Below are 41,191 nucleotides of genomic sequence, written 5' to 3'. Positions count from 1 at the left end.
CCGTCGTTCCCGACAAACGCGACCGTGACGCCGTGCTGCGGCGGCGGTACGAACTGCTGAGCCGGCAGGACGTGCACTTCTTCTATTGCGACGCCGGCAACCCGCTGTCGATCGACCAGATTGACGACCCGTACCGGCGCGGCATCATTCGCGTGCACGACGCCGAGATCGCCGCCGAACTCGAATGGCTGCGCGAGGAGCTCGACCTGTCGGACGGCGCCGATACTCCGCACGCTTGAAATGGACGGGGCCGACCCATCCGTGGCGGCCCTGTCCATGCGCCTTGGGAATCTGCTGCACGCATACTACCAGCGTTGTGTGTGGCGATGCTGTGACGAGGGGTCGATTGTCCGTCCGGCGAAGGGATTTCCGGGATTGTCCGTCCGGCGAATAGAGTGTGCTTGTGCTTAGAGAGAACCCCTCCACCGATTCCGAACCCGCGGAAGCCGCCGCCGGCTCGCCGGCAGTCGTCACCGACCGTCGGCGCACGATGATCTTCGCCGTGCTGCTGGCCGCGTGCATCGCCGGCGCCTTCGCCCAGACGTCGTTGACCACCGCACTGCCGGCCATCATGACGGGGCTGAACATCTCCGCCGTGCTCGGCAACTGGCTGACCAGCGGGTTCTCGCTCGCCATGGGCGTGACCATCCCCGCCACCGCGTTCATGATGAAACGCTTCCCGACCCGACCGCTGTTTCTCACCGGCCTGGCCATGTTCGCCGCCGGACTGCTGCTGGCGGCCGCCTCGACAAGCTTCCCCGTGCTTATGGCGGCGCGCATCATCCAGGCGTTCGGCTCCGGCATCTCGCTGTCGATGACGCAGGTCATCATTCTGGCGCTCTACGGCCGCTCCGGCGTCGGCACAGCCATGGGCTTCTACGGTCTGGCCGTATCCGCCGCGCCGGTGATCGCACCGACGCTCTCCGGCATCATGGTCGACCATTGGGGCTGGCAGTCCATCTTCTGGGTGGCCGGCGGCATCGCCGTCGTCGTGCTGCTGCTTGCCATGCCGGTGATGCGCAACGTGCTGGAGAACTCCGAGGCGCACCTCGACATCCCCTCGTTCCTCTTGGCGGCGGTCGGATTCGTGGGCCTCCAGCTCGGCTTCAGCAATCTCGGCGTGCTGCCGTTCCTCGGCTGGCAGGTGGCCGGTGCGCTGTCGCTCGGCGTCGTATGCCTCGCGGTCTTTGCCGTATTGCAGTTCCATATCAAACATCCGCTGCTGCAGTTGCGTATCTTCGCCGTGCGTGACTTCACCGTCGCCGTGGCGCTGAGCATGTTCCTCTACGCGGTGCTGATTGCCGGCTCCACCATCCTGCCTATCTACCTGCAGCGCATGGCCGGCGCGTCCGTCACCGTCTCCGCGCTGTCGATGCTGCCTGGCTCGCTGGTCATGGCCGTCTCCAGCCCCGTCACCGGCCGTGTGTTCGACCGGTTCGGCATCCGTCCGCTGGCCGTCGGCGGCATGGCGCTGCTGGCGTTGACCATGCTGCCGTTCGGCTTCCTCACCGAACACACGCCGGTATGGTGGGTGACCGTCGTGTTCGCCGTGCGTTCCGTGGCCGTGGCCATGGTGATGATGCCGGCCGCCACATGGGGTCTGGCCTCCGTCGAACAACGGTATTCCAGTGACGCGAGCGCCCTGCTGACATCGTTGCGCACCATCGCAGGCGCCATCGGCTCGGCCGTGTTCGTGGCGGTCATGGTCGCGTGCGGCGACGACCCGCGCGGCGCGTCCATCGCGTTCCTCGCCATGACGGCGCTGGTCGCCGTCGGCCTGGTCATGGCCGTCGTCTTCTGCCCGCGCAAGCCGCGTGCCGACGCCCGGTAATCACGGCATAAACTCCTGAAAACACCATAGATCGGAGATGACGCTCAGCGTGTCAACGGCAGGGTGAGACGCATGGTGGTGCCGTCGGCCGACGTGGATTCCACGTCGAGCGTGCCGCCGTATCGCGAGGCCACGTCGCGGGCGAGCGCCAGTCCCAGACCATAGCCCTGATGCGCGGTGCCGTCGTCGTCGCGGGCGAACCGGCGGAACAGTCGTTCGGGATCGTCGCCGATTCCGGGGCCGTGGTCGGTCACGCGGATGGCGACGTCGCGATGATGCCGGTAGCCGAGCGCGATCGTCACGTCCGTCCCCTGCGGCGCGTGGGCGATGGCGTTGTCGAGCACGGCGACCACGCACCGCGAGAGTCCGACCGCACTACCCTCGACGACGAAATGCGCGGGATCGCCGTCGATACGGGTCTCGACGCGTACGCCGCGTTTGTCGGCCAACGGACGGACGGCGTCGACGGACTGGGCGATGACGCCGTCCAACGCCACCGGTTCCGTATGCACGGCGCCGCGTGCGGCGACCAGCAGATCGGTGACGATGGCGTTCATGCGGTCGACGTCGCCGCGCAGGTCGTCGAGCGCGTCGTCGATGGACTGGCCCCGCTGACGGCGGAAATCAATGAGGTCGATTCGTGTGGAGATCACGGCGAGCGGCGTCTTCAACTCGTGGCTGGCGTCGGCGACGAAATCCTTCTGCAGCTCGAACGCATGCTCCAGCGGCGCGACCTCCTTATGCGAATAGTATCGGCCGACGACCGCCACGGCGGCGACGACGCAGACCACGAACAGCACCGTGAGCGCGACGGCCTTGCGCGTGTCGATGACCATCATGCCCGAGCCGAATTCCCGGGCGACGGACATGGCGCTGGGGTTGAGGCCTCGTTCGGTGAATTCGTGGCGCGAGCCGAACAGCACGCCGAGTACGAATACGAGCCCGCCGGCCACGGTGATCACGGCCATGGCGATGGTCATGCGCCGACTGATAAGCCCGGCCACGTTGCCCGGACCGCCGCCGTTCGCGTTGGCGGAAGCAGGGGATTCGCCGGAATGGGAATCGTCGTGCATCATCGTCCTCCTCTCCGAATCGTTTCGCACCGGTTCGTTTCGCATCAGTCCTGCGGATTGCCGATGCGGTATCCGCGGCCGCGCACGGTCTCGATGATGGCCTTCGTGGTCTTTCCACGCACATACGACACGTAGACGTCGACGGTGCCGGTGTCGCTGCCGCCGGAGAACACGCTGCACAGCAGTTCGTCGCGACTGAAGACATGGTCGGGCGAGGAGGCGAGCTCGGCGAGGAGCCTCGCCTCGGCATCGGTGAGCGAGACGGGCCGCCCGTCCGGGTCCTCGATGACGTCGGCGTCGGGCTTGAGCAGCCAGTCGCCGATCATCACGCTGGCGGCCTGCGCATGGAATCCCCGAAGCAACGCGCGCAGCCGTGCCTCGAGCTCCACAAAATGGAACGGCTTGGTCAGATAGTCGTTGGCGCCGGAGTCGAGTCCCTCGACGATGTCGTCGACGTCGGCGAGCGCGGTCAATACCAGCGCGGGCGTGGTGATGCCGCCGCCTCGCAGGATGCGGATGAGGTCGAGGCCGTCGCCGTCGGGAAGGCGGCGGTCGACGATGAGCGCGTCATAACGGTTGGCGTGCAATAGACTTCGCGCGTCGGACGCCGTCTGCGCCCAGTCCACGCGATAGTGATCGCCGAGCATTTCGCCGGTCATCGAACCGAGGTTCGGGTCGTCTTCGATGAGCAGCAGCGCGGGCAGCAGCAGCCGTTCGGGGTCCAAGCGTTCGGGGGCGTCGGCCGCGCGTATGGCCGACGCGCTACCGGCCGCGCCATTCGCCGGCATCATGGTCCTGGTCGTCTCTTCGCTCATTCCGCTTCCTCCGTCATCATGCGTCGGACTGCCCTGCGTCCGGTTATATCAGACCGCCGACCGCCTAAGAAACCGCTAAGAAACGCTGGGGATTGTCGCGATTGTGGCCCGGCGGTAACGTACCCAACTATGGGAGTGGAATCGTTCACGTTCAGCGCGACCGGGATGTCGTGCGCAGTTCCGGACGTCGCGCCGCCGGCGCATGACTCGGGCGGCGGAAAATCCGATGGCGGAAACGACGACGACGCGCGTCGCATGACCCGTACGATTTTCCACGATATCGATTTCACCGTCGACGGCGGTGAGATCGTCGACCTGATAGGACCTTCCGGCTCGGGCAAGAGCAGTCTGCTCACCGCATTCGCCAGGCTGAATCCCCATGCGTCGGGGACGCTGGTGCTGGCAGGGCGCGATTCGGGCGAGTTCACGCCGCAGCAGTGGCGGCGTGAGGTGGCGTACCTGCCGCAGAAGCCGATTCTGCCGGGCGACACCGTGGCCGATGCGATTCGTCTGCCGTGGACGCTTGCGGTACGCGGCGACGAGGATGGGACTTCGAACGGCGCGCGCGGGTTGTCGAGGCTGTTCCGTTCCAATGACGCCCGTGCGCGCGCGTCGCTGCCGGACACGCGCATTCGCGAGACGCTGGACGCGATGGGCTGCGGGGACATCGACCTGATGCGTCATCCGCACGATCTGTCGGGTGGACAGGCGGCGCGCGTTTCGCTGGCGCGGACGCTGCTGACGAATCCGAAGGTGCTGCTCGCCGACGAGGTGGACGCCGGTCTGGACGACGACAATGCGGAGAAGGTCGCCTCGATCATGGCGCAGGCCGCGGCCGGCGGCATGGCAATCGTGCGCATCCGCCATCGGCCGCCGGACGGTCGGGCGCATCGCATCGCCACGCTCGCCGACGGTCGGCTGACCATGCGCGTCGCCGAGGAGTCCGCATGACCGGCAATTCGTACAACATAGACATCTGGGGTCTCGTCGTCGCGCTGACGATGGTGGCCATAGCGGCGGGCATCAGCGAGCTGATGCGCATCAACATCGGCAAGACGCTGCTGTGGTCGGCCTGCCGCGCACTGCTCCAACTCTGTGCGATGGGCTTCGTCGTGGGCTATGTGATTCGCGCGAACAACGTGTGGCTTGTGTTCACGGTGATCGCCGTGATGCTGGTGGCGGCCGTGCAGATCACGCTGTCTCGCGCCAAGGGCGTGCCGAAGGGCCTGGCCGGTCCGGTGCTGTTGAGCCTGACCATCACCATGCTGCTCATGATCGCGCTGGTCACGGAGCTGGTGGTGCGTCCGCACCCGTGGTATGCGCCGCAGCTGGTGGTGCCGCTCACCGGCATGCTGCTGGGCAACACGGTCTCCGCGCTGGCCGTCGGACTGAGCCGCTTCTACGAGAGCATGGACGAGCGGCGTGACGAGATTGACACGATGCTTGCACTGGGTGCGAGCGCGTGGGAGGCGGCCCGTCCGTCGATCGTCTCGTCGATTCGGCTGGGTCTGCTGCCGACGACGGCCACGTTGGCGTCCTGTGGCATCGTGACGATCCCGGGCATGATGGCCGGCCAGGTCATCGCCGGCGGCGACCCCATCAACGCGGCGAAGTACCAGTTCGTCGTGTTCGCAGCCATCGCCGCGCTTACGCTCGTGGCCGACAGCCTCATCATGGCGATGGTCTACCGCACCTGCTTCACCGCCGACGATCAGTACAGGCCGGCCACCGAACGGTGACATTACGGTGCCTTTTGGTCGTTTTTCGGCTCGAAAACGACCATTTGGCACCATAAACTTCGGATTTCGGGTGATTCGGCCCGTGTGAACCACAATCTTCCGCGCATGAACCAAACGCTGTCATACACGGCAGTCGCGCGTATCGTATGGCCGCATACAGTGGTCACGGAATGTGAGGAACGTACGGAAAGCGAGGCGCTGCGGTGGCGAGGCGGCGGAAGGATTCGATACTGGGGCGCGACGTGCTGCTCATCATGGCGGCCGCGTTCTTCTACATGGGCAGTTCGATGCTGGTCACGCCCATCATCGTCGGCTACTCGCATCGGCTCGGCGCCGACGGCGAGCTGGCCGGCCTGGTTGCCGGCGCCATGAACACCGTATCGCTGTTCCTCCGCCCCGTGGCCGGCTCGGCCGCCGACCGCATTCCCAAACGGCGGATGGTGATGGTCGGCGCCGTATGCCTCATCGCCGCCAACGCATGGTACGCGTGCGCGACGTCGGCGACCATGCTGCTGCTCGCACGCATCGTCAACGGCATCGGATTCTCCTGCGTCTCCGTATGTCTGGCCGCATGGCTCACCTCGCTGATCCCTCTGGAGCACATCGGCAAGGGCATGGGATACTACGGCATGGTCAACGCGCTGGCGATGGCGGTCGGCCCGGCCCTCGGCATCAAGGTGCAGCAGGTGGCCGGCTACCGCGGCTCATGCGTCGTCTCCACGGTGATGGCCGTGCTCATGGCCGGCATCGTCCTGCTGGTGCGCAACGGCGGGGCGCCCCAGCCGGTGTCGCCCAATCGGGAATCGGGGGCCGGGGCTGGAATGAAACAAACCGGCCGGGCCAAGGAGGAAAATGGTGACGGGCGTCCGACGAAACACGGCCTGCGTTCCGTGCTCGACGCCATCGTCGCCGTGCGCGTGGTCCCCGTCGCCGTGATCTTCATGCTGTTCGCGATTCCCTACTGCGCCACGCAATCCTATATCGTCACCTACGTGCATGCGCGCGGGCTCGCCGTCGAGGTCAGCCTGTTCTTCCCCTGTTATGCGGCGGCGCTGCTCGTGCTGCGTCTTGCGATGCGCGACCTGTTCGACCGTCTGTCGTTCGCTTGGTTCCTCGGCCTGTGCTCGCTGTGCATGGTCGGCACATTGGCGGCGCTCGCACTGATGCGCGGCGACGCCGGCATGATGCTGGCCGCGCTGCTCATGGCCGGCTCATACGGGTTGATGAACTCGGTGGCGCAGTCGTCGGCCGTGCGGCTCGGCGGCGCCGGCCACGGCGGCCAGGCCAACGCCACGTTCTACATCGGCCTCGATCTGGGCATGGCGCTGGGGCCGATGCTCGGCGGCCTTCTGTACGCGCGCGCCGACATCCGATGGTTCTTCCCGCTGCTGGCCGTGGTCGTGCCCTTGGCGCTCATCGTATATCTGACCGCCGGCCGTCGCGCCGAGCGCGCGGCCATGCGGTCCGCAACTCCCGTTCTTGACGATTGATGGTGCGTTGTGGCCGTTTTCGAGCCGGAAAACGACCGAAACGCACCATCAATCACGGATTTCGGGGCTTGCCGCCCGTAAGTTCGGCGACGGCGGCAACGAAATCACGGACGACGGGCGCCGGATGCTCCGCATACAGCAGCCCATACGGCACCGTGATGTCCCAGTCCATCGCAATCAGCCTGATCGACGGATGGAAGTTGCTCCAGATGCTCTTGGCGAGCAGCAGGTCGCCGGACTGCGCGCATTCGTTGAACACGTCGAACTCGTACCGCTGCAGGTCCACGAGTTCGATGCCGGGATTCGTGGCGAGACGTCTCCTCGCCTCGTCCATGACGTCGCCGTCGCCGAGCGGCGGCAGATGCACGCGTTGGCCGGAAAGGTCGTCGAGCGTCAGCCGCGCCCGGCCGGCCAGTGGATTCGACAGTGGCACGCCCATGCACAGCTGGTATTCCGCCAGTTGCAGCACCTGGCAGGGATGACTCCAGTGATGGCGCGAGAAGCCGGTGACCACCACGTCCACAGCGTCGCCCAAGTGGTCGATCTCGTGAAGGAACCCGTCCGGCGCGTCCGACAGCGGCACGAGTTCCAGCCGGATCGACGGACGATGCGCGGCCATGGCCGGCGCCATCCGGGGCCACAGGTCCAACAGCGCCGTGGCCGGGCGTAACAGCGATACGCCGACGCGGATGCTCGCTCCGCCGCTTTCAAGCCGGCGGGCGTGCCGCAATGCGCGGTCCGATTCCTCGATGATGTCGTAGGCGTCGGCGGCCAATGCGCCGCCGGCCTCGGTGAGTCTGACGCCGCCGCGACCGCGATGGAACAGCGTGATCCGATGCTCCTGTTCGAAGCCGTTGACCTGCTTGATGAGCGCCGGCGTGGAGATGTGCAGCTTCGCCGCGGCGCGGCTGAAGCTGCCGAGTTCGGCCGCCGCAAGAATCGCATCCAACCGCCTGTCGTACATCGATGCCCCTCCGTATGAACCTGTGGTTCATGAATTATGAACCATAAGCACTTGTAAACCGCTGTTTTTCAACTGTTTTCGAGAATATCATGACTATGGCAATAACCAAACGGAATACCAGATGGAACCATGTGCCATCGGATGCAGGGGATTATGACCGATTTCACCAAAACATCAATGAACGTCGTATCGGGCCGTGACCATGCCGATCGTGCCGATTGTGCCGGCCGCTCCGACGTCGATGAACGTGCCGGCCGCACCGACCGCGCGAGTCGCCTCTCCGCCAACCTCACCACGTTCGCGGCGGCGGTCGCCTCGTTCCTCGCCGGCATGGACGTGCTCATCGTCAACGTGGCGTTGCCGACCATCGCGGCCGAACTCGGCGGCGACATGGCCGTGCAGCAGTGGGTCGTCGACGGCTATACGCTGCTGTTCGCCGCATTGCTGCTCCTCGCCGGCAGCCTGACCGACCGCTTCGGCGCCAAACGCGTGTTCGTCATCGGCGCCTCGCTGTTCGCCGCGGCCTCGCTGTTCTGCTCGTTCGCCTGGTCGATGGCCGCGCTCGTCGCCGGCCGATGCGTCCTCGGCGTGGCCTCCGCGCTGATCCTGCCCGCCTCGATGGCGCTGATCAACGAGGCCAATCCGAATCCGAAGCGCCGCGCATGGGCGCTTGCGCTGTGGGGCGCGGGCGGCGCGTCGGCGTCGGCGGTCGGCCCCCTGCTCGGCGGTCTGCTCACGCCGATCCATTGGAGCCTCGTCTTCGCCATCAACGTGCCGTTCTGTCTGATGATCCTCGCCGTGGCGCCGAAGATCGCCGCCTCGCCGTCGCGTCCCATACGTTTTGATTGGCTCGGACAGGCGCTTGCGCTTGTCGGATTGTCCTCGCTCGTCGCCGGCATCATCCAGGTTGGCTCGCTCGGCTTCGCCCATCCGGCCACGCTCGCACTGCTGGCCGTCGGCATCGTGACGCTCGGCGCGTTCCTGTTCTCGCAGCGCAAGGTCCCCGTGCCGATGATGCCGCTGAACCTGTTCCATGTTCGTGGCATGCAGGTGGCGTTGCAGATCGGTTTCATCATGATCTTCAACTGGTACGGCATGGTGTTCATCTGCACGATGTTCCTGCAGAACCAGCTCGGTATGGGCGCGTTCGCCGCCGGTCTCGTGTTCGTGCCGTCCGCGTTCGTGACCATCGTCGGCAACCTCGCCGGCGGGCGCATCATCACCGCCCATGGTTCCAAATTCTCCATCACGCTGGGATTGTCCATCATGATCGTCGGATTCATGTTCGAGTTCCTCACCCCGGCGCCGATTCCCGTCTGGGTGATTGCGACGGGGTTGAGCGTGGTCGGTTTCGGCGCGGCCGTCACTACGCCCGCCGCCGCCGGCGTGGTGCTCAAGAGCGTGGATTCGTCGCAGTCGGGCATCGCATCCGCCATGTTCAACACGTTCCGTCAGGTCGGCGGCGCGATCGGCGTGGCCGTGTTCGGCGTCATCGCCACGTTCCTGCCGAGCCTCATGCTTGCGTTGCGCTCCGTGTTCCTCGCCTCCGCGCTGCTGCTCGCTTACGTGCTCCTCTTCGAACTGCTGCGCTGGCGTGATCGCTAGGCGTCGCCGGCCGGAGGTCGTGGCTGTGTCGAGGATGGCATGGCACGGAACGTTTGCGGTCTTCATAATGTCGTTCCGTGACGGTCGGTTTGTCATGGAAGCAGGAAATCGGTGGAATCAACCGTTCCGTGCCATGATTTTGCGGCACGGAACGATTGATTTTCCGATGTTACGATTCCGTGCCATCCGATTTGGCGCGGAATCGGATGGTGCCGGCGAAATAAATTCCGTGCCGATCCAAAACCTTGGAATTGCAACGATTCCTTTTCATGGTCACAATCGACGTTGTCGCGGAATGGCACAATGTCCCTTTTCTTCGTTCCCTGCCGGAAACCTCGCGCCAAAGCAATCATTATTTGATAAGAATTCCGTATTTCGGACATTCTTGGCATATCGTAGGCCGCATGACCACGACGAATGCGACAGACACATCGGCATCGGCGACCGAGGCCAATGCCGTGCAATGGGATTCGAAACAGTATCTGCGATTCAAAAACGAGCGCACCCAGCCATCCCGCGACCTCGCGGCGCAACTGCCGCCGGATGACGGCACGGTCCGCCGCGTGCTCGACATCGGCTGCGGGCCGGGCAACAGCACCGCCGTGCTGCGCGAACGCTACCCGCATGCGGAAATCCTCGGCGTCGACAATTCCCCGGAGATGATCGCCGCCGCGCGCGAGTCCCATCCCGACATCGACTTCGCCCCGTTCGACGCCTCGAATCCGGCGGATTTCGACGCCCTGCCACATGATTTCGACGTCGTGTTCTCCAACGCGTGCATCCAGTGGGTGCCGGACCATCCGCGCCTCATCCCCGCCATGCTTGGTCTGCTGCGGCCGGGCGGCATGCTCGCCGTGCAGACGCCGATGAACTACGAGGAACCCATCCACCGCATCATCGCCGACGTCGTGCATTCGCCGCGATACGCCGACCGACTGGCACAGGGCCGCGAGTTCTTCAACCTCACGCCGCCCGAATACTGGGAACTGCTGCATGGCGGCGAACTCGTGGCGGACTTCCGCATATGGAAGGTCGTCTACATGCACAACCTGCCGTCGCACGAGGCCATCATGGACTGGTATCGCGGCACCGGACTGCGACCGTACCTGCAGACGCTGCCCGGCGACGCCGAACGCAAGGCCTTCGAGAACGAGATCTTCGGCCGCGTGCGCGAAGCCTATCCGCCGCAGTCCGACGGCAGCATCATCTTCCCGTTCCCGCGGTTCTTCTTCACCGCCGTACGTGGATAATGCGCGGATGACTGCGCCACTCGGGAATCTATAGGTTCTGCGAGGTGCGCAGTTCCGTCATCCGTCGCGAACTAACGCAACGTTTGGGGAAGTGCTCGATGAGTTTTCGATCGGACGTGACGGCAACGTCGCAATGTGATTGGTTCGCGGCGGCGATGACGAGATTGTCTTCGAAGTCGTCGTGACGGTCGCGCAACAGCAGGGCCTCATCGCATGTCTCCTGATCGATGGCGACGATATCGCGGAGCCTGCGGGCATGCTCGACGCAATGCCGCATGATATTTCCCTCCCGATCGTCGTTGATGCTGCTATACGGTATGGCAATATAGGCCGTATGTGGAGGTGCCCGTTGTCGGTGCGGGCGGTTAGCGTAGTGGCCCATGTGTTCTTTATGTTGCATGGCGGGCACCTGCCCGCAGACCGGCGGTCTTCCCGGCCGGTGTTAGTCGATGTCGTCATATCCTCGGCCGTGCCTCTGCCGGCACCATCCAAATCCGGCGAATCCGGGATATGGCGATGATCATCGTCATCATGACCATCGGCGCACACCGTACATCGCATAACGCGTTGCACTGCATAGCACACCGTACATTTATTTATTCACTCATTGAATGAAGTGTTGCTCGCGCGCGCCACAACACAGAAAGCATACCCGAACCATGTCTCGGAATACCCAATCCGTATCGTCCGTCGTACCGGAAACCACATCGACGGATCCGCGTGAAAACGGCTGGATGCGCTATGTCGCGCTGCTGCTTACCGGTCAGGCGTTTTCGTTGCTGGGGTCCAGCATCGTGCAATACGCCATCTGGTGGTGGATCGTCATGCAGGAGAAAAGTGGCTGGTCCATGCTGCTCGCCACCCTGTTCGGCGTTGTGCCGCAGGGCGTCGTGTCGATTTTCGGCGGTTCCATGGCTGACCGATACGATCGCAAACGACTCGTCATGCTGCCAGACCTCGTTATCGCTGCCGTCACCGTACTGCTATCGGTGAGCTTCGCGACCGGCTGGGCGAGCCTGTCGCTGATCTTCGCGGTGTTGTTCATACGATCGGCGGGCGGCGGCATCCAGACGCCCGCCGTGCAGTCGTTCATCCCCGACGTCACGCCCGCCGGAAAACTGCTGCGCGTCAACTCGATCTACGGCATCATTAATTCGGCGAACCTCATCGTCGCACCGGCGGCCGCCGCCGTACTCATCAACGTCGTGCCGCTGTGGTCGATCCTGCTCATCGACGTGACGACGGCCGTGATCGGCGTCGGATTCGTCGCACTGATTCGCGTGCCGGAGAAGACGGTGGCGGCGCAGCATGATCAGGACGGAACAGCACCAGCTGCGGCCGACGGCGCACATCCGTTCATCGTCGGCATCCGCCGTACATTCGTCGATCTTAAGGACGGATTCGCCTACACGATGAACCATCCGTATCTGCGGGGCGTGATCATCGGCGACGCGCTCACCTGCATCATGTCCGTCGCGCCGATGAACCTTGCGTTGCTGCTCATGACCCGCGAATACGAAGGCATCGACCTGAACCTCGGATTCGTGAACCTCACCACCGCGTCCGACAAGCTTGCCGCCAACGAACTCGGGTGGAGCATCGGCATGCTGGTCGGCGGCGCGCTCATGTCGTCGATCGGTGTCCGCGTGCTGCACGGCAGTCGCATGCAGATGCGCATGGCGGCGTGCGCGGTCGCTCTCGTGGGATTGAGCATCGTCGGACTCGGCATCGCACCGAACCTGCTCGTGTACCTTATCATCGACGTGGTGAGCGGCGTGGCATCGGCCATGTGCCTCGGTCCGATGCGCACCATCATGCAGTCCGAATCCGACGAGTCGATGACCGGCCGCGTGTTCGGGCTCGACACCACGATGACGACATTCGCATTGCCAATCGGCATGCTCGTCTTCGCGCCCCTCGCCGACGTGATTCCGATCGGCTGGGTGTTCATCGCCGGCGGCCTGCTCACCCTGCCCGGCGCTTGGTACATGCTGCAGATCTCGCGGAACGACGTCGAGCGCGCGTGATGCGCTGCGGGTCGGTCAGGTCGCCTGGCAGCCGGTGTGGTAGCGGTCGGCGGTGGCGACGCCGTGAAGCATGAGATCGGTCATGATGTCGGCGATTTCCTCGTCGGGTGCGTCCATGCCGTTCAGCACCCACTGGTCGATAACCTCGCATACCGCACCCGCCCAGAACGCGGCGGCGTAGCGTGGGCCCGTCTCGTGGCGTGCGGCGCTGCGGTTCATGCTCGCGCGCATGTGCTCGCGGATGCGACTCGACTGCCCCGCCCGCAGCATCAGCCGGTACTGCGGGGCGATGCGACGCACGCCGGCCAGCATGGTCGGCCATGCCTCGCGGGTCTGCGTCATCGGATCGTATTGAAGCAGACTGCGGTTGATCTCAGCGAAGATGGTGGCCAGAAACCCGTCGAGAATCGCCTCCTTCGAGGCATAGTTGCGGTAGTAGGCGTTGCGGGAGACGCCTGCCCGTCGCGCGATGTCGGTAACGGTGATGGAGGCGAACGGTGTCGTCTCCATCAGTTGAATAAGCGCCCCTTCAATGCATTCGCGCACAAAGGCGTTGGACTCCTCGTTGTTGCGATGCAGTGTGGCCAGTCGGCGGTCGTCGGGGCGCATGCCGGATCGGACTTCGGCATGCCCGCCGGATGGGTGGGAATGGTTGCTCGTTGCCATGTCACAGTTCCTCGTGTTCTGTCATCGCCGAGCCGTAACGGCTTGCGGTGGTTGTTCGCCGATGATTATCGTCGGTGATGTCACATCTGTACCACCATAATCGGGAAAGCGAACAACAGCCATGAACGACGCCCGTCGCAGCAAGATCATCCTCATCACCGGCGCATCCAGCGGCATCGGTAAACGAACCGCGCTCGCTCTTGCGACGCAGGGGCACGTCATCATCATGCATGGTCGGAACCCGCGCAAGACACGGGAGGCCCGCGACTGGGTCGTCGACCGGACCGGCAACCACAACGTGCACGCCCGTGTCGCCGATCTGTCGCTGATGAGCGAAGTCGTGCGGTTCTCCGATGACATCGCCGCGACCTTTGACCATCTTGACGTGCTTGTCAACAATGCCGGCGGACAGTTCGGCTCCGTTCGCGAAACCACGGCGGAAGGCCATGAGAAGACGTTCGCCATCAACACGCTCGCGCCGTTCCTCCTGACGAACCTGTTGCTGCCGCTGCTGGAGCGCAGCCCGTCCGCGCGCATCGTCACCGTCGCCAGCGAATCCTACCGCCAGGGCGGGCGTCCGATCCTCGATGACATCGAACTGGAGCGCAACTATTCGATGCCGCGCGCCTACGGCTTCTCGAAACTGTACGTCTGGTGGCTCATGCGGCAGTTCGACGCACGACTCAAGGCCGCCGGCATCCGCAACGTCACGGTGAACACGGTGGAACCAGGGTCGGCGGTGACCGGTCTGCAACGGGAATCGTTGCGCAAGACGCCATGGATGCTGCCGCTGCTCATCCTCTGGCTCCCGTTCGTCCGCACGGCACGGCACGGCGCGCGCACCAGCGTGCTTATGGCCGCAGACCCGTCCGTGGAGGGCGTGAGCGGTGAATTCTGGGGCAACATGCGTCGCAAACGCATCAACGCCAAATGGCTGTCGGAAGAAGGGGAGCGTCGCATCTGGGAATACTGCGAGCGCGTCTGCGCGCCCTATCTGGGCGATGCGGCCGTGCTCGTCGGGCAGGGCGAGGGTGGTGTCCCGGCCTGAGCCTTGGGTCCCGTGCGAGCCTGCGGTTCGCGTCGTGCCGTCTACCGGCCGGCGTCGCGGGCGGCGATGCGCTCGCAGAATCCGGTCCTGTCGGCCTCGGTGATCGGCCGGATCACACGCGCCGGATTGCCCACCGCGACCACGCCGGCGGGTATGTCCCTGGTGACGACCGAGCCTGCGCCGATCACCGAGCCGCGTCCGATGGTCACGCCGCCGAGCACGGTCACGTGGCCTCCGAGCCATACGCCGTCCTCGATTACTATCGGCTTCGCCTGGCAGGCGCCGGCCTTGCGCTCCTCGAAATCGAGCGCATGGTTCGTGGCGAACAGGCCGACCATCGGCGCGATCCACACGTAGTCGCCCAGGGTGATCGGCGCGTTGTCGAGCATCACGCAGTCGAAGTTGATGTAGGCGTGCGAGCCGATGCTGATGTTGCGGCCGATCTCGCAGCGGAAGTTCGGTTCGATGAACACGTCGTCGCCGACCGCCGCGAACAGCCGTTCCATGATCTCGCGCCGTCGTGTGACGTCCTCGTAGTCGGTGCGGTTGTAGGCGACGAACAGCCGTTTCGCCTCCGCGCGCTTGCGCTCGATCTCCGGATGCGAGTCCTCGTAGACCTCGCCGGCCACCATCCGGTCCCATTCGACGCGTCCCTCCGGCGTAAGGTCTGCGGTCACGTCGTACGTGTTCGTCGTCATGCCGTCATCTCCTTTGATTCGCATGGTTGTGTACGTTTGTACATTATATGACGTGCGTGGCGGTATCGACGGCGTCGATGTCGATCGGTGCCGATATCGACGCCGCTCAAAAAATATCGTCCGACGTTCGGTGACGCCCGGCTATGCCGGTCACGCCCGAACGTCGGACGACTACATGATGGATGCCACAATGGCCGAGGGAAACCGTCGAAGGAGGCTTTCGACGGTTTCGCCTAGCCGGTCACGGCATCAAGCTCGTTCACCGCGCGCAATGCCGCGGCCACGTCGGCGGGCGTGACCTCGAACGGCATGTTGCCCATCGTGTCGGCCGGATCGCAGGCCAGTTCGCCGACCTTCAGCAGGTCGGCGTCCGTGGCGTCGGCGATGCCGATGCCGGCCAGCGTGGTGGGCAGGCCGACCGCGCGGAAGAACCCGAACGCCTCCTCGAAATCGGCGGTCGGGCGGTCCTCGAGCACGAACTGGGCGAGCGTGCCGTACGCCACCTTCTCGCCGTGCAGATACCTGTGCGTTCCCTCCAGCACGGTCAGGCCGTTGTGGATGGCGTGCGCGGCGGCCAGTCCGCTCGACTCGAAGCCGATGCCGCTGAGCAGTGTGTTCGCTTCGATCACCTGTTCGAGCGCCGGCGTGGCCAGTCCCTTCTTCGCGGCGGCGAGCGCCTTGACGCCGTCGGCGACGAGCAGGTCGTGGCACAGGCGGGCCATCGCCTCGGCCGCGTTGGTGGCGTGGCCGCCGGTCATGGTGATCGCGCTGGACCTGATGCAGGCCGCGGCCTCGAACCAGGTGGCATAGGCGTCGCCGAATCCGGCCACGAGGAAGCGTGCCGGCGCCTTGGCGATGATGGTCGTGTCCATGATGACCTTGTCGGGGTTCTTCGGCAGCGGCAGGTACCTGTCGAACTGGCCGTCGTCGGTGTACAGCACCGAAAGCCGCGAGCATGGGGCGTCGGACGATGCGGCGGTCGGGCAGATGATGACCGGCGTGCCTGCGAAATGCGCCACGGCCTTGGAGGTGTCGAGCGTCTTGCCGCCGCCGATGCCGACGACGACGTCGTTGCCGTCGAGCAGGCCCTTGTGGCGGTTGACCTCGGTCATCGAGCATTCGCCCTTGAAGACCTCGTAATGGTACGGGGTTCCCGACTTCTCGAAGCCCGAGACGATAAGGTCACGGTACATCGAGTCGATGAACGGATCGACGATGAGATACGCGCCGGCCGAGCCGAGTTCGCGGTATTCGTCGGCGAGCGCCGAGAGGGCGTCGGCCTCTTGGATGTAGCTGCCGGGGGAGCAGAGTACTTTACGCATGGATACTTCCTTGTAGTGGTGCTTGCGTCGGTATACGGCCGTCATGATATGGAAATCATGACGGTTCGTAAACGTCCGTGTGCTGTGTTGGAGGCAACGATACTAGTGAAATCAGGCCGGATATAGGCCGATGATATTGAGATTGATTCGATTATTATAGAAATCGTGACTGGTGATGTGCATGACGATGATGCCGTTCGAGATGATGCCGTTCGGGGCGGGGGTGTTCCCGCCGGCGCCGTCCCTCCGTCCAATCCGCTGACGATTTTCTCCGACCTGTCGGAGAGGCCGCAATACAATCTGCCGGGGCTGCCGCTGTATGGCCGACGCGACAATCTGCGTCGGTTCGGCTACCGCATCGTCTGCCATTGGCATCGCGACTTCGAATTCATTCACGTGGTCGCCGGCGAGACGATGCTGGTCGTCAACGGCGAGACGCGGAGGATGCGCGCCGGCGAAGGCGTGTTCATCAATTCAAGGCGGCTGCATTATCTGTTTTCCGACGAGCGGCGGGACTGCCGGTTCGTGACTGCCATGGTCGACCCCGTGTTCTTCGGCGGATTGTGGCCGAACCTGGCGAATGCGATGCTGGACCGCATGGGCGACGGCATGGTCGATTATGTGATGCTGGACGCCGACGAGCCCGCCGACCGCGAACTGCTGTTCGGCATCGACGGGTTCGCGCGGACGATGGACGAATGCGCGCGTGACGGATTGCGCGCGTTGGATGCCGCATCGCAGGCGGCCGCGTTGTGCTCCTGGGCATTGGAACGTGTGACGAGGAAACCGTTGGCGGATGATTCGACGGGATCCGGCGGGGCGGGGTCGGACGATATGTCGGGGTTCGGCGGCGTGGCCGGCCCGCGCGGCGTAACGGGAAAATCGAATCCCGGCGGTCGCTGCACGGTTTCCCGTCCCGATTCCCTGCATGCGTTCCTTGTCATGGTGGCGTTCATCCGCTCCAATGTCGCGTCGAAGATCACGCTTGACGACATCGCCCACGCCGGACTGGTCGGCCGGCGCGCGTGCTGCGAACTGTTCCGCCGTCATGCCGGCCGCACGCCGAACGACTATCTGACCGACTACCGCATCGGCAGGAGCCGGGAGCTGCTGGTCGGCAGCGACATGACCGTCGGCGAGATCGCCGTCGCCTGTGGTTTCTCGTCGTCGGCGTATTTCGGCTACGTGTTCCGCCGGCGCATGGGCTGTTCGCCCGGCGAATACCGCGCGCGTGAGCGGGCGTGAGGGCGCGTGGTGTTGCGGAACGACCGTGATGCGATGACGGATTTGTCATGCAGTCAGTACTTGACGGATTTTCGCGTTCCGTGCCGGAAAAACGTGGCAGGGAATATCGTAAATGCATGGAACGCGATTCCATGCCGGCCGATTTGTCACGAAACGTATTATTCTCGGGAAATTCGATTCCGTGATTTTGAAAAACGTTGGAATTGCAACGAACGTTGATTATGGGTCGCGTCGGGCATCTCCACGGAACAGCGAATATCACGATTTTTTCGTTCCGTGCCAACGACCGCTGTTGAAATGATTGATATTCGGACATGTGACCATGTTTTGGTATGTATTGGCCGATTGTCATTTTGCCCGTCTGATTGCGTGGATGGGGTTTGCTCTCTGGGCGGGTCAGCCGGAGGATTCCGACCGGAGTGTGGACGAAAGCCGGGGCGGGCATGGCGACCGAGGATAGCGTGGCCGTATGGTCACTTCGAATAGAAGCAGGGTCGTCATCGTCGGCACCGGCAGCGTCGGCTCGGCCGTGGCAAGCGCCATCGTGCAGCAGGGATTGTGCAATGAGCTGGTGATCGTCGGCCATCATCCGAACAAGGCGCAGGGGCTTGCCATGGATCTGGCCGATGGATTGGAGTTTCTCGGCCGGTTCGTGACGATTCGTGCAGGCAATTGGGAGGATTGCCGGCACGCCGACGTGGTGGTTGTTGCGGCGGGGCCGAAGCCGAAGCCGGGGGAGACCCGCATGCAGGAGCTTGGCGCGGCCATCGACATCGTCGACCCGATTCTGCGGCGGGTGCGAGACTCCGGTTTCGACGGCATTCTCATCATGGTGTCGAATCCGGTCGACGTGCTCAGCTGGTTCGCTTGGAAACGCACCGGATTGCCGCGCGCGCAGGTGTTCGGATCGGGTGCCGCGCTCGATACGGCGCGATTGAAGACAATCATCGGCGAGACCACGAGACTCGACCCGCGACTGGTCTCCGGTTATGTGATTGGCGAGCATGGCGACTCGCAGTTCGTGCCATGGTCCACGGTGTCGTTCATCGGCAAATCATTCGCGCAGTATCTGGCCGACAACCACTCGCGTTATCCGGGGGTGACGCTCGCCGGCATCGAGGAGTCGACGCGTCGCCGCGGTCTTGACATCAAGGGATTGCGCGGCGGCACCAGCTACGGCATCGCGGCCACCGTCGCCGGGCTCGTGCGCACGATTCTATGGAACGAGCGCAGCGTGGTGTCCGTCTCGACGCTCATCGACGGAGAATATGAATACGGCGAACACGACGTGTTCCTCTCCCTGCCGGTCGCACTCGACGGCGGCGGCGTGGGCGATTTCGTCGATCTGCATCTGAGCGGCGAGGAGCTTGTGAAATTCCATGTCTCCGCCGAGGTGGTCCGTCGGCATTGCTCGCTCATCGCCGACCGATTGTGACGGTATGTGACGATATGAAGAAGCGGTTCCCTCGATGGAAGGAACCGCTTCTCCGTAATGGGCGGATTTCTGCAAATCCCGGCGGTCAAATCCCGGCGGTCGCAGGGCCGCAGATTTCGCGTGGGCCGTGAGCTACTTCGCGAGGAACTTCTTGTAGTTCTCGACGGACTCGGCCAGCGCCTCGTCGGAGAGGCCGAAGGCGCTGTAGGTGACGAACGGCTTGACCCACGTGGCGCCAACGTAGTTGGACGTGGCCTCGAACGGCACGAGGATCTGGTCGATGGTGAACTTGTTGGCGCCGTCCGTCTGATAGGCCTCCTCCGGGGAGCCGGCGGAGACGGCGACGCCGAACTCGGTGCCCTCGAACGCGTGGCCGTCGGAGCCGTACGCCCAGCCGTGCTGGAGCACCTCGTCCTCCCAGGTCTTGAGCAGCGCGGGGGAGGAGAGCCAGTACAGCGGGAACTGGAACACCACGCGGTCGGCGGCCTCGACGGCGGCCTGCTCGGCGGCCACGTCGATCTTGCCGTCCGGGTAGAGCGCGTACTCGTCGCGCACGGTCACGTCCTCCAGTTCGCCGGCCGCCTTGGCGAGCGCGGCGTTGATGCGGGACTGTCCGTTGAGGTCGGGGTGGAATACGAGAACCAAAGTCTTCATGATTGTCTCCTTGATGGGGCTTGCGTCTCTTATGCTAGGCCGTCTGGCGGATGGTCCGCTTGAGGATGTTGCCATCCGGACCGAACGAGTAGACGTCGGCCTCGGCGTCGTCCAGCACGAACACCTCGAAGTCGCCGCCGAGGGGAGCGAAGGTGCGCAGCAGCATGGGGTTGTCGGCGGCGCACCTTGCGCGGGATTCGTCGGAGGTGATGAACCGTGCCGTGCCGTGCAGGCGGATCCAGCCGAACCGGCCGTTCATCGCGCACACCTCGACATGGGGATTCGCCTGCAGCTGCGCATAGGTGGGTTTGGAATGATGCGTGGTGAAGGCCGGCCTGCCGTCATAGTCCATGACGAACCCCTGCGGCCTGGTCCTGGGGCTGTCGCCGTCCACCGTGGAAAGATAGAAGACGCCGGCGCCGCGCAGGGCTTCGATGGCGTCGTTGAGGGTGTTCATATCGGTTGCTCCTTGGTGTTGGATGTGAGGGTCGATGGGTGCGGTATGTGCGGTGATCGTGTGCGGTCTGTGCGGTGATCGGGATGGGCTCACCACGGCAGCGGCTGGCCGTCGCGGAAGAAGCCGCCGGTCGGGCCGTCGTCGGGCAGGGTCGCCGCCCATGTCACGCTTTTCGCGCTCACCTCGACCGGACGTCCGAACATGCCGGAGCCGAACGTGTCGGTGATGTCCGGGCAGACCGCGTTGACGAGGATGTGGTCGGCGGCGAGCTCCTTCGCGGTCTTGATGGTGAGGCCGTTGAGCGCGAGCTTGGAGATGCCGTAGCCGGAGGCGGGGATGCCCATCGCGCCGTGCAGGAACCCGTATTGCGGGTCGCCGTAGGAGCCGGCGCCGCTGGAGACGTTGACGATGCGGCCGTGCTCCGACTTGCGCAGCAATGGAATGAACTTCTGCGTGACGATCCACGTGCCGACGACGTTCGTGTCGAGCACCGCGCGAATCTCGGCGATGTCCTGCCGCTCGACGGATTCGCCGGCGCGCATCGACGCCGCGTTGTTGACGAGTACGTCGATCCGTCCGAACCGGCGGCCGATCTCCGCGGCCGCGGCGGCGACGCTGGCCTCGTCGGTCGTGTCCATCACCACATAGTCGGCGGTGATGCCGGCGTCGATGAGCTCCTGCGTGAGCCGGGCAAGCTCCGGCCGCCGGGCGGCGAGGATGACGTGATAGCCGGCCTCGCCGAGCTGACGGGCCGTTTCGAAGCCCAGCCCGCCCTTGCGGCCCGAGCCGGTGATGAGTGCGATCTGCATGATATGTCCTTTCCCGTGCGGCGTCGTCAGAATTCGCGGCCGAGTTCGCGGGCCTTGTCGAGATACGGCGTCGAGGCCACCTGGCCGGGCGCGAACACGCCGGCTGCCAGCACGGAGCCGCGAATCTTCCAACCAAGGCTTTCCCCGAAGCACATCTCGTAGTAGGCGAGCACGTTCTTGGCGAGCACCTCCTCGGGGCTGGCGCCGGCGACCAGCAGCGCCGACTCCTTGCCGGCCAGGTCGTCGTGCGCGTCGAACGGCAGGCGGTCCATCATCGCCTTGAGCTGCGCGGAGAACTGCATCCAGTAGGTCGGCGTGGCGATCACGATGCCGTCGGCCGCCTTCATGGCGTCCATGACGGCCGTCATGTCGTCGGCCGGCTGGTCGTAACCGGTGAACGGCGCGATGTCCATGTCGGCGATGTCGAGTTTGGTCACGGTGTTGCCGGCCTCTTCGGCGCCTTCGATGAACGCGTCGGCGAGCATGTCGGCGTTGCCGCCCTTGGTCGGGCTGCCCTGCAGGACGAGGATGTGCTTGCTCATGGTCTGCTCCTTGCATGTGTCGGAATCGACGGAATCGAATCGACGGGAATCGTTTCGATTCGCGAAAATCATTTTCTTGAACCATGTCTAGAATACATAAGTACATACAATTTTCAAACCTAGTATAAAAAACTGATTTTTGAAGTACGGCAATGTTAGGATGGGGAGTCATGAGTCAAAACGTTGGAATCACCGCGCCGACATGCGCCATCGGCTATGCGTTCAAGGCCATCGAGGGCAAGTGGAAACTGCCAGTCATGTACGTTCTGAGCGAACACGGCGCCGTGCGGTACAACGCCATCAAAAAGGAACTCGGCATCACCAACATGATGCTCACCAACACCCTGCGCGACCTCGAGGAATACGGCCTCGTCGACCGCATCCAATACAACGAGGTGCCGCCGCGCGTCGAATACTCGCTGACCGACAACGGCTACGCCATCATCCCCGCGCTGAAGGAATTCGAGAAATGGGGACAGCTTCTGCTTGACGCCAAGGATGGGGAGGACGCCGGCGACAGGGACGCCGGGGATTCCGATGGCGATGGCGCCGACGTCGATGGCGCCGACGTCGACAGTGCCGTCAGGGGCGACGGCGTCGAATAGTCCGTTTCGCGTTACTGGCCGGCGGAGGGCGCCTGTTGCGTCGGACGACGGTGCATTTGCCGATAAATGCGTTATGGTCCATCGAATTTCGGGAGTCGCGGTGGATTGCGGCGCTATTGCCGGCAAAATGCACCGTCATCCATCGAAATATGCCGAATCGTGATGGATTGCGGCGCGTTTTTGCGATTTTGCGCCGTAGTCCATCGGATTTCTTGTCCGCGTGATTGCGAATCGTTGCGATCACGCGGTTTTTGTCGGCGTCATCGCGGGATGGTCATGGACGACGCCGCATAATGCCGTGTTTTGCGTTGCCGTCCATCAAATCTTGGGGGATTGTGGTGGATTACGGCGTAAGAATGAGAATTCTGCGACGTAATCCATCGACATCGATTGGTGGGTGATGGATTGCGCCGCAGCAATACGGATCCGCAGCATAATCCATCGTGATTGCCGTCATGGCTATTCGGCCAGCCAGTCGGAGACGGCGTGCTTGACCTCGGCCGGTTCGTTCTGCGCGACGGTGCCATAGACGGCGAGGCCGGGAAGGGAGACCTTGGCGCCGGTCAAGGCGCCGATATGCGCGGGCGTCTCCTTGAATCCGCTGCCGCCATGCGTGATGAACGGGCGGATGGTCTTGCCCGCCCAGTCATGGTTGCGCAGGAACGTGTCGACTTCCAGCGGCGGCTCGCCGCACCAGATCGGATAGCCGAGATACACGGTGTCCGCGGTGGCGAACGCGGCTTCGACGGCGTCGGCGCTTGCGTTCGCGACGTCATCGCCGTCGGCTGCGTTGCCGTCGGCCGTCTTGCCTCCCGCCGCATCGCGCAGCCGTACGACGATCGCCGCCTTCACGCCGTCGGCCATCTCGCGCTTGACGCGCTCGACCGTGCCGTCATACGTCGTCGGATACGGTTCGGCCGGCAGAATCTCGACGATCGGCGCACCGGTCTGCGAGGCGATGACATCCGCCACCTTCGCCGTATTGCCCTCCTTCACATATCCGACCTCGTAGTTCTCGTCGGCGCGTGAAAACATGACGATGACCGATGTCATGGCCCCTCCTCCATCCGTGGATATTCGTGAATCTCCTCAGCCCCAATCTACTCCGTAGGCGATGCCGACGCGGGCTTTCTTCCGTCGGTCGTGGCGTCGTCCTCGCCGAGGTCCTTCAATGAATTGATGAGCTTTGACACCGTCTCCGGCAGCTGCGTCCTGGCCACCCATCGCGCGCCTTCCTCGTTGAACATCGCCTCCGCGTTGGATATCACGCCGAGGATGCCGTTCGACGTGAACTCGAGCACGATGTTCTGCCCCGGGTTCAGCCTCGTGCGGTCGAGCCCCATCAGTTCCAGCCAGGTGTCGATGATGAAGTCGCGCAGCTGTTTGGCCAGTGAAGTCGAACCATGCGGTCCGGTGATGAGCGCGACCCGGTGGATGTTGCGTCGGTACTCGGGCGTGGTGACGAAGCGGGTGTATTCGTCGCGAAGGTCGAGGTCGTTCACCTTTCGAATCAGCCTCGTGATGAACGCAATGAGCCCTTGGTCCTCGTAGATGCCGTAGATGGCGTCCTCGGCCAGCTCGGCGATGTTGGTGTAGTGGTAGTAGAACGCCGTGCGGTTCAGCCCGCTCGTACGCGTGACGTCGCTGACCGTGATTTTGGGGTACGGCTTGTGTTCCAGCAGCACCCAGAACGCCTCCTGCATCTTCTTCGTCGCTGGCTGCTCCTCCGCCCGTGGCCGTGGCATGTCATGGTCCTTTCTCCGGGAAACGTGGGAAACTCTACATAACGGACGATGTCGTCGTTTTTATTCTACAAGTTGTTGAATAAGCTGATGGTCAGCACCCGACGCAATCCGCACATCCACGGCGCCCGTGCCTCCGTGGCGCGCCCGCCGGCAACGAAAGGAGCAGACAATGGCATTCCTGGAATTCCATGACGTGGTCCGCCAGTACGGCGAAGGGGAATCTGCCGTCAAGGCCCTCGACCACGCGACGTTCGACATCGAGAAGGGCGAGCTCGCTGTCATCCTCGGAGCCTCCGGCGCCGGCAAATCCACGGCCCTGAACATCCTCGGCGGCATGGACCGCGCCACCTCCGGCAGCGTCGTCCTCGACGGCCGCGACCTGACTGCCGCCAGCGAATCCGAACTCACCGACTACCGCCGGTTCGACGTCGGATTCGTCTTCCAGTTCTACAACCTCGTGCCCAACCTCACCGCCCTCGAAAACGTGGAGCTCGCCAGCCAGATCTGCCCCGACGCGCTCGACGCCCGCGAAACCCTCGAGAAGGTCGGGCTCGGCGAGCGCCTCGGCAACTTCCCCGCACAGCTTTCCGGCGGCGAGCAGCAGCGCGTCTCCATTGCCCGCGCGCTCGCCAAGAACCCGAAGCTGCTGCTGTGCGACGAGCCGACCGGCGCCCTCGACTACAACACCGGCAAGCAGATCCTCCAGCTGCTGCAGGATTCCTGCCGCAACAACGGCATCACCGTGGCGTTGGTCACGCACAACTCCGCGCTCGCGCCGATGGGCGACCGGCTGATCAGATTCCGCTCCGGCAAGGTCACGGAGATCAGCGTCAACGAGCATCCGACGCCCATCGCCGACATCGAGTGGTAGCGGCGTCGCATATCGTGCACTTCGGGCCCATCGGTCCGTGATTTCGCTGCGGTCGGGCGTCGGGGCCAGACAGCGCGGGAAGCGCATACGTAACGACACTCAACGATCAGGGAGAAGGTTGTTCCGATGAGCACCTCATCGCAGCATCGCACGGCGCGAAGCCATCGCGCATCACGGCATCGCACGGCGTTATGGAAGGATTCGTGGCGGGCCATCGCCACCAACGGCAAGCGGTTCGCCGCCATTGTGGTCATCTGCGCCGTGGGCATCATGATGCTCTGCGGCCTCAATTCCGTAAGTCGCGACATCCGCGGCGGCCTCGACGATTTCTTCGACCGCACGTCCATGCACGACATCGCCATCGTCTCCACGCTCGGATTCGATGACGACGACATCGCCGCCCTGCGCGACGTTGCCGGCGTCGACAAGGCCGCCGGCGTGCGCGCGCAGAACGTCACCACCAAGGTCGACGGCAGGCAGGCGTCCGCCACCGTGACGGCGCTCAACGACGTCGGCGTCGACAGGCCGTATCTTGCCGAAGGTCGTCTGCCGGACGCCGGCCATGAGATCGCCGTCACGCGGCAGTATCTCGACGACAGCGGCCGCAAGGTTGGCGACGCCATCGAGTTCGCGTCGGAATCGTCCGACGCGAGCGGAACGAATGCCGCTGCCGATGCCGGCGCGAACGACATGTTCGCCGACGGCGAGTACATCATCGTCGGCGTCGTCATCGACCCGAACGACATCGTCAACCCGACCGGTCCGTTGGCGCTCGTCTCCGGTGCCAAAACCGTCTACCCGCTGTTCGTGGACGGCGATGCCGTCACCGGCGATACGCCGTACACATCGGCTGTCATCACCGTCGACGGCGCCGCCGCACTCAACACGTATGACGACGACTACCTCGCCAAGGTGGCCGACGTGCAGTCCGCCATCGAGACGATGCAGGACGGTCAGGAGCGTCACCGCACCGACGCCGTCAAGGCCGAGGCGCTGAAGCAGGCCATGAAGCCCATCGACGAGCAGAAGCGGAAGGTCGATGCCATGCCCGACATGCTGCCGATGAAGGCCGTCGCCGAACACAAGATCGCCGACGCCGAGGCGAAGGTCCGCGAGAAAATCGACGGCATGGACGACGCGAAGTGGATCATCCGCGACCGCAGCGCCGTCACCAGCTACGAGGACGTGAAGACGCAAAGCGAGATGATATCCCGGCTCGGCACGATGTTCCCCGTGCTGTTCCTCGTGATCGCGTTGTTGGTGAGTCTCACCGCCATGGCCCGCATGGTGGAGGAGGACCGTCAGCTCATCGGCACGTATAAGGCGCTCGGCTACCGTCGCGGCGAAACCATGCTCAAATATCTTGTGTATTCCCTGGCCGCGTGCCTGCTCGGCGGCGTGATTGGCGACATCCTCGGCATGGTCGGCCTGCCGTTCGTGTTCACCAGACGCATGCTCACGCGACTGTATGTGCTGCCCGAATATCCGATGATCGTCGACTGGCGTCTCGCCGTCGGCGGCGTGCTGCTGTTCGTCGTGATCATCACCGGCGCCGCCATGGCCACATGCGCCGGCTCGCTCAGGCTCGCCCCCGCTGAGCTCATGCGGCCCAAGGCGCCGAAGGCCGGGCGGACCATCATGCTGCAGCGCGTCGGCATCGTATGGAACCACCTGTCGTTCCTCGGCAAGGTGACCGCACGCAACCTGTTCCGCTACAAGAGCCGCGCGCTCATGGTGATCGTCGGCGTGCTCGGCTGCACTGCGCTGATGACCGCCGGATTCGGCATCGGCAACTCCGCGTTGACCCTGATGCCACGTCAATACAGCGAGATCGTCCGTTACGACGTGATGGCCGTGACCGCCGCCGACGACCACGACGATGCGCAGAGGAATCTTGACGACAATGCCGATGTGGCGTCCTCGCTGCCGCTGCAGGTCGGCAGCGTCACGCTCGCCGCAGCCGATGGCTCCGCCGATTCGGCGGGCGACGCGAAGCTGACCGCGCAGATCATGGTCGTGCCCGACGGCGAATCCATCGCCGACTATATTGATTTGCACACCGCCGATGGACAATCGATTGCGTTGGACGGTGCCGGTTCCGACGATTCCGGTTCCGATTCCGGCGTGCAGGCCGTGGTGACGGCCAACGCCGCGAAAAAGCTGGGACTGACGGACGGCTCCAAGGTCAACGTAACCGACATGATGGCCGATTCCGTCGATGTGCGGGTCGCCGCCGTGGCCCAGTACTACACCGGCAACGTCGTGTTCATGACCCAGAACGCCTACGAGAAGGCGTTCGACGCCGACATCGCACCGAACGCCGACCTCATCAAGGTCAAGGGCGATGCCGACGGACAGATACGGTTCGCGGACGATCTCGCCGAACAGGACGAATACCTGTCGGTCATGAGCTCGGCCAAACAGCAGCGCGACTTCGCGAAAAGCTTCGCCACGTTCTTCGTGATGATCGGGTTCATCGTGGCCATGGCCGCGATCCTCGCCATCGTGGTGCTCTACACGCTGGCCAGCACGAACATCTCCGAACGCGCCCGTGAGCTCGCCACCATCAAGGTATTGGGATTCCGGCGGGGTGAGGTGCACGGCTACGTGAACAAGGAGATGCTGCTGCTCAGCGCCATCGGCATCGCCGTCGGACTGCCAGGCGGTCGCGCGCTGCTCGGGTTCCTGGTAAGCAAGCTCGACCTGCCCGGCATGAACATCGTGCCGAACGTGCAATGGTTCTGCTATGCGGCCGCCGCCGTGCTGGCACTCCTCTTCACGCTGCTGGTGGGCGCCGCCACGAACCGCTCGCTCGACCGCATCGACATGGTCGCCGCGCTGAAAAGCCCCGAGTGATGGATTGCGCGGTTATCTGCCCGTGATGCGGCGGATGGCCGTGCGGATGGCGGCTGGGGAGGCCGGGTTGCCGAACGCGCGATGTAGCGTAAGCCCCTCGACGAGTGCGTCGAGCAGTCGCGCGGTGTCGGTGTCGAAGAACCGTTCCAGTTCGGCACGGCTCGCCGCCATCCATTGTTCGCTCAGGTCCCGGAAGGCGACGTTGCGCGCGGCGATCGTATAGAACTCCAGATTGATGGTGAAGTCGCGCGACGTGGTCAGCAGATCGCCCTCGATATGCCGGGCGACGGCCTCGCATGCCTCCTCGGTGCCCGAAACATCGGCCATACGCGCCGCGAACACATCGATGGACCGCTGCACGAACTGGCTGAACGCCTGATGCAGCAAGTCGTCCATGCCGTCGAAATAGTAGGTCATCGAACCGAGGGGGACGTCGGCCTTCGCGGCCACGACCCGGTGCGATGTGCCCGCCACGCCGCGTTCGGCGATGACGTCAAGGCACGCGTCGATGATGCGCTGCTTGCGTTCGGGATCGTTGCGTCTGCTCTGCGATGAAGCCATGCCGTCATGATATCGCAGCTCGTTCTCGGGGTGATAAGGGGTGGGGTGTGCACTCTTTGCCCTCCTATATAGTTGCAGCGTTATACCCGAGGGTTTCTAGGAGGCTTGATGAGAGTATTGCCCCGTAAGGTCTTCGCTGCGGCATTGGCCGCGGCCACGCTGTTGTGCGGCATGGCGTTGCCGGCCACGGCGAATGCGCTGCCGGAAGCGGAGGCGGCGGCCGTCGCCGCGAAAAGCGCCGCTGCGAAGGCGGGGGAGAAGACCATCGAGCTGTCCACCGCCGGCAGCAAGGACACCGACAAGACCCGCACGCAGCAGTACTTCCAGTTCGAGAACGGCGACTGGACGGGCTACTACATCCGTCCCGGCATCACCGCGAAGTTCAGGATCACGCTGAACACGACGGCCGACGGCCCGAACGTATTGTGGGCGCATCGTCAGGCCGGCCGCGTGGACGCGAACAACCACGCGCTCGTCCGCGCCGACGACGGCGGCAAGCTCAAGGCCGGCGTCAACGAGATCACCTACGACACCACCAAGAACAAGGTCGGCCAGGTGCTGCTCGTCCGCAACGACGGCGGGCAGAGGGCGTCCGTCGTCATCGAAAACGAGAACGGATCGGACGGCAGGCCGTCTCTCGGCGAATACCCGCTGTACACGTACGACGCCGCCCATCCCGAGGCGTTCTGGACGTATCTGACCGAACTGCGCTCCTACGTCGACGCCGGCGTCGACACGGCCGTCGGCCAGCTCAACGACGACCCCGACCTCGGCATGGACATGACCAGCCTCGTGCTCGGCCGCATGGTCTACGACCTGCGCGCCGCCAAGATGGTCGACTCCGTCAAGGACATCGACACCGAAGCCAAGGCGACGGCATGGATCCGGAACGTCTACAAGGTCGCCAACGACCGACTCGACTACTTCGACGGCGTGCTCGGATTCGACGGGAACGCCGCGGACGCCAGGCAGAAGCCCACGCGCATGAAGATCGTGCTGGAGATGACGCAGAACCTCACCAGCCCCTCGACCATGTTCGCCTGGTACACGATGTACCACCTCGGCGAGGGCGTATGGCCGGGCGTCGCCACCAGCGTCGAAGGGTCGCACGGCTGGGGCAACGACCACGAGTTCGGCCACATGCTCGACATCGCGCCGCTCGCCGTCGTCGAGGAGACCAACAACCTCGTCTCCATGTGGGGCCGTCGCGAGGCCGGCATCGACAAGCTGAAGAACAACGGCACCGCGTTCACCACGTCCACCTACCATTCCGGCGTGCTCTCCGGCCAGAAGAACATCGACTCGTACCTGAACGCCAAGCTCGCCGGCGAGAACCCCGAATCCCCGTGGGGCGACATCTGGTACGACGTGACCGCACGGTTCAACATGCTGCGGTTCTTCGACGACTACGACTACTCGGCCTACGATTTCGGCAACGGCAGCGGCTACACGAAGGAACTCGCCGACCAGGTCAACAAGTACGGCGGCCTTGGCGCCGTCTACCGTCAGGTCCGCCGCACGCCCCGCACGTACACCAACGTCGGCGGCGTGAAGGACGCCGCCGCACGCGCCTACTCCGACGCCCTCGGCTTCGACATGAGCGAGGTCATGGGCCGCTACGGCATGACCGTCTCCGACGCGACCGCCGCCTACACGGCCAAATATCCGAAGCTCACGCAGCACATCGAATACTTCTCCATCGACGCCGACGCCAAGGGCATCAACGGCGCCAGGGCGTTCACCAAGACGACCGCCGCGCCGAACGTCACGACCTCACGCCCCTCATCCGGCAGGTTCGCCATCACCGCCTCCTACCCCGACGGCAGCATCGAGGCGAAAAGCACGGCCGGCTACACGCTGCTCGCCGACGGCAAGGCCGTCGCCTGGAGCCAGGACGGCACGTTCACCGTCGACACCGGCAACGTCGTGCCCAAGTACACCGTCATCGCCTACGACTACCGCACCAATCCGTCGCCCGAGGCGGCCGTGCCGACTACGGCCGACGTGACCGTCGTCGTCAAGACGTCCGATGGCGCCGACACGTCCAAGGCCGTCGTGCATGTGAAGCCCGACGATCCGAACGCCAAGGCGACCGACGTCAACCCGGCCGACGGCAAGGCGACGCTCAAAGGCATCGGTTCGGCCACGGTGAGCGTCACGCTCGACGGCTACACCGCCCATCCGGCCGGCACGCACGTCGACGCGCTCTCCTGGCAGGGCGGCACGCTCCAGTTCACGCTCACGCCCAAGAATGGCGAGACCGCGACCACGCCGCGACCGACCATCCACGGCGCCAAGGCCGACGACGGCTCCCTCGCGTTCGCCATTACGCCGAACAACACCGACGACGACGTGTACTACACGACCGACGGCAGCGAACCGTCATCGACGAACGGCAAGCGCTGGACCGGCGGCAGCATCGCCATCGCATCCAGTCCGCTGACCGTGAAGGCCATCGCCTACCGCGCCGGCAGCCTGCCCAGCGCCGTCGCCCAGGCCACGTTCACCGACAGCCGCGTGACGCGCGTCTACGACGCCATCTACGGCCCGGCCGGATACGGCGGCAACTACAAGGACCTCGGCATCGGCGCATACAGCGGCAAGGACGAGCTCGGCGAACTCTACGACGACGTGCGCAGCCTCAACGTCCCCAATGGGCTCAAGGTCACGCTCTACGAGGGCGAGAACCTGACCGGCAAATCGTACACGTACACGTCCACCGTCAACTGGGTGAACGGCTACAACGCCCTGCCCATCAAATCCATCAGGGTGGAGACCGTCAAGGCGCCCGAAGCCAAGACCGCCGGCACCGTGACGTTCAAGGCCGGTGCCGACGACGCCAAGGGCACCATGGCCGACCTGACACGATACCAAGGCGTCAGCGCCGTCGCGCCCGACGTCGCCTTCACCCGCGACGGCTGGGACGCCACCGGCTGGACCGACGGCAAGACCGTCTACAAGCCCGGCGACGCCCTGCCGGACGGCGACCTGACGCTTACCGCCACATGGACGCGCGCGAAATACGCCATCGCGTTCGACGCGGCCGGCGGCACCGGAACCATGGACACCGTGACGGCCGTCGTCGGCGAGGAGACGATGGCCCCCGAGCCGAAGTTCACGCGCGCCGGATACACGTTCGACGGCTGGAAGCTGCCCGACGGCACGGTGGTCAAAGCGGGGGAGGGCGTGAAGTCGTTGTCCTTGAAGGGCCATGAGACCGTCATGCTCACCGCCGTGTGGACGCCCAACCGCTACATCATCCGGTTCGACGCCGGCGTGGACGACGCCGGCGACGTCACCGGCGAGATGGCCGACCTCGCCATGGAATACGGCAAGGAGGCGACACTGACGAAGAACGCGTTCGTCCGCAAGGATTACGCGTTCGCCGGCTGGTCCGACGGCCACGGCACCGTGTACGCCGACGGCGAGAAGGTGGCCAATCTCACGGCCGACGCCGACGGCGTCGTCACACTCACCGCCGTATGGGACAAGCAGCCGACCACCGACCCGGGCGAGACCCCCGGAGGTGGCGGCAGCAACGGCTCCGATAGCGGCTCCGACGGCGACAATCCCAACGGCGGCGACAACGACGGCGACGGCAGCGTCGACGTGAACCGGAACCCGAGCCACGACCTTCCCGGCTCCAGCACCGCCGATGGCAGCCGCGTCATCGTCGAGACCAGGCCGCAGGACCACGGTTCGGTCTCGTCCGAACTCGCCAGAACCGGCGTGGCCAACGGTCTGCTCGGGCTCGCCATCGTGCTCGCCGCAGCGGGACTGGCCGTCAAGCTCCGCGAGGTGTGCCGGCGTCGCATCGACGGATACGACATCGACTGACGTTGCGCTGACCGGCGTCACATTGACCGATGGCGACCGGACGGTGAACAGCGTCTGAATTCATCGGGCCCCGTGCATATACCCCCGTATATGCACGGGGCCTTCGCCGATAATGGAACCGGGACCAGGAAGCGAGAGCAAAGGGAACGGTCGCTGGATGAAGACACTCGTCAGGAAGATAATCATCGCCGTCATAGGTCTCGCCATCGCGGGGTTCTTTCTTTACGCCGGCATCGGTGAACTGACGCATATACGTGTGCCGATAGATGGCGTCATGGGGGCCATCGTCACCGCGGCCAGCGGATACGCGTTGTTCCGCAACGGCCGCACCTTCCTGCAATGCGTGACCGCGTTGCGGCGCGGACCACGAACCGCATATGCGGTGGTCGCGCAATACGAGGAGATCGAACACCATACGACGAACAACGACGAGGACGAGGACGGCGACGAGGAGGACGGACCGCTCGTCAGCGTGACCACGCGCTACCACTTTCGTCTCAACGACGGCGAGGAGGTCGTCTTCGAGCATCTGCCGCGCGAGGCCATGCGCGATCCCGTGCTGCGCCGGGCCGTGCGCAGGTACGGCACCCATGTGATCATGCGCTGGTACGAACGGCCGCAGGTCTGGGAGTCGCTGGAGCTCGACCCGCTGACGGCTTCACGGGAAACCGTGGTCGATACGACCTCGCGGGCGTTCCACCGCCTGCCTCGCGTGGACAAGGAGACGCTCGTGGGACGTGACCCCGCCCGTTTCAAGCCGCTGACGTATGCGACCGTCGTGGCCGTGATCGGCATCATCGCCGGCACGCTGGCGCTGGACGGGGCATTGTCGCCGTTCGGTTTCCAAGGCGTGCTGAAGCAGACAAACCTTGGACTCGCGCCAATCGGCATCGCACTGTGGATACTCGTTCACATGGTGGTCAAAGGCAGGATACTCAGGCGGATAGGAGCGGACGAGGAGATTCCGGAGGACCAGATGCGCGGCATCCTCGCCGACAACCGCAACTTCCACCTCTACAGCATCGGCGTGCCGCTGCTCGCCGGCATCATCATCGCGGGCGGTGCCCTGTTCGGGCTGGCATACGGCCCCCGCACGGTCGCCGCGCAATACCAGGGCCTCGAAACGCATACGGAGACCGACGATGACGGCGACTCGAGCGACTACGCCGACTTCATCTTCACCAAGGACGACGGCAGCACCGTCACCGTGACCTGCGACTGGTCCGACAAGGACGCCGCCTCGCGCATCATCGGCGAGCCGCACAGGCCGATACTGCTCACCTACTGGCCCGGCGGCGGCATCGACGTGCTCGACCACGTCGCCCCCGACCCCTCCCGGCAGTGATCGACGACGGCAGACGATCCACTGCAGGGCGATGATGTGCATGCGGGGCGCGGCGGCGTAGAATAATCCAAGCATTGCCATCGAACCCATCCTCGAAAGGTCGCATCAATGGAGAACTGGTGGTTCGCGCCGCTGATCATCGGCATCACGGTCATTCCCTCGATGGGTCTGATCATCGCAGGCGTCGTCGTCGAAGCATTGCATCGCAGGAAGGCCAATCGCTGCACGGCGGTGACCAACGGCACCGTCATCGGCTACCGGTTCCTCGGAGGCGTGAACATGAAGCCCGTCATCGGCTATCGGGTGAACGGCCGCGACTACCGCGTCGCCCGTCAGTTCCGTGCCTACGCCGGAGTGGAGAAGAACGTTCCCTGGGATCCATACAACGATTCCGGTGCCTACGTCTCCGACAACGACGTGCTGCACGTGCCCACCAGAATGGTCACCAACCTGCGCGCCATGGCGCAGCAGCTCTGGCCGCTCGGCAGCCCCATGCCGGTCTACTACGATCCGGCCGACCCGTCGAAGGCCTTCGCGCATCACGTCAACAAACGGATGTCTATGGTCGCCATCGTCCTATGCGCCACAGGCGCCGGTACGCTGGCGATCCTGCTGCCCTTCACCCTGCTGGTGCTGACGCAGCTATGACATACGCGACGCATGCGTGATGCATACGTGAACGTATGACGAGCGCCGTATTCAGACAGCGTTCAGGAAACATCAAGCCCGGTGCCGGAAAGGTCGCCGGGCTTTTCCAGTGACGAACAAGGCGGCTGCCAAGTTCGCGCCGCATAGTTGGGGTCAGAGCCCCGCATGATGACGGCATCCGCCGGTCGCCGCCCTACTCACGGTCTTAGCCCATGGCGCATGATGCGGGGCTTGCATCCTGCCCATCGTGAATGAAGGACCATCATGTTCGTGCTTAGGAACGCCTGGAAAACCGTGATACGGAACAAGGGCCGCAACATACTGATCGTGCTGATCGTCGCGATCATCGCCGCCGCCGCGACCGTCGGCCTCGCCATACGCAACGCCGCCGACGACGCGCGCGAGACCGGCCTCGCATCCACCAGCGTGACGGCGACCATCAGCGCCGACCGCAGCAAACTCATGGAACAGGCCAAGTCGTCGAGTTCGTCGTCCTCGTCGTCAAGCTCATCGTCGGACTCCAAGCCGGACTTCGACGCCATGCGCGAGGCCATGGAATCCAGCAGCCTCTCGCTCGCCGACTACCAGAAGTACGCCAAGGCGTCGAGCGTGGCGGTAAGCACCTACTACTCCGAAAGCACCGGCGTCTCCGGCACCGACTCGTTCCAGCCGGTGGAAAGCACCTCCTCGAATTCGGCGAACTCCTCGTCGTCAAGCTCGTCGTCATCCTCTTCGAACTCGTCCTCCGGCTCCAACGGCCAGCAGGGCCAGCCCGGCCAGGGCGGCCCCGGCGGCGACGGCCAGGGCGGCGGCATGGGCGGCATGACCTCCGGCGACTTCACCCTCACCGGATTCTCCTCCGACACCGCCGTAAGCAAGGCGGCAAACGGCACCTTCACCATGACCTCCGGCAAGGTGTTCGGCTACGGCTCGTCCGACAACGGCAAGGTCATCATCTCCAAGGCGCTCGCCGACTTCAACGACCTCAAGGTGGGCGACACCATCACGGTGACCAACCCCAACGACACCTCCAAGGCCTACAAGCTCACCATCAGCGGCATCTACCAGAACACCACGTCGAGCAACACCGATTCCATGGGGCCGATGGGCGGCACCTCGCAGGATGCCGACAACGCCATCTACACGTCCGTCTCCACGCTCAAGTCGCTGGGCCTCGACTCCACGACCACGGCCAACGACGATGACGACAACACGTCCACGCAGCTGAGCTTCACCTACGTGCTGAACAACGCCAACGACTACGAGACCTTCTCGTCCGACGTGAAGAAGGCCGGCCTCGCCGACACCTACACCGTGCAGTCCGCCGACGTGGAGAACTACGAGTCCAGCCTCGTGCCGCTCGACAACCTCGCCAAGTTCGCGCTGACGCTGCTCATCGTGGTGCTGATCGTGGGCGCGGTCGTGCTCATCGTGCTCAACCTGTTCAACATCCGCGAGCGCAAGTACGAGGTGGGCGTGCTCACCGCCATCGGCGTGAACAAGGTGAAGGTCGCCGCGCAGTTCGCCATCGAGCTGCTCATCGTGACCATGTGCGGCATCGCGCTCGGCGTGGCCGGCGGGGCCGCGGCCTCCGTGCCGGTCTCGAACCAGCTGCTCGCCTCGCAGATCTCCGCGCAGCAGTCCGAAACCGCCAGCCAGCAGGAGCAGTTCGGCCGCGGCGCCGACATGGGCGGGGGAGCTCAGGGCCAGTCCGGCTCCGATTCCAACGGTTCGGGCTCATCCTCCGATTCCGGTTCCTCGAACGGCTCCGGTGACTCCGGTTCCAGCGGCTCCGACTCCTCGAGCTCCTCCTCGTCGAACGCGAACGGCAGCGGCGGCAGCTCCGCGCCCAGCGCGCCGGGCGGCATGCGTGGCGGCATGAACCGGGCCGTGAGCTACGTGAGCACCATCAACGCCACCGTGAACTTCAAGGTCATCGGCCAGCTGATACTCATCGGCCTGGGACTCACGCTCGTCTCCGCGCTCGTCGGCATCATCTTCGTCATGCGCTACGAGCCGCTGCAGATCCTCGCCGACCGTTCGTAACGTCCTCCCATCATAGAAAAGAGTTCCATCATGACCAACGAAACCATCGACGCCGCAGCGGCCGGAACTACGCCGGTCGCCGTCGGAACCATCGATGCCGCGCAGGCCGAGGCCGCAGCCGAGGCTGGCGAGACGGCGATCCCGGCCTCCGTGCCGGCGCTCCGGCTCGACCACGTGTCGTACTCCTACACCAAGGGCGGCAAGAAGGTGCTGGACGACAAGAACTACGCCTTCCAGCCTGGCAGGGTGTATGCCATCACCGGCCCGTCCGGCGCTGGCAAGACCACGCTGCTGTCGCTGCTGTCCGGCCTGACCGTGCCCACCGAGGGCAGGGTGCTCTACCATGGCAACGATTTGGCCAAGACCGACCGATACCGGTTCCGCAGCCACGACATCGGCGTGATCTTCCAGAGCTTCAACCTGCTGCCGGCGCTCACCGTGGCCGAGAACATCATCCTGTCCATGGACGCCTCCGGCAAGACGTTCGACAGACCGAAGACGGAGATCGCCAAGGAGCTCATCGAGAAGGTGCGGCTTCGTCCGGAATACGCGAACGAGCGCATCCTGCACCTGTCGGGCGGCGAGCAGCAGCGCGTCGCCATCGCCCGCGCGCTTGGCTACGACCCGACGATTATCCTCGCCGACGAGCCGACCGGCAACCTCGACCTCGCCACGCAGGACGACATCATGACGATCTTCAAGTCGCTGGCCCATGACGAGGGCAAGTGCGTCATCATCGTGACGCACAGCCCGGAGGTCGCCGCCCAGTCCGACGAGGTCTACCAGCTCGCCAGACTGCGGTAGTTTACCGGCATACGGCAAAAAGCCCCCTCCCCCTCATGATTGGGCAAGGCCGGAGGCCCGATCGAATCGGATGGCCTCCTATACAAAAAGCTCCCCTCATGATTGAGGGGAGCCAATGATGAAAATCAGTTTTTGTGCAGGGCGGCGTTGAGTTCGATGCCGACCTTGCGGGTGCGGGCCTCGACGCCACCAGCCGAGCCGTCAGGCGGACAGTCCGGTGGACTGTCCGTAGGCGAGGGGAGCGGCCGCCAAGGCCGCGCACGGTTACCGGTGGCGTCGAGGTCTTTAGTTTTTGTGCAGGGCGGCGTTGAGTTCGATGCCGACCTTGCGGGTGCGGGCCTCGACGCCACCGGTAACGGAATTACGGATGAACATGATGTTGTCCTTGCCGCTGAGGTCCTTGCCCTTGACGACGTCGAGCGGCTGGCCGGCGGCGACCTTGGCCTTGTCGTAGATGGTGACCTTGGTGCCGGCGGTCACGTACAGGCCCGCTTCGACGACGCAGTTGTCGCCGAGGGAGATGCCGATGCCGGCGTTGGCGCCGAGCAGCGAGTGCTTGCCGATGGAGTTGCGCAGCTTGCCGCCGCCGGAGAGGGTGCCCATGATGGAGGCGGCGCCGCCGATGTCGGAGCCGTCGCCGACGACGACGCCCTGCGAGATGCGGCCCTCGACCATGGAGGTGCCGAGCGTGCCGGCGTTGAAGTTCACGAAGCCCTCGTGCATGACGGTCGTGCCTTCGGCCAGGTGGGCGCCGAGGCGGATGCGGTCGGCGTTGCCGATGCGCACGCCGGAGGGCACCACGTAGTCGATCATGCGCGGGAACTTGTCGACGGAGAGCACGTTGACGTCGACGGCCGGGTACGGGGCGGCGGAGGCGGCCTTGAGCACGTCGAGCTTGCGCAGGGCGAAGTCCTCCACGGCGAACGGGCCGTAGTTGGTCCACACGACGTTGTTGAGCTTGCCGAAGATGCCGTCGAGGTTGAGCGTGTTCGGCTTGGCGAGACGCATCGACAGCAGGTGCAGGCGCAGGTAGGCGTCGGCGGCGTCGACGATCGGCTCGTCGAGCGAGGAGACGGTGAACACGGGGACGCGGCGCACGCCGCGGGCGTCGGCCTCCACGTGCTCGAGCGCGCCGAAGTCGTGCTCCGGGCGGTGGCCCTCGGCGGGGGCCGTGCCGAGCGTCAGGCTCGGATACCATACGTCAAGCGTGTTTCCCGCCGCGTCGATGCTGGCGAGGCCCCAACCCCATGCGGTACGCGATTCAGCCATTGCTACTCCTTATATATTGCATGTATTGGCTTATGCAGATGCATATAGTGCCGGTGTCGTCCGAGGCCGGCGGCCATGGAACGTGGCCGTTCGACCGGGACTGCGGAATGTTCCGTCATCCACAATAAATCCCACCCGCGATAGCTCGCAGCGAACGTCCACACGCGGAACGGGGTTTTGTAGAGGGGCAGCCGTTACAATGACCATTTGTGAACGAATACCGGAACGAACGTGAGCAGCGTGACCGCCGCCGTCGCATGATCGCGCGCGCGGTGTGCATCGTCGTTGCCGTCGGCATGCTTGTGAGCATGGTCGTCCCGGCATTGTACGCCGGTCTTTGAACGCATCATTTCCCCTGATACACGCCAAGGCTGGTGTGAACGATACGCTGCGACAACCCGTGTTCCCCGTGGGCCTTCACCATGGACTGGCGTCATGCGTGAAGCCCGTCAAATCGAACGCGGCGACCGACGATTCCAAGAACATTCGACTGTAAGGTAAAAGACGATGGCAGAATTTGATTTTTCGCAGGGCATCAGCGCCCTGCGCGCAAAGTACGACACGATCGCCGGCGCGATCGACCTCGACGCCCTCAAGGAGCAGATCAAGGACCTCGAACAGCAGGCCAGCGCGCCCGGACTGTGGGATAATCCCGAGAACGCGCAGAAGGTGACGAGCCGCCTCTCCGCCGCCGAATCGCAGCTCAAGCGCGTCGAATCGGCCGGCAGCCGCATCGACGACGTCGAGACGCTCGTCGAGCTCGGTCGTGAGGAGAACGACGCCGACACCCTGGCCGAGGCCGAGGAGGAGGTCAGGAAGCTCGACAAGGACCTCGCCGACATCGAGATCCAGACGCTGCTCGACGGCGAATACGACGAGCGCGCCGCCGTGATCACCATCCGTTCCGGCGCCGGCGGCGTCGACGCGGCCGACTGGGCGCAGATCCTGCTGCGCATGTACCTGCGTTGGGCCGAGCGCCACGGATACAAGCACAAGGTGATGGACACGTCCTACGCCGAAGAGGCCGGCATCAAGTCGGCCACGTTCCAGATCGACGAGCCCTACGCCTACGGCAAGCTCTCCGTCGAGGGTGGCACGCACCGTCTCGTGCGCATCAGCCCGTTCGACAACCAGGGCCGCCGCCAGACCAGCTTCGCCGCCGTCGAGGTGGTGCCGCTCGTCGAGGCCACCGACCACATCGACATCCCCGACTCCGACCTGCGCGTCGACACCTACTGCTCCTCCGGCCCCGGCGGCCAGGGCGTGAACACCACGTACTCCGCCGTGCGACTGACCCACCTTCCCACCGGCATCGTCGTGACCATGCAGGACGAGCGCTCGCAGATCCAGAACCGTGCGGCCGCCATGCAGGTGCTGCAGTCCCGACTGCTCGTGCTCAAGCATGAGGAGGAGGCCAAGAAGAAGAAGGAGCTCGCCGGCGACATCAAGGCCAGCTGGGGCGACCAGATGCGTTCCTACGTGCTGCATCCGTACCAGATGGTCAAGGACCTGCGCACCGGCTACGAGACCTCGCAGACCCAGGCCGTGTTCGACGGCGAGATCGACGAGTTCATCGACGCCGGCATCCGCTGGCGTCATCAGCAGCGTCGCGAGGCCGCGAAGGAAGCCGAGTAGAACGGCGTCCTTCGCCGGTTTCGGCGAATCGGGCAATCGGGCAAAACGGACAATCGAACATAATCGGATAATCAAGGCATGGCATGGGCCGATGCGTGAAGGGGCACAGGTATGGCACTGATTTCGCTTGATAACGTCACGAAGATCTATCCACGGGGGTCGAGGCCGGCCCTGGACGATATCTCGTTGGATATCGACCGCGGCGAGTTCGTGTTCCTCGTGGGCGCGTCCGGCTCCGGCAAGACCACGCTGCTGAGCCTGCTGCTTCACGAGGAGCAGGCCACGGAGGGTGAGATCCGCGTGGCCGGCCACGACCTGCGTCGTCTGCCGAACCGTCAGGTGCCGCAGTATCGCCGTACCATCGGCTTCGTGTTCCAGGACTACAAGCTGCTCGCTAACAAGACGGTGTGGCAGAACGTGGCGTTCGCGCTCGAGGTCATCGGCACGCGTCGTTCGACCATCAAGTCGCTGGTGCCGCAGGTGCTCAAGACCGTGGGCCTCACCGGCAAGGAGGACCGTCTGCCGCATGAGCTCTCCGGTGGTGAGGCGCAGCGTGTGGCCATCGCCCGCGCCTACGTGAACCATCCGCAGATCCTGCTGGCCGACGAGCCTACCGGCAACCTCGACCCGACCACGTCCGTGGGCATCATGGAGGTGCTCGAGGCCATCAACCGCACCGGCACCACCGTGGTGATGGCCACGCACAACGAGGAGATCGTGAACTCCATGCGCAAGCGCGTGGTCGAGCTGCACGGCGGCAAGATCGTGCGCGACGAGCGCGAGGGCTCCTACGACTCCACCGTGTACTTCCCCGACGCCGAGGTGGAGGCCCGCGCGCAGCAGGCCATCGGCTCCTCGGACTTCTCCTCGCTCGGCGGAACGAAGCGTGGCGGGGACGGCAAGGATTCAGGCGCCGCCAAGCGTCTGCTCGAGGCCGATGTGGCCGACGACGCCTCGCGTTCCGCGGCCGAGGGCGTGCTTGCCGCCGCCGAGGCCGTGAACAACGTGACCGCCGGCGACGAGGGCATCGCCCGTCTGGCCCAGTCCGTGCATTCCGGACGCACCGGCCGCTACGGCGAGACCTTCGTCTCCGTGGAGGACACGCTCACCTGGGGCAAGGGCATCATGGTCGACGCCGACGGCAAGGCCTCGAACAAGGCCGCAGCCAAGACCGACGCGGCCAAGGGCTCCGTCGATTCCTCTGCCAAGGCCGACGAGGACCCGGATGCGAAGTTCCGTGCGCCGTCCTCGGTTTCGGCGCAGTCCGCCCCGGCGACCCCGCCCACGCCTCCGTCGCCC

At 64.5% G+C, this 41,191-nt stretch carries 35 protein-coding genes and 1 pseudogene; 21 read left to right on the top strand and 15 right to left on the bottom strand.

The features are described from left to right. Together GFD18_RS10085 and GFD18_RS10080 are read left to right on the top strand one after the other, a co-directional pair. Positions 1 to 239 (top strand): annotated as a pseudogene (locus GFD18_RS10085) (PadR family transcriptional regulator); the annotation flags it as partial. Positions 240 to 403: 164 nt separating this feature from the next. Then, a complete protein-coding gene (locus tag GFD18_RS10080; RefSeq protein WP_163200153.1) occupies positions 404 to 1,831 on the top strand; it encodes an MFS transporter in 1,428 nt (475 codons plus the stop codon). Positions 1,832 to 1,875: 44 nt separating this feature from the next. On the opposite strand, the gene GFD18_RS10075 is transcribed toward GFD18_RS10080, so the two are convergent. Further along, positions 1,876 to 2,907 carry a sensor histidine kinase gene (locus GFD18_RS10075; protein ID WP_163200152.1) on the bottom strand — a complete coding sequence of 344 codons (1,032 nt, stop codon included), beginning with the start codon at positions 2,905 to 2,907 and terminating at the stop codon, positions 1,876 to 1,878. A gap of 41 nt (positions 2,908 to 2,948) precedes the next feature. Beyond that, positions 2,949 to 3,719: a response regulator transcription factor gene (locus tag GFD18_RS10070; RefSeq protein ID WP_204314000.1), complete on the bottom strand. Its 771-nt coding sequence runs from the start codon at positions 3,717 to 3,719 to the stop codon at positions 2,949 to 2,951. Between the two features lie 129 nt (positions 3,720 to 3,848). Between GFD18_RS10070 and GFD18_RS10065 the strand changes: the two genes are divergently transcribed. The 3 genes from GFD18_RS10065 (at position 3,849) to GFD18_RS10055 (ending at position 6,948) form a co-directional block, all read left to right on the top strand. After that, positions 3,849 to 4,670 (top strand): ABC transporter ATP-binding protein, encoded by an 822-nt coding sequence (locus tag GFD18_RS10065; protein ID WP_163200151.1) that lies wholly within the window; start codon positions 3,849 to 3,851, stop codon positions 4,668 to 4,670. Next, complete coding sequence (locus GFD18_RS10060; protein WP_163200150.1) at positions 4,667 to 5,458, top strand: ABC transporter permease; 792 nt, start codon at positions 4,667 to 4,669, stop codon at positions 5,456 to 5,458. The genes GFD18_RS10065 and GFD18_RS10060 overlap by 4 nt, the downstream gene beginning before the upstream one ends. A 203-nt stretch (positions 5,459 to 5,661) precedes the next feature. Then, the gene (locus GFD18_RS10055) at positions 5,662 to 6,948 is read left to right on the top strand and encodes an MFS transporter (protein WP_163200149.1); all 1,287 of its coding nucleotides are present in this window, start codon (positions 5,662 to 5,664) and stop codon (positions 6,946 to 6,948) included. Between the two features lie 52 nt (positions 6,949 to 7,000). Here the strand turns inward: GFD18_RS10055 and GFD18_RS10050 are convergent, their stop codons facing one another. After that, complete coding sequence (locus GFD18_RS10050; RefSeq protein ID WP_163200148.1) at positions 7,001 to 7,912, bottom strand: LysR family transcriptional regulator; 912 nt, start codon at positions 7,910 to 7,912, stop codon at positions 7,001 to 7,003. A 153-nt stretch (positions 7,913 to 8,065) separates the two neighbouring features. On the opposite strand from GFD18_RS10050, the gene GFD18_RS10045 reads away from it, so the two are divergent. Both GFD18_RS10045 and GFD18_RS10040 read left to right on the top strand, forming a co-directional pair. Then, complete coding sequence (locus GFD18_RS10045; RefSeq protein ID WP_225433058.1) at positions 8,066 to 9,517, top strand: MFS transporter; 1,452 nt, start codon at positions 8,066 to 8,068, stop codon at positions 9,515 to 9,517. Positions 9,518 to 9,921: 404 nt separating this feature from the next. Further along, on the top strand, positions 9,922 to 10,767 hold the full coding sequence (locus GFD18_RS10040) for a methyltransferase domain-containing protein (RefSeq protein ID WP_163200147.1): 846 nt from the start codon (positions 9,922 to 9,924) through the stop codon (positions 10,765 to 10,767). Positions 10,768 to 10,795: 28 nt separating this feature from the next. On the opposite strand, the gene GFD18_RS10035 is transcribed toward GFD18_RS10040, so the two are convergent. After that, positions 10,796 to 11,167, bottom strand: coding sequence for a PIN domain-containing protein (locus GFD18_RS10035; RefSeq protein WP_163200146.1), 372 nt, complete (start codon positions 11,165 to 11,167; stop codon positions 10,796 to 10,798). 334 nt (positions 11,168 to 11,501) lie between these two features. Here GFD18_RS10035 and GFD18_RS10030 point away from each other — a divergent pair, with 334 nt between their 5' ends. Further along, positions 11,502 to 12,794, top strand: a complete 1,293-nt coding sequence (locus tag GFD18_RS10030) for an MFS transporter (RefSeq protein ID WP_225433061.1) — start codon at positions 11,502 to 11,504, stop codon at positions 12,792 to 12,794. Between the two features lie 15 nt (positions 12,795 to 12,809). On the opposite strand, the gene GFD18_RS10025 is transcribed toward GFD18_RS10030, so the two are convergent. After that, positions 12,810 to 13,460, bottom strand: coding sequence for a TetR/AcrR family transcriptional regulator (locus GFD18_RS10025; protein ID WP_163228281.1), 651 nt, complete (start codon positions 13,458 to 13,460; stop codon positions 12,810 to 12,812). A 121-nt stretch (positions 13,461 to 13,581) separates the two neighbouring features. Between GFD18_RS10025 and GFD18_RS10020 the strand changes: the two genes are divergently transcribed. Beyond that, positions 13,582 to 14,508, top strand: a complete 927-nt coding sequence (locus tag GFD18_RS10020; RefSeq protein ID WP_163200143.1) for an SDR family NAD(P)-dependent oxidoreductase — start codon at positions 13,582 to 13,584, stop codon at positions 14,506 to 14,508. A 41-nt stretch (positions 14,509 to 14,549) separates the two neighbouring features. Here GFD18_RS10020 and GFD18_RS10015 read toward each other — a convergent pair whose 3' ends face one another. Then, positions 14,550 to 15,206 carry a sugar O-acetyltransferase gene (locus tag GFD18_RS10015; protein WP_191997383.1) on the bottom strand — a complete coding sequence of 219 codons (657 nt, stop codon included), beginning with the start codon at positions 15,204 to 15,206 and terminating at the stop codon, positions 14,550 to 14,552. A 233-nt stretch (positions 15,207 to 15,439) separates the two neighbouring features. Further along, positions 15,440 to 16,528 carry a glycerol dehydrogenase gene (locus tag GFD18_RS10010; RefSeq protein ID WP_163200142.1) on the bottom strand — a complete coding sequence of 363 codons (1,089 nt, stop codon included), beginning with the start codon at positions 16,526 to 16,528 and terminating at the stop codon, positions 15,440 to 15,442. A gap of 165 nt (positions 16,529 to 16,693) precedes the next feature. On the opposite strand from GFD18_RS10010, the gene GFD18_RS10005 reads away from it, so the two are divergent. Together GFD18_RS10005 and GFD18_RS10000 are read left to right on the top strand one after the other, a co-directional pair. Then, positions 16,694 to 17,773 (top strand): AraC family transcriptional regulator, encoded by a 1,080-nt coding sequence (locus GFD18_RS10005; RefSeq protein ID WP_163200141.1) that lies wholly within the window; start codon positions 16,694 to 16,696, stop codon positions 17,771 to 17,773. A gap of 469 nt (positions 17,774 to 18,242) precedes the next feature. Beyond that, positions 18,243 to 19,208: an L-lactate dehydrogenase gene (locus GFD18_RS10000; protein ID WP_163200140.1), complete on the top strand. Its 966-nt coding sequence runs from the start codon at positions 18,243 to 18,245 to the stop codon at positions 19,206 to 19,208. 132 nt (positions 19,209 to 19,340) lie between these two features. On the opposite strand, the gene GFD18_RS09995 is transcribed toward GFD18_RS10000, so the two are convergent. From GFD18_RS09995 to GFD18_RS09980, 4 genes are all read right to left on the bottom strand, one after another. Further along, complete coding sequence (locus GFD18_RS09995; protein ID WP_163200139.1) at positions 19,341 to 19,862, bottom strand: NAD(P)H-dependent oxidoreductase; 522 nt, start codon at positions 19,860 to 19,862, stop codon at positions 19,341 to 19,343. Between the two features lie 34 nt (positions 19,863 to 19,896). Then, positions 19,897 to 20,319, bottom strand: coding sequence for a pyridoxamine 5'-phosphate oxidase family protein (locus GFD18_RS09990; protein WP_163200138.1), 423 nt, complete (start codon positions 20,317 to 20,319; stop codon positions 19,897 to 19,899). An 89-nt stretch (positions 20,320 to 20,408) separates the two neighbouring features. Continuing rightward, positions 20,409 to 21,128: an SDR family NAD(P)-dependent oxidoreductase gene (locus GFD18_RS09985; protein WP_163200137.1), complete on the bottom strand. Its 720-nt coding sequence runs from the start codon at positions 21,126 to 21,128 to the stop codon at positions 20,409 to 20,411. Positions 21,129 to 21,154: 26 nt separating this feature from the next. Further along, positions 21,155 to 21,670: a flavodoxin family protein gene (locus GFD18_RS09980; RefSeq protein WP_163200136.1), complete on the bottom strand. Its 516-nt coding sequence runs from the start codon at positions 21,668 to 21,670 to the stop codon at positions 21,155 to 21,157. Positions 21,671 to 21,840: 170 nt separating this feature from the next. Between GFD18_RS09980 and GFD18_RS09975 the strand changes: the two genes are divergently transcribed. Next, a complete protein-coding gene (locus GFD18_RS09975; protein ID WP_163200135.1) occupies positions 21,841 to 22,275 on the top strand; it encodes a winged helix-turn-helix transcriptional regulator in 435 nt (144 codons plus the stop codon). Positions 22,276 to 22,734: 459 nt separating this feature from the next. Here the strand turns inward: GFD18_RS09975 and GFD18_RS09970 are convergent, their stop codons facing one another. Then, the gene (locus GFD18_RS09970) at positions 22,735 to 23,328 is read right to left on the bottom strand and encodes a flavodoxin (protein WP_163200134.1); all 594 of its coding nucleotides are present in this window, start codon (positions 23,326 to 23,328) and stop codon (positions 22,735 to 22,737) included. Positions 23,329 to 23,375: 47 nt separating this feature from the next. Continuing rightward, positions 23,376 to 24,020 (bottom strand): TetR/AcrR family transcriptional regulator, encoded by a 645-nt coding sequence (locus GFD18_RS09965; RefSeq protein ID WP_163200133.1) that lies wholly within the window; start codon positions 24,018 to 24,020, stop codon positions 23,376 to 23,378. Between the two features lie 169 nt (positions 24,021 to 24,189). Between GFD18_RS09965 and GFD18_RS09960 the strand changes: the two genes are divergently transcribed. Then, positions 24,190 to 24,891: an ABC transporter ATP-binding protein gene (locus GFD18_RS09960; RefSeq protein ID WP_163200132.1), complete on the top strand. Its 702-nt coding sequence runs from the start codon at positions 24,190 to 24,192 to the stop codon at positions 24,889 to 24,891. Between the two features lie 126 nt (positions 24,892 to 25,017). Beyond that, positions 25,018 to 27,747, top strand: coding sequence for an ABC transporter permease (locus tag GFD18_RS09955; RefSeq protein WP_163200131.1), 2,730 nt, complete (start codon positions 25,018 to 25,020; stop codon positions 27,745 to 27,747). Positions 27,748 to 27,759: 12 nt separating this feature from the next. Here the strand turns inward: GFD18_RS09955 and GFD18_RS09950 are convergent, their stop codons facing one another. Then, positions 27,760 to 28,308, bottom strand: a complete 549-nt coding sequence (locus GFD18_RS09950) for a TetR/AcrR family transcriptional regulator (protein WP_163200130.1) — start codon at positions 28,306 to 28,308, stop codon at positions 27,760 to 27,762. A 108-nt stretch (positions 28,309 to 28,416) separates the two neighbouring features. On the opposite strand from GFD18_RS09950, the gene GFD18_RS09945 reads away from it, so the two are divergent. From GFD18_RS09945 to GFD18_RS09925, 5 genes are all read left to right on the top strand, one after another. Further along, a complete protein-coding gene (locus tag GFD18_RS09945) occupies positions 28,417 to 32,145 on the top strand; it encodes an InlB B-repeat-containing protein (RefSeq protein ID WP_163200129.1) in 3,729 nt (1,242 codons plus the stop codon). 157 nt (positions 32,146 to 32,302) lie between these two features. Then, positions 32,303 to 33,490, top strand: coding sequence for a hypothetical protein (locus GFD18_RS09940; protein WP_100509969.1), 1,188 nt, complete (start codon positions 32,303 to 32,305; stop codon positions 33,488 to 33,490). A gap of 108 nt (positions 33,491 to 33,598) precedes the next feature. After that, positions 33,599 to 34,138 (top strand): DUF3592 domain-containing protein, encoded by a 540-nt coding sequence (locus GFD18_RS09935; protein WP_100509968.1) that lies wholly within the window; start codon positions 33,599 to 33,601, stop codon positions 34,136 to 34,138. A gap of 264 nt (positions 34,139 to 34,402) precedes the next feature. Further along, positions 34,403 to 36,184 (top strand): ABC transporter permease, encoded by a 1,782-nt coding sequence (locus GFD18_RS09930; protein WP_163200128.1) that lies wholly within the window; start codon positions 34,403 to 34,405, stop codon positions 36,182 to 36,184. A gap of 30 nt (positions 36,185 to 36,214) precedes the next feature. Then, positions 36,215 to 36,988 (top strand): ABC transporter ATP-binding protein, encoded by a 774-nt coding sequence (locus GFD18_RS09925; RefSeq protein WP_163200127.1) that lies wholly within the window; start codon positions 36,215 to 36,217, stop codon positions 36,986 to 36,988. Positions 36,989 to 37,273: 285 nt separating this feature from the next. Here the strand turns inward: GFD18_RS09925 and dapD are convergent, their stop codons facing one another. Continuing rightward, complete coding sequence (dapD, locus tag GFD18_RS09920) at positions 37,274 to 38,257, bottom strand: 2,3,4,5-tetrahydropyridine-2,6-dicarboxylate N-succinyltransferase (RefSeq protein ID WP_163200126.1); 984 nt, start codon at positions 38,255 to 38,257, stop codon at positions 37,274 to 37,276. 507 nt (positions 38,258 to 38,764) lie between these two features. Here dapD and prfB point away from each other — a divergent pair. After that, a complete protein-coding gene (gene prfB, locus GFD18_RS09915) occupies positions 38,765 to 39,892 on the top strand; it encodes a peptide chain release factor 2 (protein ID WP_100509964.1) in 1,128 nt (375 codons plus the stop codon). Positions 39,893 to 40,003: 111 nt separating this feature from the next. Then, on the top strand, positions 40,004 to 41,191 hold a 1,188-nt coding region (gene ftsE / locus GFD18_RS09910; RefSeq protein ID WP_163228280.1), incomplete at its 3' end, for a cell division ATP-binding protein FtsE.

The organism is Bifidobacterium saimiriisciurei (assembly GCF_010667655.1).
GTDB lineage: Bacteria > Actinomycetota > Actinomycetes > Actinomycetales > Bifidobacteriaceae > Galliscardovia > Galliscardovia saimiriisciurei.
The sequence above is the reverse complement of the archived record's forward strand: the minus strand, read 5'-3'. Positions and strand labels throughout refer to the sequence as shown.

Bases quoted from the DNA above. Each gene is read 5' to 3' on its own strand.
- GFD18_RS10075 (WP_163200152.1), bottom strand. From the start codon at position 2,907: ATGATGCACGACGATTCCCATTCCGGCGAATCCCCTGCTTCCGCCAAC.
- GFD18_RS10070 (WP_204314000.1), bottom strand. From the start codon at position 3,719: ATGAGCGAAGAGACGACCAGGACCATGATGCCGGCGAATGGCGCGGCC.
- GFD18_RS10065 (WP_163200151.1), top strand. From the start codon at position 3,849: ATGGGAGTGGAATCGTTCACGTTCAGCGCGACCGGGATGTCGTGCGCA.
- GFD18_RS10060 (WP_163200150.1), top strand. From the start codon at position 4,667: ATGACCGGCAATTCGTACAACATAGACATCTGGGGTCTCGTCGTCGCG.
- GFD18_RS10050 (WP_163200148.1), bottom strand. From the start codon at position 7,912: ATGTACGACAGGCGGTTGGATGCGATTCTTGCGGCGGCCGAACTCGGC.
- GFD18_RS10045 (WP_225433058.1), top strand. From the start codon at position 8,066: ATGACCGATTTCACCAAAACATCAATGAACGTCGTATCGGGCCGTGAC.
- GFD18_RS10040 (WP_163200147.1), top strand. From the start codon at position 9,922: ATGACCACGACGAATGCGACAGACACATCGGCATCGGCGACCGAGGCC.
- GFD18_RS10035 (WP_163200146.1), bottom strand. From the start codon at position 11,167: ATGCAACATAAAGAACACATGGGCCACTACGCTAACCGCCCGCACCGA.
- GFD18_RS10030 (WP_225433061.1), top strand. From the start codon at position 11,502: ATGCGCTATGTCGCGCTGCTGCTTACCGGTCAGGCGTTTTCGTTGCTG.
- GFD18_RS10025 (WP_163228281.1), bottom strand. From the start codon at position 13,460: ATGGCAACGAGCAACCATTCCCACCCATCCGGCGGGCATGCCGAAGTC.
- GFD18_RS10020 (WP_163200143.1), top strand. From the start codon at position 13,582: ATGAACGACGCCCGTCGCAGCAAGATCATCCTCATCACCGGCGCATCC.
- GFD18_RS10015 (WP_191997383.1), bottom strand. From the start codon at position 15,206: ATGACGACGAACACGTACGACGTGACCGCAGACCTTACGCCGGAGGGA.
- GFD18_RS10010 (WP_163200142.1), bottom strand. From the start codon at position 16,528: ATGCGTAAAGTACTCTGCTCCCCCGGCAGCTACATCCAAGAGGCCGAC.
- GFD18_RS10000 (WP_163200140.1), top strand. From the start codon at position 18,243: ATGGTCACTTCGAATAGAAGCAGGGTCGTCATCGTCGGCACCGGCAGC.
- GFD18_RS09995 (WP_163200139.1), bottom strand. From the start codon at position 19,862: ATGAAGACTTTGGTTCTCGTATTCCACCCCGACCTCAACGGACAGTCC.
- GFD18_RS09990 (WP_163200138.1), bottom strand. From the start codon at position 20,319: ATGAACACCCTCAACGACGCCATCGAAGCCCTGCGCGGCGCCGGCGTC.
- GFD18_RS09985 (WP_163200137.1), bottom strand. From the start codon at position 21,128: ATGCAGATCGCACTCATCACCGGCTCGGGCCGCAAGGGCGGGCTGGGC.
- GFD18_RS09980 (WP_163200136.1), bottom strand. From the start codon at position 21,670: ATGAGCAAGCACATCCTCGTCCTGCAGGGCAGCCCGACCAAGGGCGGC.
- GFD18_RS09975 (WP_163200135.1), top strand. From the start codon at position 21,841: ATGAGTCAAAACGTTGGAATCACCGCGCCGACATGCGCCATCGGCTAT.
- GFD18_RS09970 (WP_163200134.1), bottom strand. From the start codon at position 23,328: ATGACATCGGTCATCGTCATGTTTTCACGCGCCGACGAGAACTACGAG.
- GFD18_RS09965 (WP_163200133.1), bottom strand. From the start codon at position 24,020: ATGCCACGGCCACGGGCGGAGGAGCAGCCAGCGACGAAGAAGATGCAG.
- GFD18_RS09960 (WP_163200132.1), top strand. From the start codon at position 24,190: ATGGCATTCCTGGAATTCCATGACGTGGTCCGCCAGTACGGCGAAGGG.
- GFD18_RS09955 (WP_163200131.1), top strand. From the start codon at position 25,018: ATGAGCACCTCATCGCAGCATCGCACGGCGCGAAGCCATCGCGCATCA.
- GFD18_RS09950 (WP_163200130.1), bottom strand. From the start codon at position 28,308: ATGGCTTCATCGCAGAGCAGACGCAACGATCCCGAACGCAAGCAGCGC.
- GFD18_RS09945 (WP_163200129.1), top strand. From the start codon at position 28,417: ATGAGAGTATTGCCCCGTAAGGTCTTCGCTGCGGCATTGGCCGCGGCC.
- GFD18_RS09940 (WP_100509969.1), top strand. From the start codon at position 32,303: ATGAAGACACTCGTCAGGAAGATAATCATCGCCGTCATAGGTCTCGCC.
- GFD18_RS09935 (WP_100509968.1), top strand. From the start codon at position 33,599: ATGGAGAACTGGTGGTTCGCGCCGCTGATCATCGGCATCACGGTCATT.
- GFD18_RS09930 (WP_163200128.1), top strand. From the start codon at position 34,403: ATGTTCGTGCTTAGGAACGCCTGGAAAACCGTGATACGGAACAAGGGC.
- GFD18_RS09925 (WP_163200127.1), top strand. From the start codon at position 36,215: ATGACCAACGAAACCATCGACGCCGCAGCGGCCGGAACTACGCCGGTC.
- dapD (WP_163200126.1), bottom strand. From the start codon at position 38,257: ATGGCTGAATCGCGTACCGCATGGGGTTGGGGCCTCGCCAGCATCGAC.
- prfB (WP_100509964.1), top strand. From the start codon at position 38,765: ATGGCAGAATTTGATTTTTCGCAGGGCATCAGCGCCCTGCGCGCAAAG.